Here is a 54,354-nt window from a genome sequence, read left to right as displayed (position 1 = left end):
ACTTCTCCTCGGCCTACACCCTGGCCATTCCGGTCCGCAACACCGGTTCGAACACCTTCCACGACCTGCAGGTGCGTTACAACACTCCCTGGAACGCCACCATCTCGGCAGGTGCCAACAACGTGTTCAACCACGAGGGCCCGGTCATGTACAGCCAGCCGAACTCGAGCTTCTCGTACTACGGTGGCTTCGACATCGGTCGTTTCTACTACATGAAGTACACCCAGCGCTTCTGATCCATCGAAGCGTCACAGCAGAAAGAGGAGGGCGGGCCGCAAGGTCCGCCCTTCTTGTTTGTGCGCTGCACCGACTGAGGAGATCCACGCCATGCGTGGATGGTTCTTCAGGCACAACGGAAAAGGCAGGCCATCCGGCCTGCCTTTCATTCCCTGCGAACTCGCCCTGGGCGGTGCCTCAAGCCTCGCTGGGTACCAGTCCCATCAGGCTGTTGGCATGCTCCCGCCACTGCGGCAGCCTGTTGAGAACACCTGCGCGCTGCAGGTAGTCCTCGTCCACCGGATCACCATTGACCAGTGCCAGTGCCACGTGCACTGCGCCGGTCACCCAGAAGCTGCGTGTATTGGCACGCTGCGGCTGCAGATGGAACGCGACCGCTTCGATGATCGGCATCGGCAGGCCCCACAGGCCGAGCAGATAGGCACCGGCTTCGGCGTGGCCCGGGCGGGTGTCACCGGTCAGCGATGGTTCGCTGCGCTCGTTGCGCACGCCGGGCAGCAGCAGGCCGATGTCGGCCAGCAGCGCGGCGGTCGCGCCCAGTTCGGCGCTGGATTCGGGCAGCAGGCGTGCCGCCAGCCGCGAGGCGAGCAGGGCGCGCTGCTGCAGTGAATTGCGCTCGGCCGTGGACAGTGTCGGTGCCGAGAACACCTCGCTGGCCAGTACCAGATCGCGCAGCGTCGACAGGCCGAGGCGGGTCACGGCGGTGCGCAGGTCGGCGATGGTGCGGCCCTGGCTGAAGAACGCCGAGTTCGACAGCTGCAGCACCTTGGCCGCGATTGCCGGATCAGCGGCCACCAGCTTGGCGACGTCGGCGCTGTCGGCGTCGTCGTCATGTTCCAGTGCCTGGGTCAGGCTCAGGTACAGGTGCGGCGGCGAGGGCAGCTTCTCGATACGGCCGATGGCGTCGCGCAGGCGCGGGCTGTCCAGCACTTCACGCAGCTCTTCCAGGCTGGTCAGCGCTTCCAGCAACACTTCCGGTGCCAGCGGCAACGGCAGGAAGCGGTGGGCCACGCCGATCAGGCGTGCCGGCGGCGGCCGGTTGCCGTGCTGGGCGTCCACCAGCGCAATGCGGATGGTTTCCGGGCGCAAGGTCCGGATCTGGCCCAGCAGCGTGGTGGCATTGAGATCCGGCAGCTGCGGGCAGACGATCACTGCATCCACGCCCTGCGTGGCCACCGCGGTCATTGCGGACTGGCCATCGGTGGCGGTCAGCGGCTGCCAGTCTTCCCCAAGATCGGCAATGAATTCGGTCAGCTCGGCCGGCAGGCTGGCTGCATCCCCAACAAGCAGAATACGCACGACACATTCCCCTGGCTGTCTCGACGATGGATGTCGACGACGTGTGAAGTGACGCAATTTACCTAATACGGCGGCAAGAGTGATGTGCCGTCGTCATGAAACGTGACCCGCATCGCTCCGGCGGGGTGCCGCCGGAGCGATCCGGTTCAGGCTCAGGCCTTGCTGTCCAGATGGCGCTGGTGCGCCTCGATCAGGATCTGCTTGGCCTCAGCGGCGCCGCCCCAACCGTCCAGCTTGACCCACTTGCCCTTCTCCAGGTCCTTGTAGTGCTCGAAGAAGTGGCCGATGCGCTCCAGCCAGTGGCTGGACACCTGGGCGATGTCTTCCACGTGGGCGTAGCCACTGAAGATCTTCGACACCGGCACGGCCAGGATCTTCTCGTCGCTGCCCGCCTCATCGCTCATCTTCAGCACGCCAACCGGACGGCAGCGCACGACCGAACCCGGCACCAGCGGCAGCGGCAGCACCACCAGCACGTCGGCCGGATCGCCGTCGCCGCACAGGGTGCTCGGCACGTAGCCGTAGTTGCAGGGGTAGCGCATCGGGGTGGACAGGATGCGGTCGACGAAGATCGCGCCGGTTTCCTTGTCCACTTCGTACTTCACCGGCTCCGAGTCCTTCGGGATCTCGATGATGACGTTGATTTCTTCCGGCGGGTTCTTGCCGGGCGAGACGAGTTCCAGACCCATGGTCGTGCTCCAGGTGGGGGATATAGACGGATAGCCCCCCATTTTATGCCTTTGCCGGGCGCTGTGCAGGGGGAGGGGGCTGACGGCAGGGCGAGGAAGGCGCCGACCCGGCGGGCCGGGGTTGACCGATGGGTCCGGGTGGCGCGCGCGCGCAGGCTGGATGTACCTACCCGAGGAGTTCCCGCATGAAACCATCCGCCTTGTCACTCGGACTGTTCTGCACGCTGCTGATCGCGCCCGCCGCCCAGGCCTTTCCCTACGTGGACCTGATCGACTACCCGCACCAGGAAGCCAACTGGGACCGCTTCTTTGCCCTGGAAGGGCGTCTGCAGCACGGGTTCGACGCGATCTGCGGCGACACCTTCTGCGAGGGTGAGTACAGCGACATCCGGGCGCTGCGCCTGCGCTGTTCGGTGGACGCGGTGCGCGGCACGGTGCATGAGTGCCTGTGGGCATTTGCCGCCAGTGACCTGGCTGTGTCGCGGAACGACGGTACTATCGTAGCCCGGCAACCGACCTGGTTGTGCCCGCTGCCGCTGGTGCCTGGCACCCCGGTGGAGGCCTTCCATGCAGCGCTGGCGGCCCGTAATCCGCTGCATGATCCGTTGCCCGGCACGTCGGAGAGCACCTATGACGGGCTGACCGGCTGCATCCACTGATGCGAACGTGACTGATTCTCATTAACGGAGTAGCATGCGCGGCGCCTTCCGTCTGTCGTCCCGGTTCCGCGCATGTCCTCCAATGCCGCCTCCCTTACCGAACTGCTGATCCGTGAGCGGCCGGCACTGCTGCGCCGGGTGCAGCGCATCCTCGGCGGCGACAATGGCGCCGAGGATGTGATCCAGGCCGTATGGTTCAAGGCCCGTGGGGTCGACGACAGCCAGGCCATCGACAACCCGCGGGCCTATCTGTACCGGCTGGCCGCCAACCTGGCCACCGACCACGGCCGCGAATCGACCCGGCGCAACCGCCTGCTGGCCGACCACTACCTGTGGGGGCCGGACGAGGTCATCTCGACCGAGGAACAGGCCATGGCACAGGACGAGCTGCAGCGGGTGCTCGATGCGGCGGGGCACCTGCCGGAGCCGACCCGCACCATCTTCCGGCTCAACCGCCTGCAGGGCCTGACCCAGGCCGGGATCGCCCGCCGTCTCGGGGTGTCGGTGACGACCGTCGAGAACCATGTGCGCACCGCCCTGCAGCGGCTGGCGTGGGCACGCAGCGGCCGATGATCGCCCCGGCTTGGGGCTGGCCCTCGCTGGAACGTCTTGATCACTGGACCGTGGATGCGGTCTAGTTCCTCCGCCCGCGCTTGAATGCGCCTGTCCGCCAGCCGATGAGCCCGCCGAACACGCTGCCCGCCGCCAATGACGATGCCCTGGCCGAACAGGCCCGGGGCTGGATCGCGTGGCTGGCCTCGGGTGACATCGGCGAAGGGCGCATGCACGAGTTCGAGCGCTGGCTGGCACAACCGGGGCACCGACGCGCCTTCGAACACGAGCGCGCGCTGTGGCGCAGTGTCGGGCCACGCCCGCAGGTCCGGCCCGCCGAACGCCCGCGGCCGCATCGAATGCGCTGGGCAATGGCCGCTGCAGCCGCGCTGGCGATGCTGGTGGCATGGCCGGAGGCCTGGTTGCGGCTGCAGGCCGACCATCGCAGCACGCACGTCGCGCAGAACGTGCAATTGCCCGATGGCAGCCGCGCAGTGCTGGATGCGGACAGTGCGATTGCCGTGCGCTTCAATGCACATGCACGCGAGATCGAGCTGCTGCGTGGGCGTGCCTGGTTCGAGGTCAGCCCGGATGCGCAGCGACGTTTCAGCGTGCGTGCGGGCAACGGCGTGATCGAGGACATCTCGACCGCGTTCACCGTCGCGCGCGGCGATGACCAGGTTGAAACCCAGGTCGGGCAGGGCAGGGTGCGCGTGGCCAGCCCGGCCGACGGTGGCTGGACTTATCTGCAGATGGGCCAGCGTGCGGTCTATGGCGAGCACAGCGGCGTGACGCGCCTGCGGGATGTGGCTGCCGACAGCGTCGGCGCGTGGCGGCAGGGCGAGCTGCTGCTGGAGCAGGCCAGCGTCGCCGACGCCGTGCAATGGGTGGGGCGTTATCGCGCCGGCCCGACCTTCGTGCGCGGCGATCTATCGCAGCTGCCGGCGGTAAGCGCGGCGTTGCGCATCGACCGCCCGGAACAGGCGCTGGATGCGCTGGCCGCGACGGCTGGATTGCAGGTGACCCGGCTGCCGCTCGGCGTCGCCATCGTCCATCGGTAGATCCACGCCATTGCCCCGGTGCCGACCAACGGTCGGCACCCACCACTACAACCAGCCACGCAACCGTCGGCACCCACCACTACAACCAGCCACGCAACCGTCGGCACCCACCACTGCAACCTGCCGCGCAACCGTCGGCACCTGCTTCGACTGCAAATCCCCTTGGGGTTGCCACGCTTTCATCCGTCTTACTCCGCGAACGTACCCGCCGCCGCCACGTACGTCGCCGTGTCCGCCTGTGTTGCGGATGACGCCGCGCCTGCGGCACCGATTACCTGACAGGTTCCCCCATGTTCGACTCCCACCGCCCGGGCCGCGCGATGCGCCCGTCCCGCCTGTGCATTGCCCTGCTGGCCGCCGGCCTGGCCAGCGCCGCACCGTCCGTGCTGGCACAGGGCGCCACCGGCAACCACGCTGCCGTGCAGCGCTTCGACATTCCAGCGCAGCCGCTGGATGAAGCGCTGCGCAGCTATATGCGCCAGTCCGGCGTGCAGGTCGTGTATCCGGCCACCCTGGCCCAGGGCGTAACCTCGCGTGCGGTCAATGGCAGCCTGCCGGCCAACGAGGCGCTGCAGCAGCTGTTGCAGGGCAGTGGCCTGGCGGTGCGCCGCGTCAGCGCAGATGCAGTCACTCTGGAAGCGGCGACGCCGGTGCAGGCCGACAGCGGTGTGATCGTCACCGACACGCTCAGCGTGGCCGGCGACCGCGTCGACAGTGGCGCGACCAGCGACGAGGCGCGCCTGCTCGACAGCTATCGCAGTGTGGGCTCCACCACCACGCTCAGCCGCACGCAGCTGGAACGTTTCCGCGGCACCTCCAACGGCGACATCGTCAAGGGCGTGGCCGGTGTCACCGCCGGCGATCCGCGCGTTGGCAACGGCTTCGACGTCAACATCCGCGGCATCCAGGGCCAGGGCCGCGTGCCGGTGATCATCGACGGCGGCCAGTCCAGCATGGATACCTACCGTGGCTATGCCGGCCAATCGCAGCGCACCTACCTCGACCCGGACCTGATTTCCAGCCTGACCATCACCAAGGGCCCGAGCCTGCAGGCCAATGCCTCCGGTGGCATCGGCGGCGTGGTCGAGATGGAGACGCTGAAAATCGACGACGTGCTGCGCGAGGGGCGCGACTTCGGCGTACGCGTGCGTGGCGGCCTGGCCAACGCCAGCGCCAACAACCTGCCGTCCTACAGCGCCGCGCCACGTTCCGACCGCAGCGCCACCGGCAGCCAGTTCTTCAACGTCGCTGCAGCCGGTCACTGGGACCGCTTCGATCTGGTGGCCGCCTATGCTTACCGCGACAACGGCAACTATTTCTCCGGCAAGCACGGCTACGATGATTTCCCGCAGACCCGTCGCACGCTGGCGCCGCTGAACCCGCCGCACACCGAGGTCTTCAATACCTCGGCGCGCTCGAAGTCGGCGCTGCTCAAGGGCACCTGGCGCATCGACGATGCGCAGACGCTGGAAGCGGGCTACCGCCGCTACGAAGGCACCGCCGGCGAGATCATGGCGTCGCAGATCATCCGTGTGGATCGTGACCGCATTCCGCAGTGGGATCCGGGCCATGTCGACATGGACAGCTACAGCCTGCGCTACCGCTTCAATCCGGACAGCGAGCTGATCGATCTACGCGTCAATGCCGCATACACCGACACCGACAGCGTGATGTACAACAGCCTGACCGGCATCACCCCCTGGTACTTCGATCGCCGCACCGAGTGGTACGACGCGCCCAGCTTCAGCGGCGACCCCGGCTACAAGGATGCCTACCGCAATCCGCTGCGGCAGAAGCGCTTCGGACTGGATGCCAGCAACACCTCGATGTTCGATACCCGCGCCGGTGCGTTCACCCTCGACTACGGCCTGTCCTACAGTGACGAAGACATCGCACCGGGCAGCTCGGGCCCGGTCATGCACGATGACCTGGTCAACAACCGTTTCCTGCGCAATGCCGAGCGCAAGGAATACAGTGCCGTGGCCTCGCTGAAGTGGCAGCCCGATGAGCACTGGGAACTGCTGGCCGGCGGCCGCTGGAACCGCGTGGACGTGCACGACCGCAACCGCCTGGCCACGCCCGATGCCTATGAGGTGCAGGGCCAGTACCGCTACACCGAACTGCTCAATGGCAACCCGGCGCTGCCGTCGTGGCGGGCCAAGCGCATCGCGCTGCTGAACTGGTATCCGGATGCCAACGGCAACTTCACCCAGGAATCGCTGCTGGCCTCACCGTACAAGAAGGGCACGGTGGCCGACATCGGTGGCTGGAACTTCTACGACGCCGGCAAGGCGCAGGACCTGGAAGTGCCGGTCAGCTGGACGTGGTCGCAGCCGATCCGCCGCCGTGACACCGCGTTCTCGCCGACCGCCAGCGTGGCCTACCGCTTCAGCGAAGACACCATGGTCTACGTGAAGTACGCCGAAGGCACCAAGCTGCCGAGCCTGTTCGAGACCACGCTGGGCCTGTTCACCGCCGCCAAGCCAGTGGGCGAGTTGAAGCCGGAGCGCGCGCGCAGCTGGGAAATCGGCGCCAGCACCATCCGCTACGACCTGTTCGCCGCCGGCGACCGCCTGGCGCTGAAGCTGGCGTACTTCGATACCCGCATCGACGACCTGATCACCCGTGACTACCGCACGCTGTCGGCGGGCCTGATCCGAAACGTCGACCAGTTCAAGGTCTCGGGCATGGAGTTCCAGTCCAGCTATGACAGCGGCAAGGTATTTGCCGATCTGTCCGCGCACTACTACTTCAAGGCCAAGACCTGCGCGCCGGACATCGCCGCCGAGCGCCGTGCCTACGGGGCGCAACGCAGGAACGGCGAGCTGGCCAACACGCCCGACTGCGTGGACGGCGGCTTCGAGGGCTCGTACACCAATACCCAGAACCCGCCGCGCTACATGGTCAACCTGACCCTGGGCTCGCGCCTGTTCGAGGAGCGCCTGACCTTCGGCACCCGCGTGGTCCACAACGCCGGCCCGATCAGCAAGCTGGACAAGGACTGGAACGTAGGCCTGTCGGCGATCCAGCAGCTGTACCGGCCAACCACGCTGGTGGACCTGTTCGCCAGCTGGAGCTTCAACGACCAGCTCTCGGTGGAAGCCGGCGTGGACAACCTGACCGATCGTTACTACCTGGACCCGCTGGCCCTGGGCGTGATGCCGGCGCCGGGCCGCACTGCGCGGCTGGCGCTGACCTGGAAGTACTGATCGGTCGCGTATGAGCGGTGGGGTCGGACCGCCCTCGGTGGGTGCGGACCTTGGTCCGCACCGCTTCCGCCGTGCAATCGCCAGCGCCCCGCCACGCCCGGCGTCTACTTACAGCCCGGTCGCGGCCTTCACCGCATCTTCGTGCAGGGACTCGTTCAGCTCGTCCACCACGGTGGTCCATGCCGCATCGGCCTGCAGCGACTCGGACAGGAACTGGCGCTGCGCATCGTTCCAGTACGGCGCCTCGACCACTTCCACATCGGTGGCCAGCTGGTGCTCGCGGATGAAGCGGGCGATGCCCTCGGCGCTGGCGTCCAGGCCCAGCTGCAGGAACAGGTTGGTCATGCGCGGTTCGGTGGTGATCATCGTCGGTTCCTGCGGTAAGAAGGGATGCGCCATTATCGGCGCACATAGCCTTGGGGAAAGCCCCGTGGCAAACGTCTACAGCAGGACGACCCCCTTGGCATCCCCCATGAACGCACACATCGCCCCTGAAGAAAGCCGCAGCCTGCGGCTCAAGGCCGCCACCCGCGACAGCCACGGTGCCCTGGACAAGCGCATCATGGCCGGCGACATCTTCGCCGACCGCAGCAATTTCGCCCGTTTCCTGCGCGTGCAGTATCGCTTCCACCGCAGCATCGATGCGCTGTATGCCAACCCTGCGCTGGACGCACTGCTGCCGGACCTGGGCGAGCGCCGCCGCCTGACCCAGGTCGCGCGCGACCTGCAGGACCTGGAGCAGACCCTGCCGGGGGCTGACATCGCGGCGTTGCCGTCCGATCTGGAACTGCCCGCCGCGTTGGGGTGGCTGTACGTGGCTGAAGGCTCCAACCTGGGCGGCACCATTCTGTACAAGATGGCCGCCAGGCTCGGCCTGGACCGTGATTTTGGCGCCCGCCACCTGGCCGCGCATCCGGATGGCGCGGCGCGCCACTGGCGTGAGTTCACCGCTGCGCTGGACGCGGTACCGCTGAGTGTCGAGCAGGAGCAGCAGGTGATCGATGCCGCCGACGCCGCGTTCCGCAGCGTGCACGGCCACGTCGAAGTGGAATTCGCCTGATGCGCGGCGCGCGCCCACAGGTGCAGCGCTGATGCGCTGGCTCTGGTTCGCGCTGGGCTGGCTGATGGTCGGGCTCGGGGTGATCGGCGCGTTGCTGCCGGTGATGCCGACCACCATCTTCCTGATCCTGGCCGTGGGCTGCTTCGCGCGCAGCTCGCCGAAGTTCGAGCAGCGCCTGTTGGCGCATCCGCGCTACGGCCCGTCGCTGCGGTTGTGGCGCGAGCAGGGCGCGGTATCGCGCAAGGGCAAGGCGTTTGCCAGTGCCGGCATGGCGCTGGGCTTTGCCCTGTTCTGCTGGGGCGCGCATCCGTCCTGGCGCCTGCTGTTGGGCGTGGGCCTGTTCTTCGCGGTCAGCGCCGGCTACGTGCTGAGCCGACCGGCCCCCCGGCTGGAGCCCCATCCGGTCGTGGAAGTGGACGACGCCAATGATCCGCGCGCGGCCCGTAGTCGCGCAGCGACCCCTGATGCTGATGGAAGCCGAGATGATGCTGCCTGCTGACCTGGCCCCCGTGGCCGCCCCCGCATTGACCCCGTGGGGCATGTACCTGGCCGCCGACGTGGTGGTGAAGGCCGTGATGATCGCGCTGGCACTGGCGTCGCTGTCCACCTGGACCGTGCTGTTGGCCAAGGGCTGGGAGCTGACCCGCCAGGCCCGGCAGCTGCGCGCGGCGCGCGCGCTGTTGCTGCAGTCCGCACAGCTGCCGCCGCAGAGCGGAGAGGCAAGTCTGCAGCAGGGCACCGCACTCGCCATGCTGGACGCCGCCCGCACCGAACTGCGCCTGTCGCAGGATCTGGATAGTCGCGACGGCATCAAGGAACGCATCGCCTCGCGCCTGGACCGCATCGAACTGGAGACCGCGCGCGTGCAGCGGCGCGGCATCGGTGTGCTCGCCAGCATCGGCGCGGTGGCGCCCTTCGTCGGCCTGTTCGGCACGGTGTGGGGCATCATGAACAGTTTCATCGGCATCGCACACAGCAACACCACCCACCTGGCGGTGGTTGCGCCCGGCATCGCCGAGGCCTTGCTGGCGACCGCACTCGGCCTGGTCGCGGCGATTCCCGCGGTACTGGTCTACAACCATTTCAGCCGCGTGTTGGCCGGCCTGCGGGGCCTGCTCGGCGATCTGTCGGCGGCCGTGCAGCAGCTGGTTTCGCGCGATCTTGATCGTGCCGTGCCGCGTGCCGCAGCGGCACCGCTGCGCGCGGTGCACTGAGGCGCGACGATGGCGATCAGGACCGGGTCCGACCGCGACGACGCACCGGAAGAAGCACACGAGATCAACGTCACGCCCTTCATCGACGTAATGCTGGTGCTGCTGATCATCTTCATGGTAGCCGCACCGCTGGCCACCGTATCAGTGCCAGTGCAGCTGCCGGCCAGCAGCGCCAGTGCCACGCCGCCCGAACAGGCGCCGGTGTATGTGACCGTGCAGGCCGATCTGTCGCTGCGCGTGGGCGAGCAGGCGGTGGCGCGTGACGGGCTGGCCGCTGCATTGCAGGCGGCCACCCACGGCGACACCGCGCAGCGCATCTTCCTGCGTGCCGATACCCGCGTGCCCTACGGCGAACTCATGGCCACGCTGGATGCGCTGCGTGCGGCCGGCTACCTGAAGGTGGCGCTGGTCGGTGTTGAGCAGGGTGCGCGATGAGTGGACTGCGGCGCTGGGCGACCAGCCTGGCAATCGTGCTGCTGGTGCACGCGCTGCTGATCGGCGTGGCCTGCTGGCGGGCGATGCGTTCACCGGTGGTGGCTGCGGTAGCGTCGCCCGCGGCGTTGATGCTGGAGTTGGCGCCGATGGCGCGGGCGCCATCCGTGCCCCCGCGTGAAGTGGCGACGGGCCCCCTGCAGCAGCAACAGCAGCGGCAGGCGCCGAAGCCGGTGCTGCGTGAGCAACCGAAGGCGCCGATGCAGCCGCAGGGTGATTTGCCACCGCTGCGTACGCCGGAGCCGACGCCCGCGCCGGAAACCGCCGAGACTAATGTCGCGCAGACCAGCGCACCGCCGCAGGTGGCAGCCGATGTGGCCGCACGCTACACCGCACCGCAGACCACCGCCGGCGAGCGCAGTCGCGCCGAGGCGACCTGGGAAGGACGCCTGCTCGCGCACCTGCAGAAGCACCGGCGCTATCCACGCCAGGCCGAGCGGCTGCGCCAGCAGGGCGTGGTCTACGTGCGCTTTGCCGTGGCCCGCGACGGTGTGGTTTCGGCGGTGGTGCTGGGCCGCAGCAGCGGCTTCGCGTTGCTCGACCAGGAGACGCTGGACACCGTGCAGCGGGCCAGCCCGGTCCCCGCGCCGCCGGCCGAGGTAGCCGGCGACCCGGTGGACGTGATGGTGCCGGTGTCCTTCTTCCTGCGCGGGCGGTGATTGACGATGGGGTCGGATCCCTTTCCGCAGGACAGGGCTCTGACCCGAGCCGGAATTCAAGGCAGCGCGCAGGCGTTATGCTCGCGCACGACCGTCAATGGACGCGCGGAGGTTGGCATGACGACACGGACGTTACGGGTGCTGGCCTGGTGCAGCGTGTTGCTGGCTGCATGCCTGGCCGTGCTTTCGCTGGCACCGTTCACGCCGGCGATCATCTTCGCCTGGCCCTTGCTGGTGTTCGCCGCCTTCTGCATCTGGCGTGGCGCGTGGCTGCCCGGCGCACTGTGTGCGTGGCTGGCTTCGCTCGCTTTCATCGGCAGCCCGCTCAGCCTCTTCGATGGCTGGGACCGGCCGATCTATGCCTGCTGGATGATCGTCGTGGTGCTGCTTGTCATCCGATGGATGAGGCGGTCGCGGCCGTAGCGTCGAGCCTGCTCGACGCTACGGGTTCATGCATGGCGTGGATCTACAACAGAGGCACCAGCAGCAGCGCCACGATGTTGATGATCTTGATCAGCGGATTGATCGCCGGGCCAGCGGTGTCCTTGTACGGGTCACCGACGGTGTCGCCGGTCACGGCCGCCTTGTGTGCCTCGCTGCCCTTGCCGCCGAAGTGGCCGTCCTCGATGTACTTCTTGGCGTTGTCCCAGGCGCCGCCGCCGGTGGTCATCGAGATGGCCACGAACAGGCCGGTTACGATCGTGCCGATGAGTAGACCGCCGAGTGCGCGCGGCCCCAGCAGCAGGCCGACCACCACCGGCACCACCACCGGCAGCAGCGAGGGCACGATCATTTCGCGGATCGCCGAGCGGGTCAGCATGTCCACCGCCTTGTCGTACTGCGGCTTGCCGGTGCCCTGCATGATGCCGGGGATCTCGCGGAACTGGCGCCGCACCTCTTCCACCACTGCCCCCGCCGCACGACCGACCGCTTCCATCGCCATCGCACCGAACAGGTAGGGAATCAGGCCGCCGATCAGCAGGCCGATGATCACCGTGTGGTCGCTGAGGTCGAAGCGGAATTCCTGGCCGGGGTTGGCGGCCTGCAGGTTGTGGGTGTAGTCGGCGAACAGCACCAGTGCGGCCAGTGCAGCCGAGCCGATCGCATAGCCCTTGGTCACTGCCTTGGTGGTATTGCCCACCGCATCCAGCGGATCGGTGATGTCGCGGATCTCCGAGGGCAGCTCGGCCATTTCGGCGATGCCGCCGGCGTTGTCGGTGATCGGTCCGTAGGCATCGAGCGCGACGATCATGCCAGCCATCGACAGCATCGCGGTGGCGGCGATGGCGATGCCATACAGGCCACCCAGCGCGAACGCACCCCAGATCGCAGCACACACCGCCACCACCGGCAGTGCAGTGGACTTCATCGAGATGCCGAGGCCGGCGATGATGTTGGTGCCGTGCCCGGTGGTCGAGGCCTGCGCCACGTGTTGCACCGGCTTGTACTGAGTGCCGGTGTAGTACTCGGTGATCCACACGATCAGCCCGGTCAGGATCAGGCCGATCAACGCGCAGCCGTACAGTGGCATCGGTCCATGTACGTTGTCACTCATCAGCCCGGTGGTGATCGGGTAGAACGCGATCGCGGCCAGCACGCCGGAGACGATCACGCCCTTGTACAGCGCGCCCATGATCGAGCCGCCAGGCTTCACCTTGACGAACAGCGCACCGATGATCGAGGCGATGATCGACACACCGCCCAGCACCAGCGGATACAGCACGGCATTGGCGCCCGCCTCGGCCAGCATCAGGCTGCCCAGCAGCATCGTTGCGATGACGGTGACCGCATAGGTCTCGAACAGGTCGGCGGCCATGCCGGCGCAGTCGCCGACGTTGTCACCGACGTTGTCGGCGATCACCGCCGGGTTGCGCGGGTCATCCTCGGGAATGCCGGCTTCCACCTTGCCGACCAGATCGGCGCCGACGTCGGCGCCCTTGGTGAAGATGCCGCCGCCCAGACGCGCGAAGATCGAGATCAGCGACGAACCGAACGCCAGACCGACCAGCGCGTGCAGCGCCTGTTCCATCGGCAGGCCCATCCGCAGCAGCAGTGCGTAATAGCCGGCCACACCCAGCAGGCCCAGGCCGACCACCAGCATGCCGGTGATCGCACCGCCGCGGAAGGCGACGTCCATCGCCGCACTGATGCCATGGCGCGCCGCCTCCGCGGTGCGCACGTTGGCGCGCACCGACACGTTCATGCCGATGTAGCCGGCGGCGCCGGACAGCACCGCGCCGACCGCGAATCCAATCGCGGTATACCAGCTGAGGAACACCCCGACCAGCACGAACAGCACCACGCCGGCGATGCCGATGGTCAGGTACTGGCGGTTGAGGTAGGCACGCGCACCTTCCTGGATCGCGGTGGCGATCGCGACCATGCGCTCATTGCCGGTGGGTTGGCGCAGGATCCAGCGCGCCGAGACGATTCCGAACAGGATCGCGAGAATGGCGCAGCCCAGCGCCAATGAAAGCCCGTGACGTTCCAGCATTAGACCCCTCCGCAGAATGGATGTAGGCATCCAGTGGCGATGAACGGCACCACGAGGGGGACGACGGGCTGCAGCCTGGAACCAACCCGTACCGACCTTGGCGGTCGTCCGACGTATGGCGGTGTTCAGCATTCCCTGGTGCCCGCAGTATGCGTGCCGCCACTTGTAGAGTCGAGCCATGCTCGACTGGCCTCTACGAGCCGCACCTCGTGATCCTGTGGGCGCCCTCAAGACGGAACGCATCGCCATGCGCGCGGGCCCTGCCGCCGGGCCATGGGCACGATTCGAGAGCCATCAGGCCTTTGCGCCCCGTTAAGCCAGTCTCTGCAAGCCTGCGCACAGTCCCGTAGGAGATCCCACATGCGCCTGTCCCTGTTGATGCTTGCCGCCCTGGTCCCGTCCGTGCCGGCATTCGCCGCGGAAACCCCGGAACTGCAGCGTGCCGTGGGCGTGCCCCAGGCGGTGGGTGCGGTGCATACATTGCGCCAGATCCCCGAGGCCTGCGCGCGGCTGGAAGGTGTGTTCACCGGCGACGCCGCCGCGCCCTACCGCTTCTCCGCCGTGCGTACCAGCGAACAGTGCCAGCCACGCGCGCGCTTCGTCGATTACACCAAGGCGCAGCCAAGTGCGGACAAGGGCTGGAAACTCAACGATGTGATCCGCGTGCCGAGCGCGGCGTGCCCGGCCCAACAGGCAGTGGTGCGGGTGTGGCGCCTGCCGTCGAGCAACAAGGTCGAGCTGGACGGCCAGGGCCAGTCGCGCATCTATCTGGAAGAGGCGAAGAAGCAGGCGGCTGCCGGCCAGATTCCGCAGGTGACGATGTTTGCCGCGCAGCTGCAGATGGAAGGCAAGGCCTGTAACTGATACAGGTGGGTGCCGACCGTTGGTCGGCACCGATGCCGCATCCACGCATGGCGTGGATCCACTGCGGCGCGCCATCATTCTCCGGCCAGCGTCGCCCCGCGCGCCACCAGCAGCTCGCGAAGCGCCTTGCGGTGGCAGTGCGCCTCATCCTCGCAGTAGCACCCCACGCTGAGGTCGCTGTGCTGCGACATCGCAGCCAGCAGGTCCAGCGCGTGGGCCGCATCCGGGGACTTCATCTCAGCCTTGTAGTGGCGGAAGAACGCGTTCCAGTCGGCGGCCGTTTTCGCCTCGTGCGCCTGCTTCACCAGTGCCGCGCTGGGTGACAGGGTCGGGAACCAGACGTCGTACCAGTCCTGCCGGGCGAACTCGCTGCGCGGCACGCCGCGCGGCGGGCGCCGCACGGTACCGATACGCAGCCCCTCGCCGGGTTGGCGTGGCGTTCCCAGTCGAACAACACGCAAGGCCATGATGATCTCCAGGCGGGGCGTCCATCATCCTGCGATGCTCGTGCGCCAGGCGTGAACCGCTGTGGAAAGGAAAATGCCTGCAGCAATCAGTTGCCGCGGCAGTCCTTCAGCCACAACACACGTCCCACCTGGTCATAGCTGTCGACCACGCCGGTCAGCGTCACTTTCTCGCGCGGGCGCAGGGCCAGCGCATACGCGGCCTGGTTGGCTGCGAACGAGCAGGAAATGGCCACGCGCTCAAAGTCGATGCTGCCATCGCTGGGCAGGTCGAAGCTGGTGTTGTAGGTGCCGCCACTGCGCAGCACGGTGGTGATGCGACCGGTGATTGCGTAGGTCTTGCCCTTGTAGCGCGGCTCGATCGCGGCCGGGTTGTCCTTGTTCTGGTTGCGCAGCTGGAAGCCAAAGCGGTCGGCGGCGATCGTTACCACCGACGCCTGCGGAGTGGCCTTGGCCGCCTGTTCGCCAGCCTTGCCCGGCTTGACCTGATTGAGCAGCTTGCACATTTCTTCGCGCACGCCGTCGGCCGAGGCAATGGCGCCCTTGTTGACCTTCACCACCATGCCGACGGTACCCTGGCCGCCTTCGGAAGTGGCGCTGATGATCATCGGGATCGGCTTGTGGGCCATGGATTCCGGCTCTTCGATCAGCATCGAGCCGCCTTCCACGTCCTCGCTGAGGACATCCATGTTGGCGTTCTTGGCGATCACCCGCATCTGGCCGATGGCACTGGCCACGGTCAGGTCCGGATGGGTGACCGATGAAGTGAAGGTCGTGCCGACGAAGGGGTTGCCCTTCTTCTGGAAGTTGCTTTCGCAGGTCGCAGCGAAGGCGGGTGCGGCGGCACCGCACAGCAGCGCGGCGATCAGGATCGGGTGCTTCATGGTTACAGTCCTTGTGAAATGGCAGCACAGGCCCGGGCCACGTGGCCGGGCAGCGTCGAATCTGGCTTGCGGCGGCCCCTTTGCCCCGGGCCGGAGCCCGATTGTGGGGCGCTTCGGTGGTCTCCGCAATGCGCCCTGTGCTCCGCACAGGGCGCAGGTGCACCTCAGCCTTCGAAGGCCGGCAGCTTCTGCTTCACCGCCACGTTCTTCAGGGTGACGTACTTCGGCAGGCCATCGGTGCCATACGGAAGCGGCGCTTCGCCCTTGATCAGCGGCGACAGGTAGGCGCGCGCCTTGGCGGTGATGCCGAAGCCGTCGCGGCGGATGAAGCCGGCGGGCATCTTCTTTTCATGGTTGGCAATCTTCGACAGCGGCGCCGCTTCGATCTTCCAGCGGTAGGGCGCGTCGCCGCTGCGCACGATCACCGGCATCACGCCGTTCTGGCCCTTGAGCGCCAGCTGCACCGCAGCCCTGCCGACCGCCTGCGCCTGCTCCCAGTCGGTCCTGCTGGCCAGGTGGCGGGCCGAGCGCTGCAGGTAATCGGGCAGGGCCCAATGCACCTTCATGCCCAGCTGGTCCTTGACCCGGCCGGCCAGGTGCGCGGCCACGCCGCCCAGCTGCGCGTGCCCGAATGAATCCTTGCCGCCGCCGGCGTCGGCAACGAAGCGGCCATCGGCGGTGGCGATGCCTTCCGACGCCACCACCACGCAGTAGCCGACGCGCTCGACCACGGCCTTGACCTTGGCCAGGAACGCCGCCTCGTCATAGGCGCGTTCGGGCAGCAGGATGATGTGCGGCGCCTCGTCATCGCCGTTGCCGGCCAAGCCGGCGGCCGCGGCCAGCCAGCCGGCGTGGCGGCCCATGGCCTCGTAGATGAAAACGCGGGTGGAGGTCTCGGCCATCGCCGCCACGTCCAGCGCCGCTTCGCGCACCGAGACGGCGGTGTACTTGGCCGCCGAGCCGAAACCGGGGCAGGTGTCGGTCACTGCCAGGTCGTTGTCGATGGTCTTGGGCACGCCGATGCAGGTCAGGTCGTAGCCGGAGGCCTTGGCCAGCTGCGAAACCTTCAGCGCGGTGTCGGCCGAGTCGTTGCCACCGTTGTAGAGGAACCAGCGCACGTCATGCGCGCGCAGCACCTCCAGCAGCCGGTCGTAGCGGGCGCGGTCGGCGTCCAGCGATTTCAGCTTCACCCGGCACGAGCCGAAGGCGCCACCCGGGGTATGGGCCAGGGCGCGGATCGCGGCGGCGCTCTCCTTGCTGGTGTCGATCAGCTCCTCGCGCAGCGCGCCGAGGATGCCGTTGCGGGCGGCCAGGACCTTGATGCCCTTGGCCCGCGCCTGCTCGATCACCGCCGCCGCCGTGGCGTTGATGACCGCGGTGACACCGCCGGACTGGGCGTAGAGGAGAGTATCGTTGCGCATGCGTCTACCTGCTCGGGGGAAAGGACATTGCAGGGACATTACCCGGATGCGGTAAAGTGGCGCTATTGCGGTGCAGCGATACCGGCCCGTCCGGGACGCGAACCTTCTTTGTTTTCAACACGTTGGAGTCAGGTCAATGCGATTGGTTCTGTTGGGACCGCCCGGTTCGGGCAAGGGGACACAGGCGACGCGCCTGAAGGAAAAGCTGGGGATCGCCCACATTTCGACCGGTGACATGCTGCGCGCGGAAATCGCCGCCGGCACGGAGCTGGGCAAGCAGGCCAAGACGGTGATGGATGCCGGCAACCTTGTGTCGGACGACATCCTGCTGGGCATGCTGGAGTCGCGCCTGACCCAGGCCGATGTCGCCAAGGGCTTCATCCTCGATGGCTACCCGCGCAATGTGGCCCAGGCCAATGCGATGGACGGCCTGCTGGCCAAGATCGGCCAGCCGCTGGACGCGGTGGTGCAGCTGGACGTGCCCACCGAACTGCTGGTGGACCGCATCGCCGGCCGCGCCAAGGAGCAGGGCCGCGCCGATGACAACCCGGAAGCGGTGCGCCAGCGCCTGCAGGTCTACAACGAGCAGACCGCCCCGGTGGTGGACTTCTACGCTGGCCGTGGCACCCTGGCCCGGGTTGACGGCGTCGGTGAGCTGGACGAGATCGAAGCCCGCATCCTGGCGGCGATCAACGCCTGACCCGGCGGGGCCGGCGTGCTGCCGGCCGCACGGGCGCAGAAAAAACACAGGCCTGGTCCGTGAGGATCAGGCCTGTGTCGTTTGATAGGCGCCAGCAGAGGGCTTGCTCAGGGCCCCGCAGCATGAGCTCCCTTGGGGATGGCCTCTTGGGGAGTAGGACCGGTTCGGGTACTGCGGCTGGCAGTTCGAATTGTGTCCGGGTTCACAGAACATCGCTATCGGGATTTCCCTGACAGATGATTGGAGTTTCCTCACATCCTGTGTAGGACTTGTCTTACCCCGGATCGGACATTGGCCCTATACAGCCGTCATCGGTCACAATCCTCGGTCATGAGCAGCGTACATATCCTTGCAATCGCCGGCACCTTCATGGGCGGCGTGGCCGCCCTGGCGCGGGAACTGGGCCATACGGTCGGTGGCAGCGACCAGGCCATCTATCCGCCGATGTCGACCCAGCTCGAGCAGCTGGGTATCACCCTGGACCAGGGCTACCGCGCCGACAGCGTGCCACCGGGCACCGACGAGGTGGTGATCGGCAACGCACTCTCGCGCGGCAATGCCGCCGTTGAGGCCGTGCTCGACGCCGGCCAGCGCTACATTTCCGGTGCGCAGTGGCTGTCCGAGCAGGTGCTGCCGGGCCGCGACACGCTGGCCGTGGCCGGCACCCACGGCAAGACCACCACTACCACCATCCTCACCTGGCTGCTGGAAAGTGCCGGTCGTTCTCCCGGTTTCCTGATCGGCGGCGTGGCCGAGGATTTCGGGGTCTCCGCCCGCCTGGGCCAGGGCCGTGAGTTCGTGGTCGAGGCCGACGAGTACGACACCGCCTTCTTCGACAAGCGCAGCAAGTTCGTGCACTACCGGCCGCTGGTGGCCATCCTCAACAACCTTGAATACGACCACGCCGACATCTTCCCGGACGTGGCCGCGATCCAGCGCCAGTTCCATCACCTGGTGCGCACGGTGCCGGCGCGTGGCCGACTGATCGTCAATGGCGAGGATCAGCATCTGGCCGAAGTGCTGGCGATGGGCTGCTGGACCCCGGTTGAGCGTTTCGGATTCGATCCGTCGCTGGAATGGCATGCCGAGCTGCTGGCTGCCGATGGCAGCGCGTTCCGCGTGCATCACCGCGGGCAGGCACTGGGCGATGTGCAGTGGTCGTTGCTGGGCCGCCACAACGTGCTCAACGGCCTGGCGGCGCTGGCAGCCGCACATGCGGTGGGTGTTGCGCCGGCCGAGGTGATCCCGGCGCTGGCGCGCTTCCGCAGCGTCAAGCGCCGCATGGAAGTGATCGGCAGCCATGAGGGCATCACCGTCTACGACGATTTCGCCCACCACCCGACTGCAATCGCCACCACGCTGGAAGGGCTGCGCGCCAAGGTGGGCGATGCGCGCATCGTGGTCGCGATGGAGCCGCGCAGCAATTCGATGCGGCTGGGCGCACACGCGCAGGCGCTGGCACCCTCGCTGGCGCTGGCCGATGAAGTGGTGTTCCTGCATCGCCCGGAACTGGCCTGGGATGCCGCTGCGGTGATCGCCGCAGTGCGCGGCCAAGCGCACGCGGTGCCCGATACCGACGCGCTGCTGGCGCAATTGCAGGCCAGCGCGCGCAGGGGTGACCACGTGGTGTTCATGTCCAACGGTGGCTTCGACGGCGCACCGCGCCGCTTCCTTGCCGCGCTGCAGGCCCGATGAGCGTCGACGGTTCACTGCCGCTGTTTCCGCTGCACACCACGCTGGTACCAGGTGCAGCGGTGGGCCTGCGCGTGTTCGAACGGCGCTACCTGGATCTGGTGCGCGACAGCGGCCGTGGTGAGGGCTTTGGTGTCTGCCTGATCCTGGACGGCCAGGAAGTGGGAGCCCCGGCAACGCCGGCCGCGTATGGCGTGCAGGTACGCATCGAAGACTTCGATGTCGGCGCCGACGGCGTGCTGCAGTTGCGTCTGCGCGGCACTCGCCGCTTCCATGTCGAGCGCACCCGTGTGCGCGACAACGGGCTGGTGGTGGCCGACGTGCGCTGGTGCGATGAAGACCCAGACGACGAACTGCGGCCGCAGCATGCGCTGCTGGCCACGGTGCTGGGGCACATCATCGAACAGGCCGGCGAGGCCTATGCACCGGCCAACCCGGCGCTGCTGGACCAGGCCAGCTGGGTCGGCTGGCGGCTGGCCGAGCTGCTGCCGCTGAGCGAGCAGCAGCGGTTGCAGCTGCTGCAGTTGGACGACCCGCACCAGCGTTTGCAGCAGTTGCTGGGCTGGATGCCGTAACAGCCTGCCCCGGGTGGTGTGCGCCCTGGTGCACACGCTGGGGTATGCGGGGAATGCCATCCACGCATGGCGTGGATCTACTGTAGAGCCGAGCCTATGCTCGGCTTGATGGATCCCGCGAAGGCAGCCGAGCATGGGCTCGGCTCTACAGTGGGTGGCTGCGTGCCGGTGCCGGTCAGGGCGTGGTGGTCTTCAACCGCAGCACCGGCAACCCGGTTTCGCTGTGCACATCCTCGCGCTGCGGCAGGTCCTGCACGGCGTCCTTCACCGCGTTCAATGCCGGGTCGACGCCGCGCAGTGGATGCCACATGCCGATCCATTCGAAATGGCGCTGGTAGCGCAGGGTCTGCGCACTGCCCAGCCACAGTGGCGTATTGCCCGGCTGCAACTGTGCAGGGGCTGGCCACAGGCGCAGTACGTAGCGCTCATCGCGATGTGCACCCTGGCGCACCATCAACAGCGCTTCCACGCGGGTGTCCAGCGTCGCCGGCAGCACCGGCAGGTCATCGGCGCCGGTGTTCTTGTCCAGCATCAGCAGCGCCTGCTGCCAGCCGGCCTGCTCCTGTCGCTTCCAGCCGCGCGCTTCCAGTTGCGCCTGCAGCGGTGCCAACGGACCGGCCACCTGCACGTCCAGCGGCCAGCGCTGGTCGTCGTCGAACTCGTTGCGGCGCGCCGGCAGCGTGGCCCAGTCGTGCTGCCACCAGGCCTGCGTGTCCATTGCCTGCGGGGCCGGCAGGGTCGGCTCGAAGCGTTCCAGCTTCACCGGGATGTTGCGCGGTGCGTACCACATCGCGGCGACGGCGAAGACGCCATAGAACAGCCAGGCCACCGGTTTCACCCAGAACGAGCGGTTGAAGCGGCGGCGGTAGGCGATGCCCAGCACCAGCAGCCAGAACGTGCCGAACAGCATGCCGCCGATCACGTCGCTCAGCCAATGCGCACCCAGGTACAGGCGCGAGAAGCCGATCAGGCTGACCACGATGCCCGACACCAGGTACGGCCAGACGCGGGTACGGCCGGGCATCTCGCGGGCGATCAGCACCGCGAAGAAGCCGAAGGTGATGGTGGCCATCGTCACCGACACCGACGGGAAGCCGAAGCCGCTGCTGGCGTCGACCGGGCGCACCACATCGACGGTAGCGCCGAGCAGCATGGTCAGCGCCAGGCCGAACGCCAGCGCGGCCAGCCAGTGGGCGGCCGCCATCCAGCGCCGGCGCCAGATCAGGTAGCCCATCGCTGCAGCGGTGGCCGGCAGTAGTACCTGCCAGGCGCCCAGCGACGCCAGCGCGGCCATCGGGTAATCGGCCAGCGGGTTGCGCAGCGCCAGCATGGCCTGGTGCACCAGCAGGTCGATCGCCAGCGGCTCGCCGTGCGCGACCACCACGGTCAACAATGCGAACCAGCCCCAGCCCAGTACCAGCAGCATCAACGCCAGCATCGCCAGCGGCACCGATTCACGGCGCTTGGGATCAAGCACGCCGACGGTATAGCGGCCCAGCGTGGGGTGGCGGTTGGACCAGTCCAACAGGCGTGCCAACCAGTTGTCCATGCGCGCGGCCGACCAGCGGTAGCCGTACAGCACGATGGCCCAGACCAGGCCGAGGATCACCGCCAGCAGGCCGACCACCACCACCAGCCGACCGGCCACCGCTGCCACCGCGTCATAGGCCTCGCCAAGAATCCAGCCGGGGGCCAGGAACAGCACCGCCCATGAAATGCTGGCGATACCACTGGCCTGTACATAGCGGCTGGCTGGCATCTTCATCATGCCCGCGATGGCGGGCACGAATGGCCGGATCGCGCCGACGTAGCGTGCCACCAGGATGCTCTTGAAGGCATTGCGGCGGAACAGGTTTTCGCCGCGGTCGAGCAGCTGCGGGTAACGGCTGAACGGCCACACGCCGCGCAGGCGGTCGCCCCAGCGGCGGCCGATCCAGTAACTGATGCCATCGCCGGCAAACGCACCCAATGCCGCAGCCGCCACCGCGTACGGCCCGGAGATCTGGCCCAGGCCGATGAACACGCCCACCGCGAACAGCAGTGGCAGCGCCGGCACGATGGCGCCAAGAATGATGACCGCATCGCAGAAGGCGATGAGGAAGATAACGGCGCCCGCCAGCACGGGGTGAGCGGCAATCCACGCGAGCGTGGCGTCGATCCATGAAGAGTCCATTGCCCGATTATAGGGGCGTGAAGGTGACTGGTTCCCAGCCGCTTGGTGACCGTTTGCAACCAGTGCCATCGCCTAGAATGGGCCCATGCCGCATACGCCCGACGCTCAACCGCATGCTTTGAAGGCCGACAGCTTCGGCCGGATCCTCCTTGTGAAAGGGCCCGATGGTCCCTTTGTGCGCCGTGATCTTGGCGCCACGCCGCTGTGGTTGCGGCTGCCTGCATGGTGGCTGGCCGGCCGCGAGGCCCGCGCGCTGCAGCACATTCACGGCATGGCCGATGTGCCGCAGCTGCTGGCCTGGAATGGCCATCACCTGGATCGCAGCTTCATGGCCGGCGACGCCATGTACCAGCGCCCACCGCGCGGCGACCTGGCCTGGTTCCGCGCCGCGCGCCGGCTGCTGCAGCAGCTGCATCGCAACGGCGTGGCCCACAACGATCTGGCCAAGGAGGCCAACTGGCTGGTCACTGAAGATGGACGGCCGGCGCTGATCGACTTCCAGCTGGCGGTGATCGGCAACCCGCGCTCGCGCTGGATGCGGCTGCTGGCGCGCGAGGACCTGCGCCACCTGCTCAAGCACAAGCGCATGTACTGCCGTGAATCGCTTACGCCGGTGGAGAAGCGGTTGCTCAAGCGCACCTCGTGGGTGCGCGAACTGTGGTTTGCTACCGGCAAGCCGGTCTACCGCTTCGTCACCCGCCGCATCCTGCATTGGGAAGACAACGAAGGGCAGGGGCCAAAGCCGTGAAGGCTTCGCGGATAGTGACCGGCCCGCCGAGCGCGGGCAATGTGTTGCGTGCGCAGTTGCCTGGTGCCGACTTCGTGCACGCCTGTCAGGCCACCACCCGTCGCGATGGGCGCTCGGCCCTGCAGGCCTACCGCGACATGGCCGCGACCATTCCCGGCTGGTTCGATGGGCTGATGGCGCTGCGCAACCACGGCATGCGCCTGCTGGGCATGAAGCATCTGGGTTCGTTGCGTGCGGTGCAGGTTGTCGAAGATCCTCAACCGGGCCAGCGGCTGGGCATCTTCACCCTGCAGTCGATGGATGACGATGCCATCGTGCTGGAAGACAACGACCGCCATCTTCGCGTACAGCTGGCGCTGCAGTGGCAGGGCGACGTGCTGGAAGTGGCGACCGTGGTGCATACGCATAACGCCTTCGGGCGCACGTACATGCTGCCGGTTGCGCCGGTGCACCGGTTGATCGTGCCGCATCTGTTGAAAAAGCAGGTGCAGTTGTACCGGTAGATCCGCGCCTTGCGTGGATGCGCCGGGCAGAACCGTATTGTAGAGCCGAGCCATGCTCGGCTGCATTCAATGAGCCGAGCAGGGCTCGGCTCTACAGAGGCCGGTGGCCTTACGGCGTCGCCGGCACGACCTGCTGGCCGATGAAGTTGCGCTTGGCGTCGAAGTCGTAGGCGATCTGCAACTGCCCGACATCCGGGCAGGCGTGGCAGTCGCGCAGCGGTGTGCGGTACAGCAGGCGGATGCCACCATTCTCCAACGGCGAGGCGCCGGCCGACTGCGCCGGTGCGAACGGCGTGGCTTGCGGGTTGGCCTTCAGCAGTTCCTGCACAGTGGGGTCGGCACGCAAGGTGTTGTCCAACTGCACGGCATCCACATCGATGCGCTTGCCGCTGGCATCGACCAGGCGGGTACCTTCATTGGTGTTGGCGCGGAACGGATACTCGACCGTGGCAATGCCCAGTCCTTCGTTCTCGTGCCACGCGGTCACATAGGCCAACTCACCGCCGGTGGACAACTGCTCGGCGGCGGTGATGGCCTCGGCACTGGCGCCACCGGCGCGCATCGCGTCGCGAAGGCAATCCCGGGTGGCCGCGTTCTCGCCTTGGCGGCAGGCGTTCAGATCGCCATCCCAGACCACGGCCTCGCTCCAGCGCATCTTGCCGTCGGCGGCGGCCTTCTCCGCGCTGGGCGCGTCGCCGGCGGGTGGCTCCTTGCCGGGTTCCGGCGAACGGCCCTGGCAGGCAGTCAGCAGGGCAAGCCCCAAGGCAGGCAGCAACAGGCGGGAACGGCGCATGGCGTGTACCTCGTGCGTTGTCTGGAGGCCCGAGTATCGTCAAGGGCGGGTGAACTCCGCGTCGGCGCGGCATACTAGCGGCTCATTGCATACGCTGGAGTGCGGAACGTGGGCAGTCTGCAGGGCAAAACGCTTTTCATCACCGGTGCCTCGCGTGGCATCGGCCTGGCCATCGCACTGCGCGCCGCGCGCGACGGGGCCAACGTGGCGATCGCGGCCAAGTCGTCGGTGCCGAATCCGAAGCTGCCGGGCACCATCCACACCGCCGCCGAAGCGGTGACGGCTGCAGGCGGGCAGGGCCTGGCGCTGAAGTGCGACATCCGGGAGGAAGAGCAGGTGCAGGCGGCGGTGGCGGCCACGGTCGACACCTTCGGTGGCATCGACATCCTGATCAACAACGCCAGCGCGATCTGGTTGCGCGGCACGCTGGATACGCCGATGAAGCGTTTCGACCTGATGCAGCAGGTCAATTCGCGCGGCAGCTTCCTGTGCGCGCAGGCCTGCCTGCCGTACCTGCTGCAGGCGCCGAACCCGCACATCCTGACCCTGGCGCCGCCGCCGAGCCTGGAGCCGAAGTGGTGGGGCGCACATACCGGCTACACGCTGGCGAAGATGGGCATGAGCTTCGTCACCCTGGGCCTGGCTGCGGAATTCGGCCCGCAGGGCGTGGCGGTGAATGCGCTGTGGCCGCGCACCGTCATCGCCACCGATGCGATCAACATGATTCCGGGCGTGGATGCGGCTGGCTGCCGCACGCCGCAGATCATGGCCGATGCTGCGCACGCGGTGCTGGTGCGCGAGGCGGCGGGTTTCCACGGCCAGTTCCTGATCGACGATGACGTGCTGGCGCAGGCGGGTATCACCGATCTGTCCAGCTATGCGGTGGATCCATCGCGTCCGTTGTTGCCGGATCTGTTCCTGGACTGATCGCGCGTCGCCGGCAGAGGCCGAGGGCTGCGACCTTCGGCCCGCTGCGCTAGAATGCGCGGCTGTAATCGTTTTCAACAAGGACGTGAACCCATGTCACGCACTCTTTCCGTCGCGGCGCTGGCCGCTTCGCTGTCGATTGTCCTGGCTGCCTGCGGCAGCAAGGCGCCTGCAACCGCTGGCGACGCCGGCCCTTCCAGCACGCCCGACGCCAGCGCGGCGCCGTCGGACACACAGCAGCAGTTGACCGCCAAGCTCAACGCCTACATCGGCTGCTTCAACACGCTTGATTCGAAGACCCACGGCAGCATCGAGTCCTATACGCGCTGGATCAAGGACGTCGAGGCCGGCCCGACCGGGCGCGAGACCCAGGTGTACGGTCCGTTCGAGATCAGCGACTACGACATGAAGCAGTGCGATGGCCCCGTGACCGAGGCGATGGCTGCCAAGCCGGCGCTGGCCGAGCTCGATGCCGCTGCTGGCCATTACCAGCAGGCGCTGAAGGCACTGGTGCCGATCAGCAAGGAGGCGCACGACTACTACGATCGCCAGGACTACGAAGATGACCGGTTCGCCAAGGGCAAGCAGCTGCATGCGCCCTTGATGGCCGCCTTCAAGGAGTTCGTGGCTGCCAGCGCAACGTTCAACGCCGAGCTGGAGCGCCAGAACGACGCCGCCCAGCGCGAGCAGCTCAAGGCGCTGGAACAGGCCGAGGGGCGCACGCGCGAGTACTACCGTCTGGCGATGATGCTGGAAGCCAAGGCCATCATGGATCTGATGAGCGAGGACGATTTCGACCAGGCCAAGGCGCGCGAGCGTCTGGATGCGTTCAACCGCATTTCCGACGAAGCGCATGCGAAGGTGGCTGATCAGGAGCCGGGCAAGCTGGACTGGAACAGCTTCGAGCGTGAGGCCGAGAACTTCCGGCGCGAAGGCAAGGAGCGGCTGAAGCGCGTCAGCGAGAACACGCCCTATACCGATTTCGAACGGCGCATGCTGGATTCGCCCTCAATGGCGCCGAGCGGCTCTGCCAGCAAGCTGATGCAGGAATACAACTCGCTGGTTTTCCAGAGCAACCGCCAGTAGGCGGGAAGCTCAACGCGCTATTTTTGTCGCGATCGAGCAGGTTGATCGCGACATGACACGCCCCGCAGCCCCGAATGCCAGCACCTTCCCGAGGTGCTGGAGCGCGCGCTCGCGCCATGCAGGACGATGGCTGCAGTTTTCACTGGTGCAAGGAACTGATTTGAACGCATCCACACGCCTGATTCCCGTTCTCCTGCTCGGCGCGCTGGCCGGCTGCAACAGCCCGGCGGGGCTGGCGGTCGCCGACCCCGGGCTGGAGAAGGTGAACGCCTACATCGAGTGCTACAACGGCGTCGAACAGCCCATCCACGAAGGCTTCCAGACTTACACGGGCTGGATGAAGGACCCCAAGGCGGGGCCGACCGGCAAGGAAGCGCAGCCGCGCTCACCGGGCAAGCTGTTGTCGCACCGCGTCGAGTACTGCGGCCAGCCGCTGACCGATGCGCTGGCAAAGACCCCTGCCACGCCGCTGGATGCACCCGCGCGACAGTACCAGCAGGCATTCCAGGCACTGAACACCCTGATCGAGCGTGCCGATGGGTACTTCACCCGCGAGGACTATCGTCGCGATGGTGGCGAAAGGGATGCGCAGCCAGCATGCCCCGCTGATGCAGGCCTATGCTGATTTCTTCAAGGCCAGCGAAGCAATGGATGCGGCGCTGGAAAAGAACGAGAACGATCGCCGCGCCGCCCAGCTGAAGCAGATCGAGGAAAGCGAAGGCCGCTCGCTGGCCTATTACCACCTGCGCCTTGTCGGCGATGGCAAGCAGCTGGCGATGGCGTTCCAGAGCGACGCGCCGGATGTTGCGGCGTTGCGCGGCCAGCTGGCCGACTATCAGGCGCTGGTGACGGAAATCCAGAACAGTGGTGTCGGCAAGGACGACCCGATGTGGGGCCATGTGCAGCGTTCGGCCGACAAGCTGGTGCGTACCGCTGGTCGCGGTGTCGAGCGTCTGGAGCAGGGCAAGCCGATCACCGCCGATGCGTTGGCCGCCGAGCGCAAGGCGTCGGGCAGCTGGCTCACCACCGATCCTGAAGGGGCACAGTCGACGATCCTGGACGCCTACAACGACCTAGTGACCACCAGCAACCGCATGCGCTGAGGGCGATCCACACAGGGCGTGGACCCGTCCACGGCGGCACCGGGCCATGCCCGGCGCGCACCCTGCGGGGTTGGCAGTGCCGGCCGCTGGCCGGCATGTGCCTCAATGGCTGAATGCGTCCGGCAGTTCACCGCCGCACTTGCGGCAGTGCCGCGCATCCGGTTCATGCCCCTCCAGCCCGCAATGCGGGCAGCCGCGGGCATCACGGCGCGCGGCCAGTTCGGCCTCGCGCATGGTGCTGGCCAGTTCGGCGGTGTAGATGCCGGTGGGCACGGCGATGATGCTGTAGCCGATCAGGATCAGCACCGAGGTGACGAAGCGGCCGAGCACGGTCTGCGGCACGATATCGCCGAAGCCGACCGTGGCCATGGTCACCACCGCCCAGTACATGCTGGCCGGGATGTTGGTGAAGCCGTGTTCGGGGCCCTCGATCACGTACATCAGCGCACCGGCGATGATGGTGATGGTGATCACCGTGAACAGGAACACCAGCACCTTGCGCCGGCTGCGCCACAGTGACGTCATCAGGACGCCGCTTTCCTCGATGTAGCGGGTCAGCTTGAGGATGCGGAACACCCGCAGGATGCGCAGCGCGCGCACCACCAGCAGGCTCTGCGCACCCGGGATGAACATCGACAGGTAGGCGGGCAGGATCGACAGCAGGTCGATGATGCCCCAGATGCTCACCGCGTAACGCAGCGGGCGCCTGACAACCGCCAGGCGCAGCAGGTACTCGGCGGTGAAGATGATCGTGAAGCCCCATTCCAGGATGTACAGGCCGGTGGACCATTCGGCATGCAGGTGCTGCACGCTGTCGATCATCACCACCAGGATGCTGGCGACGATCGCCACCACCAGGATCAGGTCGAAATTGCGCGAAGGGCGGGTGTCATGGCGGTAGATGATGTCGAACCACCGACGGCGCCAGCCGGTCTCGGTGGCGGGGTTGAGCTGGGGGGCGGAAAACGGTCGCATGGGCGCATTGTGCCGCAGGGGTTCCGGCGCGAGAATGGGCATTCCTGAACCCTGCCGACTGCCATGACCGCCGCGACCGATCCGCTGATTTCCCTTTCACACTACTACCTGCCGGTCTACAAGCCCCGCCAGGTGGTACTGGAGCGCGGCCAGGGCGCCCGTGTGTGGGACAGCCAGGGCCGTGAGTTCATCGATCTGGCCGCCGGCATCGCCGTGTGTGGCCTCGGCCACAACGATCCGGACCTGGTGGCCGCGCTGGTCGAGCAGGCCGGCAAGCTCTGGCACACCAGCAACGTGTTCTACAGCGCGCCGCCGTTGCACCTGGCCGAGGAGCTGGTCAAGGCCAGCCGCTTCGCCGAGCGCGTGTTCCTGTGCAATTCCGGCGCCGAAGCCAACGAAGTGGCGATCAAGATGGTCCGCAAGTGGGCCTCCAGCCAGGGGCGCCCGGCCGACAAGCGGGTGATCATCACCTTCCGCGGCAGCTTCCACGGTCGCACCCTTGGCGCGGTGACCGCTACTGCCCAGCCGAAGTACCAGGAAGGCTACGAGCCGCTGCCCGGTGGCTTCCGCTACATCGATTTCAACGATGAGGTGCAGCTGGAAACCGCGATGGCCGCCGGTGACGTGGCGGCGGTGATGCTGGAGCCGATCCAGGGCGAGGGCGGTGTGATGCCGGCCAAGTCCGGCTTCCTCAAGCGCGTGCGCGAACTGTGCGACCAGCACAACGCACTGCTGGTGCTGGACGAGATCCAGGCCGGCATGGGCCGCACCGGCACGCTGTTCGCGCACTGGCAGGACGAGGTGGTGCCGGACATGGTCACCCTGGCCAAGGCACTCGGTGGCGGCTTCCCGATCGGTGCGATGCTGGCCGGCCCGAAGGTGGCCGAAACCATGCAGTTCGGTGCGCACGGCACCACCTTCGGTGGCAACCCTCTGGCCGCTGCGGTCGCACGCGTTGCGCTGCGCAAGCTGGCCTCGGCGGAGATCGCCGCCAATGTCAGCCGCCAGTCGAAGGCGCTGCGCGATGGTTTTGCGCGCATCAACGAAGAATTCGGCGTGTTCAGCGACGTGCGTGGCCGCGGCCTGATGCTGGGCGCGGTGCTGGGCGAGGACTTCGCCGGCCAGGCCGGGGCGATCCTCGACCATGCCGCCGAGCAGGGCCTGCTGACCCTGCAGGCCGGCCCGGACGTGCTGCGCTTCGTGCCGTCGTTGAACATCACCGACGAAGAAGTGGCCGAAGGCCTGAAGCGCCTGCGCGCAGCGATTGCTGCGTTCATCGCCGCGCGCTGAAGCCTGCAGAGGCATCTGTAGAGCCGAGCCTACGCTCGGCTCATCGCGATGTCAGGCAACAGGAGCCGAGCATGGGCTCGGCTCTACAGCGCGTCATGCGATCCGATAGCGCTTCAACACCTTGCCCAATCCCCGGCCATCGCGCACGGTTTCCGCGTGCAGGCCGGCAGCGCGTGCGCCGCGCACATTGGCGAACAGGTCATCAATGAACAGCGTGTGCGAAGGCGCCACGCCGAGTACCTCAAGCGTGCGCAGGAAGACTTCCGGTGCGGGTTTGCGCAGGCCGAAACCGGCGCTGCAGAACACGCGCTCCCGCAGGGCCGGGTAAAGTTCCGGCAGCAGGGCGGGCAAGGCCTGCTGCATCAGCGCGCCGTTGTTGGTCAGCACCGCCATCGGCAGCTGCAGGGCCTGCAGCCGCTGCAGCACGGCAGCCTGCGGATGGCTGGCGGCCCGCCGCGCCGCGGTCCATGCAGCCACTTCGACAGTCGTGCCCAGAAGCTCTCCCAGCTGCGCCAGATAGGCCGGGCCATCCAGCGTGCCATTGTCATGTGCCGCTTCCAGGCCGCTGTCATACAACGCGGCCTGCACGGCCTGCGTCGGAACCTGCAGTGCTTGGGCCAGGTGCAGCACGCGCTGCGCGCGCTGGTACTGCACCAGCACGCCATCCACATCCAGCAGCAACAGATCGATCCGCATCGGCCGAGCATGCCATTGCGATGAGTGCGCGGGAAACCCTGGAGCTGCCATGCGACAGACGGTCGCAGCCGGGCGGGCATAGGCCTGCCTAGAATGGCGCTCGAATCCGCAGGAGATGCAACGATGAAGGCTTGGGTGGTGGCAGTGGGACTGGGCGCGCTGATGCTGGCGCCGTCGGCGATGGCGCGGGTGTGTGCGGTGAGCATCGACAGCACCGACCAGATGAGCTTCAGCAGCCGCGAGATCAAGGTCGCCGCCGACTGCACCGCCGTGGACCTGACCCTGCGCCACACCGGCAAGCTGGCCGCTACCGCGATGGGCCACAACTGGGTGCTGACCCGCACTGCCGATTACCAGCCGGTGGCGATGGCGGGCATGCGCATGACGCTGGCTGACAGCTACCTGCCGAAGGCCGACAAGCGCGTGCTGGCGCACACCAAGGTGATCGGCGGTGGCGAAACCACACGCGTGCGTTTCTCTACCCAGGGCCTGCAGAAGGGCGGTGACTACACCTTCTTCTGCTCGTTCCCCGGCCACTTCGCGATGATGAGGGGCAAATTCGTCTTCGGTTGAAAAAAGGGGACGGAGGGGATTAAGTCGTTTGTGCACAAACGACTTAATCCCCTCCGTCCCCTTTTTTGCGATCAGCCCTTGGCGGCCTTGAACGCCACGCGTGCTGCGGCCAGCGTCGCCTCGATCACGGCATCGTCGTGGGCGCTGGACAGGAAGCCGGCCTCGTACGCCGACGGGGCCAGGAACACGCCCTGCTCCAGCATCGCGTGGAAGAAGCGGTTGAACGCCGGGATGTCACAGGCGGTGGCCTGCGCATAGGTCTCCACCTTCTCGCTGGTGAAGAACAGCCCGAACATCGCACCCACGCAGGTGGTGGTCACGGCCACACCTGCGTCGGCGGCGGCCGCTTCCAGACCCGCACACAGGCGTGCGGTGCGCTCGGCCAGGTCGGCGTGGAAACCCGGCTGCTGGATCAGCTCCAGCATCGCCAGGCCAGCGGCCATTGCCACCGGATTGCCGCTCAGCGTACCGGCCTGGTAGATCGGGCCGGCCGGGGCGATCTGCTGCATCAGCTCGCGACGACCGCCGTAGGCGCCCACCGGCATGCCGCCGCCGATGATCTTGCCGAAGGTGGTCAGGTCCGGGGTGATGCCGTAGTGCGCCTGCGCACCGCCGAGGGCGACGCGGAAGCCGGTCATCACTTCATCGAAGATCAGCAGCGCGCCATGCTTCGTGCACAGTTCGCGCAGGTGCTGCAGGTACCCCTCGCGCGGCGGGATGCAGTTGGCGTTGCCGACCACCGGTTCGATGATCAGGCCGGCGATGTCGTCACCCTGCTGTTCGAACAGCGCGGTGGCGGCTTCGAAATCGTTGTAGGGCAGGGTCAGGGTCAGCTCGCTCAGGCCGGCCGGGACGCCCGGCGAGGTCGGCACGCCCAAGGTCAGCATGCCGCTGCCGGCCTTGACCAGGAACGAGTCGCCGTGGCCGTGGTAGCAGCCTTCGAACTTGACGATGCGGTTGCGGCCGGTGGCGCCACGCGCCAGGCGGATCGCCGACAGCGTGGCCTCGGTGCCGGAGTTGACCATGCGCACCATCTCGCACGATGGCACCAAGCGGGTGATGGTTTCGGCCATGGTCACTTCGGCCGCGCACGGCGCACCGAAGGACAGGCCGTTGTCGATCGCCTTCTTCACCGCCTGGCGCACGGCCGGGTGGTTGTGGCCGACGATCATCGGGCCCCAGGAACCGACGTAGTCGATGTAGCGGTTGCCGTCGACGTCGTACAGGTAGGCGCCGTCGGCGCGTTCGACGAAGAACGGCTCGCCGCCGACCGACTTGAACGCGCGCACCGGCGAATTGACGCCGCCCGGCAGCAACTGCTGGGCGCGGGAGAACAGGGCGTGGGACTGGTCGTGGTTCATGGGGCTTTCCTGGGCGTTACGCGAACTGGGCGAGGTAGGCGCGCTGGGTCGCGACCGGGTCCTGCGCGGCGTAAATGCCGCTGACCACGGCCACCAGGTCGGCGCCGGCGTCGATGATGGGACCGACATTGTCCGGCGTCAGCCCGCCGATCGCCACCCGCGGCACGCCCAGTGCGGCGCTTTGCCGCAGCAGGTCGGTATGGGCGCGGCTGGTGGTGATCTTGGTGGTGGTCGGGAAGAACGCGCCGAAGGCCACGTAGCTGGCGCCGGCAGCCACGGCCTTCTCGGCATTGGCCAACTGGTCGTAGCAGGAGGCGCCGATGATGGCGTCGGGGCCGAGCAGGGCGCGCGCGCTGGGGATGTCACCGTCGGTGCCGCCCAGGTGCACGCCGGCCGCGCCCACGGCCTTGGCCAGCGCCGGGTCGTCGTTGATGATCAGCGGCACGCCGCGCTCCGCGCACAGCGCCTGCAGCGCGATTGCCTGCTCCTGCCGGAGTGCGTCGCTGGCGGTCTTGTTGCGGTACTGCAGCCAGGTGGCGCCAGCGGCCAGCAGCGGCGCGGTACGGGCCAGCAGGCGCGCGGTATCGGGCTCGTCCGGGGTGATCAGGTAGACGCCGCGGGGCGCCGGGGAAGCAGAAGTCATCGATGGCTACCGGTGCGTGGGCCGCGATGGGACAATGGCGGCCCGTGAATCCAGCCGTGATTATCCGATGAGCGATGCCACCCCCACCACCTTGCGCACCTGGATGTGCGTGGTTTGCGGCTTCCTGTACAGCGAAGCGGAGGGTCTGCCGGAAGAGGGCATCGCGCCGGGCACGCGCTGGGAGGACATTCCCGAGACCTGGACCTGCCCCGATTGCGGGGTGACCAAGGCCGATTTCGAGATGGTCGAAGTCGATTGACTGGAGGGCCACCCGGCCCATCCGGTGGGTGTGGACCGTTGGTCCACACACCGACGCCCTCAATGCAGCCGCGGCATCGGCCCGCCGAGGTCGATCAGCTTCTCGCGCAGCCACTGCGCATCGCTGGCCTCGGGATTGCGCTTCAGGTACTGCCCCAGGTCATGGCGGGCACCGGCCAGATATTCCAGCTGCAGATAGGCCAGGCCGCGGTCACGCAGCGCATCGTCCTGCTCCGGGGCGAGCTTCAGCAGGCGGTCGGCACTGCGCGCGGCGCGATCCCATTCGCCGGCCTCGGCATACACGCCGTGCAGGTTGCGCAGCATGCGCATCAGGATCGCGCGCGCCGGCGCCGGGTCGAGAATCTGCGCCAGCACCTGGTCGTCGGGCATCTGCCCGCCCAGGTGTGACTTGGCGCGTTCGCGCAGTTCGTCCACGTCCAGCGGGCGACCACCATTGAACGGGTCCATCACCAGCACGCCGTCGTCCACCGGCAGGCGCACCAGGAAGTGGCCGGGGAAGGACACGCCGTCGAGCGGGATCCCCAGCCGTCGCGACACTTCCATCTGCACCAGCGCCAGCGAGATCGGGTTGCCCAGGCGCCGCTCGAACACCTGGTTGAGATAGCTGTTGCGCGGATCGTAGTACTTGTCGTGGTCGCCGCTGTAGCCCAGCTCGTCGAACAGGTGGCGGTTGATCGCCGCCATCTTCAATGGACTGTTGTCGATGCTCTCCACTTCCGAGCGGAGGTGGTCGACGTGGCTCTGGATCAACGCGTCGTAGGTCGACGGCTGCAGATCGGGGTATTCATCGCGCGCGATCAGCAGCGCGGTCGGCAACAGTGGCAGCGCCTCGTCTTCGAGGTCGGCCAGTGCATCCCAGTCGGGGAGTGTGATCCGGTCCTGCATGGCCACAGACTGGCGTCATTCGCAGGCGGTTTCAAGCGGTGTCGCGTGAAAAATCCGGGGTCAGATCCCTTTCGCGAGCGAATGGGATCTGGCCCCCTGCAGGGTTGCCGGCCAGCGGCCGGCACTACTGCGCGTGCCGGGCGCAGCCCGGCCGCACCTTACTTTTCGATGCCCGGGCCGAATTTCAGCTCCGTACCGTCCTTCAACTGCAGCTTCTCGGCCTGGCCGGCGTTGAGCTCCAGCACGTAACGTGCCGGGCCACCGCTGGGGTAGGGCGGGCACATGTCGCCGGCCGAGCACGGCGGCACATCACGCTGCTGGCTGACCAGCCTGCGCTGGCTGTCGAAGTACAGGATGTCCAGCGCGATCCTGGTGTTCTTCATCCAGTACGCCTGCATTTCCTCGCGGTCGTGGATGAACAGCATGCCGTGGTCGGCTGCCATCTGGTCGCGGAACATCAACCCGCGCGCGCGGGTTTCATCGTTGGTGGCCAGCTCGACCTGGTAGCGGGCGCCATCCAGTTCGACCCAGTGGCGGGCCGCGTCGGTGGCGCAGCCAGCCAGGGCCAGCAGCGGGAGCATCAGCAGCGAACGCAACAGCGACATCGTCAGGATCCTTCGAAAGGGTCAGAGCACGACCGGCGGCTCGCCGCCGACGATCACCACATCGGCGCGGCGGCGCGCGAACAGGCCCACGCAGACCACGCCCGGCAGTTGGTTGAGCTCGCGCTCCAGCTTTTCCGGATCGGTGATCTGCAGGTTGTGGATGTCCAGGATCTGGTTGCCATTGTCGGTCACCACGCCTTCGCGCCAGGTCGGCTGGCCGCCGGTCATGTCGCGGATCTGGCGGGCGACCAGGCTGCGCGCCATCGGGATCACTTCCACCGGCAGCGGGAATTTGCCGAGCACCGGCACCTGCTTGCTCGGGTCGACGATGCAGATGAAGCGCTCGCTGGCCTCGGCGATGATCTTCTCGCGGGTCAGTGCGGCGCCGCCGCCCTTGATCAGGCACTTGTTCGGATCGCACTCATCGGCGCCGTCCACGTACAGCGACAGGTTGCCGCTGTGGTTCAGCTCGATCACTTCGATGCCGTGCTGCTTCAGGCGCGCGGTGCTCTGCTCGGAGCTGGACACGGCGCCCTTGATGCGGTGCTGGATGCGGGCCAGGGCATCGATGAAATAGGCCACGGTGGAACCGGTGCCGACACCGACGATCATGCCGTCTTCAACGTACTCGATGGCTTTCTCGGCGGCCAGGCGCTTGGCTTCGGACATGGGAGAACTCTCAGGCAGGGAATCAGGATTTCTTTTCCAGCGACAGCAGCAGCTTCCACTGCGCAGCAGTCACCGGGAACACCGACAGGCGGTTGCCCTTGGCAACCAGCGGGAAGCCTTCACCGAGCTCTTCGGCGTGCAGCTTGATCTCGTCCAGCGCGATCACCTGCTTGAGCTTGCGGTCGAAGGCCACGTCCACCAGCATCCAGCGCGGGTTCTCGCGCGTGCTCTTGGGGTCGTGGTAGTCGGATTTTGGATCGAACTGGGTGTCGTCCGGATAGGCCGTGCTGGCCACCGTGGCCAGGCCGACGATGCCCGGCACCTTGGTATTGGAGTGGTAGAACAGGATGCCGTCGCCCACCTGCATGCCATCGCGCATGAAGTTGCGCGCCTGGTAATTGCGCACCCCGTTCCAAGGTTCGACCTTGACCTTGGCCAGGTCATCGATGGAGAAGGCGTCCGGTTCGGACTTCATCAGCCAGTAGCGCTTGCGGGCGGTCATGCGTTCACGGGGGCAGCGGAGGGGAACAGGGTGCCGTCTTCGGTGCAGATCGCATCCACGGGCACGTCCCACGACGCCACCGGCAAGGACTCGACCTGCTGCACCGCGAACGCAGCACCGACCAGCCAGGGCGGCGCCGGCCGGTCGTGGCGGAAGGCGAAGCTGCGATCATACCAGCCGCCCCCCATGCCCAGCCGCCGGCACTGCGTGTCGAAACCCACCAGCGGGGCCACCACCAGCGCCATCTGTGCTGGTTCCAGGGTGTCTTCCAGCGCCACGTCCGGCTCGGGAATGCCGTAACGGTTGCTGGTCAGCGGCTGCCCCGGCCGCCACGGCGCGAAGCGCAGCACGTCACCGGCCAGCACCGGCAGGCAATAGGTCAGTCCTTCGGGCAACTGCAACTGCCAGCGGTGCAGGGCGATTTCGCCATCCAGCGCCCAGTAGCCGGCCACGGCGCCTTCGCGCGGGGCAAACGGCAGGGCGAGCAGGGCATCGGCCAGCGATTCGGCGGCGGCGATGCGCGCAGCTGCGGAGAGTTCACGGCGGCGTTGCCGCAGGTCGTGGCGCAGGGCCTGGCGCGGGTCGGTCATGGCAGCGTGCGGCGGGGGAACAGCCGTCATTGTGCCGGAAAGAACAAGGGCGACGCCCGAAGACGCCGCCCTTGCTGGAATATTGCATTCTCCGCAATGTCGATGCATGCGAAACGACCTTGAACCCGGGGGCTCAAGTGGGAACGCTGGAGAACCATCGGGCTTCCCGCTACAAGGCGGACCTGCACTCCCGGCGCTGTCGCGCTCCCGGTGTCGTTCTTAAGGGACAAGGCGAATGTTTGCACATGCCGTCGAGTACCGCAGAGAACGCGTGGCCATTATAGCCAGCGCGCCGGATCTGGATAGGCCGTTCGTCGGCAACAGTACGTGCCAATTCAGATATGAGAAGACGCGTTGTGCACGGTCTTCAGGTGCCGCCGTCGATGGCGCGGTCCAGCCGCCGGTTCAGGTCCGCCAGCGTCTGCTGCAGGGCCACGGCCTGGCGGGCGTTCTCGTCGCGCAGCAGCTGCAGTTCGTGGGCCAGGTTCAGCGCGGCCAGCACGGCGACACGGTCCACGGCGGCCATGCGGTTGCTGCCGCGGATCTCGCGCATGCGCGCATCGAGCAGGCGCGCAGCCGCCATCAGGCTGTCGCGTTCGTCGGCGCCGACGCCCACGGTGTATTCACGATCGAGGATGCGGACGCTGACCGGTTCGGCGCTCATGTGTGCTGCTCCAGGGATTTGAGCCGGCTGATCATCGCTTCCACCCGCGAGCGCGCCTGCTCGTTCTTGGCCAGCAGCGTCGAGCGCTCGGCCACCAGCTGTTCCTGCTGGTGGCGCAGGCTGCGGTTCTCCTCGGCCAGGCGCTGGTTGCGTTCAAGCAACGCTTCCACGCGGGCGGCGAAGTCCTGCAGCTGGGCAAGGGGGTCGGCGGGTTCCATGCAGGCACGATAGGCAAGCCGGGCAAGGGCGGTCAAGCGCTGTCGCAGCAAGGCCGGAGGGCTACCGGGAGGATGCCGCCGGGTTGCTACACTACGGGGTCTCACGGGCGCGCGCGTGCGCGCTCCGGGTTTCCTTTCCGAACGAGCCGCACGATGACCGAACTTCCCTCCGTCGACGACGTTACCCGCGCCAGCCAGGAGCTGGGCCTGGGCGCCACCGCTGCCGAGCTGCATGGTGCGCTGTGTGGCTGGCTGGCCGCCGGCGGTGCCCCCGGCAACGACTGGCCGGCGCGCGTGCTGGCCGACGACAACCTGCCGCCGGTGGCCGCCGACAGCGTGCTGGGGCAGCTGCTGCAGGCCACCATCAAGCAGCTGGAAGACCGTGACTTCGCCTTCGAGCTGTTGCTGGCTGACACCGACGAGGTGTCAGCACAGGCCGATGCCATGTTCAGCTGGACCCGTTCCTTCCTGGGTGGTTTCGGCCTGGGCAGCGGCGGCCGTCGCCCGGCCCTGTCCGAAGAGGGTGAAGAAGCGCTGACCGACATGGCCAGCCTGGCACGCGCCTCCAGCGAGGATTTCGAGGCCGGCGGCGATGATGACGACGAAGCGCTGTCGGAGATCGAGGAATTCATCCGCGTGGCGGTGCTGCTGCTGCACGGCGACGTGGTGCTGGCCTCGCGCCACCGCCAGCGCCTGAACTGATGGACATCAAGCAGCGCACCGGCATTGCGGCCGGCGAATACAAGCGTCGTCGCCGCCAGCTGATGGACATGGCCGGCGAGGACGCGATCCTGGTGCTGCCAGCCGCAGCCGAAAAGGTGCGCAGCCTCGATACCCATTACCCGTTCCGGCAGGACTCGGATTTCCAGTACCTGAGCGGCTTCCCGGAGCCGGAAGCGGTGCTGGTGCTGATTCCGGGCCGACGCCACGGCGAGGCCATCCTGTTCTGCCGCGAGCGCGATGCCGAGCGCGAAGCCTGGGATGGCAGCCGCGCCGGCCAGGAAGGCGCGGTGGCCCAGTACGGCATGGACGATGCCTACCCGATCGACGATCTGGACGACATCCTGCCGGGCCTGCTGGAAGGGCGCTCGCGCGTGTATTACCACTTCGGCCGCGACGCCGACTTCGACCTGAAGCTGATCGGCTGGGTCAACCGCGTGCGTTCGCAGGTACGCCACGGTGCGCAGCCGCCACATGAGTTCCTGGAGCTGGGCCACCTGCTGCACGAGCAGCGTCTGTTCAAGTCCGGCGCCGAAGTGGCACTGATGCACCACGCCGCGCAGATCAGCGTGCGTGCGCATCTGGCGGCGATGAAGGCCGCCAGGGCCGGCATCCACGAGTACGAACTGCAGGCCGAGCTGGAACGCGTGTTCCGCGCCAACGATGCGGTGCCCGCGTACTGCAGCATCGTCGGCGCCGGCCGCAATGCTTGCATCCTGCATTACCGCGACAACAACGCGCGGTCGCGCGATGGCGAGTTGGTGCTGATCGATGCCGGTGCCGAGTACCGCGGCTACGCCAGCGACATCACCCGCACCTTCCCGGTGAACGGCCGCTTCAGTGCCGAGCAGCGCGCGCTGCACGACCTGGTCGGCGAGGCGCAGGCGGCGGCGCTGGCCCAGGCCAGGCCGGGCGTGCCCTACGAGGCCGGCCATCTGGCCGCAGTGCAGACCTTGACCGAGGGCCTGCTGCGGCTGGGCCTGCTGAAGGGCACGCTGGAAAAGAACCTGTCCGAGGGCCTGTACCAGCGCTTCTACCGGCACAAGACCGGGCACTGGATCGGCATGGACGTGCACGACGTGGGCGACTACCGCTTGGCCGGTGACTCGCGTCTGCTGGAGCCGGGCATGGCGTTCACCATCGAGCCTGGGTTGTACATCGGCGTGGATGACACGACGGTGGAGCCGCGCTGGCGCGGTATCGGTATCCGCACCGAGGATGACGTGCTGATCACCGACGATGGCCATCGCGTGCTGACCGAAGGCCTGGCGCGCAGCGCCGACGAGATCGAAGCGGTGATGGCGGGGTAGGGGTGTCCTGCAGGGCTTGCCGCCCTGCACCCGCGGTAGTGCCGGCCGCTGGCCGGCAACCTCAACAGCAACAGCAGGCATTCCGTGGGATGGCGGGGTACTGTGGGTTTGCGGGGCCGCCGCAAGTACGTCCTTGTAGGCTTGGTCGCCGCATCCATGCGGCTCACACCCCGCAAACCCACAGCACCCCGCCTTCGACAGGTTCACGGGGCTGTTGGTGGGTGCCGACCGTTGGTCGGCACATCTGTCAGATATCGAATGAATCATCCACGCATGGCGTGGATCTACTGGCAATTGCGGCTGTTGGTAGGTGTCGACCTTGGTCGACACAGAGCGAGCGCAGCGAGTGACCCGCTTCTGCTTTTCCTTTTCTTTTCCGTGGTTGGACGCGCGCAGGAAACTGTCAAAGGCCGGGCGGCGTGGGTTTGCAGGACCGTTGGCGCCATGGATGGCGCCATCGAGCCCCCATGGATGGGTTTACGGCGTGTCCTGCAAACCCACCCCGCCCGGCAAAGCGCGGCTTTTGCTCCAAGCGACCAACCACGAGGGGCTCAGCCGTTGGCCGCCGCAAACGCCGGCCGCGTCAGGTTGTCCGCCTCGCCCTCAGTGCACAGCACTTCGTCTTCGATGCGGATGCCGCCATACGGACGGAAGAAGTCCACACGGTCCCAGTTGATCGCATCACCATGGCCGGCGTCCTTCACTTCGTTCAACAGCATGTCGATGAAGTACAGGCCCGGTTCGATGGTCACCACCATGCCCGGTTCCAGCACGCGGGTCAGGCGCAGGTACGGGTGGCCGGCCGGGCGTTCGATGCGGCCGCCTTCGTCGCTGGCCGCGAAGCCGGCCACGTCGTGCACCTGCAGGCCGATCAGGTGGCCGATGCCGTGCGGGAAGAACGCGGCGCTGACGCCGGTCTCCAGCGCGGTCTGCGGCGAGACCTTGATCACGCCGAAGTCCTTCAGCACGCCCATCAGCGAAAGATGCGCGTCCACGTGCAGCTGCTTGTAGTCGAAGCCCGGGCGCACCGCCGCGCACATCTGCTGCTGGGCGGCGTCGACGGCGGCGATCATCGCGGCGAATTCGTCGTGGCCCTGGGCGGCGTAGGTGCGGGTGATGTCACTGGCGTAGCCGTCCGCGCTGGCACCGGCATCGATCAGGAAGCTGCGCAGCGGTTGCGGTGCCTTGCGACCCAGCTCGGTGTAGTGCAGCACGGCGGCGTGTTCGTTCAACGCCACGATGTTGCCGTACGGCAGCTCGTTGGCATCCTGGCCCACGGCCTGGCAGTACGCCATGTGGATGCTGAATTCGTCGGCGCCATTGCGGAACGCGGCCTCGGCGGCGCGGTGGCCGCGCACGCCCAGCACCTGCGCCTGGCGCATCAGCGCGATCTCATACGGCGTCTTGCTGCCGCGGTGCCATTCCAGATAGTTCACCACCGGCGCCGGGTTGTTCGGCACGTAGTTGCCCAGCGCGCTCTGCGGCTCGCCGAGGATCGCGCAGCGCGACGGGTCGGCCGGCAGCAGGGCCAGCGCCTCTTCGGGCTTGCGGATGATGTGGATGTCGAAGTGCTCCACCCACCAGCCGCTGGGGGCATCCGGCACCACGTGCCAGTAGTCGAAGGGCTGGTGGAAGATCACCGCCGGGCGCTTGCCGGGGGTGAACACGATCCAGCTGTTGGGCACCCGGGTCAGCGGCAGCCAGGCCTTGAACTGCGGATTGACCGCGTAGGGGTAGTCGCGATCGTCGAACACCTGGTAGTGCAGGGTGCCGCTGGGCACCACCAGGTGATCGAAGCCGCCGCGGGCCAGCGCCTGTTCGGCACGTCGGCACAGCACGGCCAGGTGGTCGGAATACAGGGCGCCGGGGTCTTGCTGGATCATTGCGGTGGCTCGACACGGAAAACGGTCCTAGATTCTGCCGCATACCGCGAAAAACCGCTGTGCCGGAACCGGCACTCAGGCCGTCGAAACCGGTCCCTCGTCGCCGTCCTCGCCCACCCACTGCCGCAGCAGCTGCCGATGCTCGCGTGACAGGGTGAGGAAGCGGAAGCCGGTCCAGCTCTGCCCGGGTACGTGCGCGGGCTCGCTCCATAGCAGATGCACGCCCACGTCGATGGCCTGCTGGCGGCCATCACCCAGTGGCAACGGGAAGCGCAGCTGGTACAGCGCATCCTCGCGCAGCGGCACGCTGGCCAGCATCAGCATGCCGGTTTCGGAGACATTGCCGAGGCGCCCGACCACGCACTCGCGCATCTGGTCGGTGACCGGCACCAGGTCCGAGACCTGGCGGCGCGGCGCGCGGCGGGTGTCCTGCGGCGGTACGGCCTTCATGCGGGGGTCTCCTGTGCGCGGCCCGTGGCCAGTGCGCGCAGCGTGCCGAGGCTGGCTTCCCAGGCACGGTCGACCAGCCGGCCCTTGTCTTCGGTGACCAGCTGCGCGCGGCCGGCACTGATCTGCCGGGCCAGCGTATCAAGGTCGGTATCGGCGATCTTCTGCCCGCGCGGATTGACGAACAGGGCGTGGCCGGTCAGCAGGCTGTACCAGGACAGGCGCTGGCGTCGCAGCGTGCCATCACCGGTATCGATGTCGAACCAGCTGCCGAACGGGAGCGTGGACAGTTGCTGGTAGGCGGCTTCTTCGGCACTGCTGCGGGGCGTTGCAGGCGAGGTGCCGGTGGGTGTACCAGCGTGCTCGCCCAGGCGCGCACGTGCCTTCAGGCGTGCGCTGAGCTCGGTACGCGAGGTGCTTTCATCCTCGCCACCGGGCGTGGCCAGCCTGCGCGCGACGGCGGCGGCCTCCTCGGCGTGGTAGCCGACCTGCAGCAGGGCCGCCTCCACGTCCGCTGCCAGCGCGGTATCGGTGCCGCCGGGGGCATTGATGGCCTGGGCGGTAATGGCAGCGATGCGCTCGGTCTGTTGCAGCCGTTCCTGCCACTGCGGTGAATCGTCGCCATGGCGCAGGCGGGTGAGGGTCAGTGCATCGGCCCAGGCCTGGCGCAGCAGGGTCTGCACGAAGCGCGGCGGCGACTGCGCGTCGCAGCACTGGTCGATCTGCGCGGTGGCCTGGCGGCGGGCAAGTTCCAGCCGCTCCTTGCCGCGGGCGGCTTCCACATGGCGGCGCTCGGCCAGTTCGGCACGATGGGCCGCCGCACGCTGGTGCTGCTGCACGTCTTCACTGGCGGCGGCAAAGGCCTGCGGCGCCCGCGCATCCTGGCCCAGCAGGCCCTGCACGCTCTGCGCCATGCGCTGCAGCAACTGCGGGTCGACATCATCGTCGACCAGCCAGTGGGCGCCGACTTCGGCAATCTGGTTGAGCAGTTCACGCGCGGGGTGCTCGTCGCGCACGAAGAAGCCGGGGTCGGCCATTGCCGCACGTGCCAGCGGTACCTGCAGGCGCGCCAGCAGGGCGGCCGGCACCGGGTCCGGACGCTGCTGCTGCTGCACCTGCTGCATTAGCATGTGCAGCAGATCGAGGCTGTCGCGGTCGTGGCTGCCCAGCTGGGCCTGCGTGCCATGCTCGCTGCGCAGTTGCGCCACCACGGCCGCCTGCAGGTCGGCTACGCCGGTGGCGGCGCTGGACTGCGCCTGCAGGCGTGCGAGAACCGCATCCACGGCCGCGCTCGGCACTGCATCGCGATCCGCAGGTGCTGCGCTGGCATGGCGTGCCTGCTGCAGCAGCGCATGCAGCGCGCTGCCCGTGGAGGTGGTCAGGCCCGGCGAGGCCGCGCCGGCTGTGCTGTCATCCTGGAAAGCGTCCTGCACCAGGCTCGACCAGGAGCCGGCCGGTGCCGATCCGTTCCAGCCGGTCAGTGGCGCGGCGGCACGCTTTGCCGGCTGCGTGGCGCGACCACCGCCCACCGACTGGGTGATGATCCGCCGGGTGCTCGATGAACGCGCCAGATAGGGGGTGTAGACCAGGCCGGGCAGCACGCCGTGCTGGGCCAACAGGGCATTGGCACGGTCGAGGATGTCGCCCAGGCGTTCCAGCACCTGGCGTTCGAAGCTGCGGTACAGCGCCAGCTGAACGTCGACAGTGAGCGAATCCTGTTCGGCAATCCGGCGCAGCATGGCGCACAGTGCCTGCGGTGCCAGCGGCAGGGTGTCGGCCTCGAAGGCCGGTGCTGCCGCCAGTACGCCCAGGCGTTGGCCCAGCAAGTTGAGCGTGTTGGTCGAACGCAGCGTCTCCCGCCGCACCATCTCGGTCAGCAGCAGGTCGCGGTCCACTTCATGTTCATCGACCAGCGACAGCCCGAGCATGCCGGGCAGCGGCGGTGGCGTGGAACCGGGGCTGAAGTGGGCCGTGGGTTCGCGCAGCCGTATCAGCGCATCGGCCACGGCATCAAGCATGCGGTCAGCGAAATGACCGGAAAAGGCGCGCAACTGGCCACGCTGGGCCATCAGCTCGGCCTGCTGCTGCGGATTGCGTGCGCGATCGGCATCGTGCAGCAGGGTCTGCTCCAACGCTTCGACGGTCAGGATCAGCGGCGCGGCCAGCGTCTGTCGGCAGAGGCCGATCAACGCACCCAACAACTCGCGCACCCGCGGTGGCAGGTTGCTGGCGGCGAGCCGGGCTTTGTCGGCGGAGGTGAGGGAAAAGACAGCTGACATCGGCAGGCGGTATCCGGATTCCCGCGGATCGATCTTGTGAATCTACCGTGTCGGCCGCAGTCGGCGCTACTTTAGGCTGAACGGGAATCGCATCCGCCCGGTATGGCCCTGATGTGCGGTACTGCCGGCCGCTGGCCGGCAGCTCTGTCTTTACCGGAGTGCCAGTGGCCGGCACTACCCTCTGCCAAGCGAAGATCACTCCTCCAGGAACAGGCTCACCACATCGTTGGTGAATCGGCGGCCCAGCTCGGTCGGCTGCACATGGCCATCGGTCATGTCCAGCCAGCCGCGCTGCACGGCCTCGGCCAGGGGAGCGTCCAGCACGCTGCGCGGCAGCCCCGTGCGCGACTCGAAATCGCGCAGGCCAAAACCTTCGTGCAGGCGCAGCAGGTTGAGCATGTATTCGAACGGCAGGCGCTCCGGCGCGATCACGTCGTCGCCGCCGAACGAGGCGGGCGTGCCGGCGCTGTCCAGGTAGGCCTGCGGGTGCTTCAGCTTCCAACGCCGCAGCACATGCTGCTCGGCGCCGGAACTGATCTTGCCGTGCGCGCCGGCACCGATGCCCAGGTAGTCGCCGAAGCGCCAGTAGTTCAGGTTGTGCGCGCTCTGCCGGCCGGGGCGCGCATAGGCGCTGACCTCGTACTGGCCGAAACCGGCCTGTGCCAGCAATGCCTGGCAGTGTTCCTGCATGTCCCAGGCGTTGTCTTCGTCGGGAATGCCCTGCGGCGGCCGCGCGAAGAACACCGTGTTCGGTTCCAGGGTCAGCTGGTAGTGGGAGATGTGTGCCGGCTGCAGCGCGAACGCGCGTTCCAGGTCGGCCTCGGCACCGGCCAGGGTCTGTTCCGGCAGCGCATACATCAGGTCGATGTTGAAGTTGCCGTAGCCCGCGTCCTGCGCCATCTTTACGGCGCGCTCGGCTTCGCCACTGTCGTGGATGCGGCCCAGGCGCTTGAGCATCGCATCGTCGAAACTCTGGATGCCGAAGCTGAGGCGGTTGACGCCGGCCGCGCGGTAGCGGTCGAAGCGGCCATGCTCGGCGGTGCCCGGGTTGGTTTCCAGGGTGATTTCGGCGTTGGGGGCAAAACGCAGGCGCGCGCTGGCCTGCTGCAGGAAGCGGTCGATCGCCTCCGGCGGGAACAGGCTGGGCGTGCCGCCACCGAAGAACACGCTGTGCACCACCCGGCCCCAGACCAGCGGCAGGTCCTGGTCGAGGTCGCGCAGCAGCGCATCGATATAAGCGTCGAACGGCAGCTCGCCCTTGGCCTGGTGCGAATTGAAATCGCAGTACGGGCATTTGCGCACGCACCACGGCAGGTGCACGTACAACGACAGCGGGGGCGGCACCAGCTGCGGCGGGTTGTCGTGGTCGGCGGAGCAGGCTTCGCCGGGCAGGTGGTTGCAGTGGTCGTGGGCGTGCGGCATGGGCTTCTTCGGTAGTGCCGGCCGCTGGCCGGCTTCCCAGGGTCGATCGGGTGGCGTCAGTACAGCGTCGCCAGTTGCTGCTTGAGCTGCTGCAGGGCAATGGCGCGGTGGCTGATGGCGTTCTTCAGTGCCGGCTCCATTTCCGCGGCGGTCAGGCCGTGGGTTGTGTCCAGGAATACCGGGTTGTAGCCGAAACCATTGGTGCCGCGCAGTTCGCGGATGATCTGGCCTTCCCAGCGGCCTTCGCAGATCAGCGGCTGCGGGTCGGTGGCGTGGCGCAGCAGCACGATCACCGCATAGAAGCGGGCGCTGCGCTGACCATCGGGAATGTCGGCCATCGCGTCCAGCAGCTTGGCATTGTTGGCCGCAGCATTGGTCGGGTGGCCGGCATAGCGTGCGCTGTACAGGCCCGGCGCACCGCCGAGGGCATCGACGATCAGGCCCGAATCATCGGCCAGCGCCGGCAGGCCGGTCGCTTCGCAGGCCGCGCGTGCCTTCAGCAGCGCGTTCTCGACGAAGGTCAGGCCGGTCTCTTCCACATCGCCCAGGCCCAGTTCGGCGGCCGAGGTGATCTGCAGCGGCAGATCGGCAAGGATCTCCTGCATCTCCACCAGCTTGCCGGCGTTGTGGCTGGCCAGTACCAGTTTCTTCATTGACGGGGCTCCAGCAGGTCCCAGGTGTTGCCATACAGATCGCGGAATACCGCAACCGTTGCATAGGGTTCTTCGCGCGGCGCTTCCAGGAACTCGACGCCGGCGGCGACCATCGCCGCGTGGTCGCGGCGGAAGTCGTCGGTGTTGAGGAAGAAGCCGACGCGGCCGCCGGTCTGGTTGCCGATGCGGCTGCGCTGTTCCTCGTCGCTGGCGCGGGCCAGCAGCAGGGCGGCGGCGCTGCCGTCTGTCGGGCCGACCACCACCCAGCGCTTGTGGCCCTGGTCGATGTCCTCCAACAGTGCGAAGCCGAGCTTGCCGGTGTACCAGGCAATGGCTTCGTCATAGTCGGCCACCACCAGGGTGGTCAGGGCGATGCGGCGGTTCATGCCGACAGCGCCGCCTGCTGCGCGGCCAGCAGCTCGGCCACGCCCTTCTCGGCCAGGCCCAGCAGCGCGTCCAGTTCATCGCGACGGAAGGCGTGGCCTTCGGCGGTGCCCTGCAGCTCGATGAAGCCGCCACCGTCGTTCATCACCACGTTCATGTCGGTGTCGCAGTCGCTGTCTTCGGCGTAGTCCAGGTCCAGCACCGGGGTGCCGCGGTACACGCCCACCGACACGGCAGCCACTGCGCCCAAGACCGGGTTGCGCTTGATGTCGCCACGCTTCATCAGCACGTTCACCGCATCGACCAGGGCCACGTAGGCGCCGGTGATGGCGGCGGTGCGGGTGCCACCGTCGGCCTGCAGCACGTCGCAGTCGAGGGTGATGGTGCGTTCGCCCAGCGCATTGCGGTCCACGCAGGCACGCAGGCTGCGGCCGATCAGGCGCTGGATCTCCAGGGTGCGGCCGCCCTGCTTGCCACGGGCCGCTTCGCGGTCGCTGCGGGTATGGGTGGCGCGCGGCAGCATGCCGTACTCGGCGGTGACCCAGCCTTCGCCCTTGCCGCGCAGGAAGCCCGGCACGCGGTTCTCGACGCTGGCGGTGCACAGCACGCGGGTTTCGCCGAAGCACACCAGCACCGAACCTTCGGCGTGGCGGGTGAAGCCGCGTTGGATGACGACCGGGCGGAGCTGGTCGGGCTGGCGGCCGCTGGGGCGGGAATCGGACATGGTGCGGGTTCCGTAATGGCGAGGGAGTACGCCGCCACGCCCGCAGCCTTCATGGGGCGGGCAAGGGGGCTCTGGTGAGGGCGCTAGGGTACCATTCCCCCTTTGCACGCACCGGACACAATCCATGATTCGAAGCATGACCGCCTATGCCGGCGGCGAGCGGGTCACCCCGTGGGGCACGCTGGGCTGCGAGCTGCGCTCGGTCAACCACCGCTTCCTGGAGGTCGGCACCCGCCTGCCCGAGGAGCTGCGGGCGCTGGAACCGCAGCTGCGCGAGCGCATCGCCGCGCGCCTGAGCCGTGGCAAGCTGGATCTGGTGATGCGCCTGCGCGCGCCGGAAGCGGCGGCCAACCTGCAGGTGGACGAGGCGCTGCTGGGCCAGCTGGGTCGCCTTGCGCACCGGCTGACCTCCGATTTCCCCAACCTGCAGGTCAGCTTCACCGACCTGCTGCAGCTGCCGGGCGTGACCCGTGGCGAGGCCACCGACGCCGCCGCTCTCCAGGTCGAGGCGCTGGCGCTGCTGGACCAGGTGCTGGATGGCTTCGTCGAGGCCCGTGAGCGCGAAGGCGGCAAGTTGGCTGCGGCCATCAGCGAGCGTGTGGACGGCATCGAACGCATCGCCACCGAAGTGCGCACGCTGATTCCGGCCATTCGCGACGGCCAGCGCGCCAAGCTGGCCGCACGCCTGGCCGACCTGCCGCACCCGGTCGACCCTGGTCGTGCCGAACAGGAGCTGGTGCTGTGGCTGCAGAAGCTGGACGTGGATGAAGAGCTGGACCGGCTCGGCAGCCACATCGTCGAGATCCGCCGCGTGCTCAAGCAGCGCGAGCCGGTCGGCCGCCGCCTGGACTTCCTGCTGCAGGAGTTCAACCGCGAAGCCAATACGCTGGGCTCGAAGTCGGTGGACAGCCGCACGTCCAATGCCGCGGTGGAGCTGAAGGTGCTGATCGACCAGATCCGCGAGCAGGTGCAGAACATCGAATGATGTTGCATCCAGCGAAACGACAAGGGCGCCTTCGGGCGCCCTTGTCGTTCCAGCGCATCAGCGCACGCTGACGCCCGGTGTTGCAGCGCTCAAGCGGCCGATCACGGCCGCCTGGACGAACCCGGCGTCGTGGAAACAGGCCAGCACCGCGTCCACCGCTTCCGGGGCACAGGACACCAGCAGGCCGCCGCTGGTCTGCGGGTCGGTCAGCAGCGGCTGCCAGTGTGCCGGCAACCCATCGGCGAAGCGCACCTCGGTGCCATAGGAAGCCCAGTTGCGGTGGGAGGCGCCGGTCACGCAGCCACGCTGCAGCAGCTCCAGCGCCTGCGGCAGCAGCGGCACCTGTGTACTGTCCACCTCGGCGGCAACGCCACTGGCGCGGCACACTTCCAGCAGGTGGCCGAGCAGGCCGAAGCCGGTGACGTCCGTCATCGCATGCACGCCGTCCAGCGCAGCCAGCGGCACGCCCACGGTGTTCAGGCGGGTGGTCGACGCGATCATCTGCTGGTAGCCGTCGGCGTCCAGCACTTCCTTCTTCAGTGCTGACGAGTACACGCCTACGCCCAACGGCTTGCCCAGCACCAGCACATCGCCGGCACGGGCATCGGCATTGCGCTTGAGTCGCTGCGGGTCGAGCACGCCGATCGCGGCAAGGCCATAGATCGGTTCCACCGAATCGATGCTGTGACCACCGGCCACCACGATGCCGGCGTCGGCGCAGGCGCGTTCTCCGCCCTGCAGGATGCTGCGGATGGTGTCCTGCGGCAGCGTGTTGATCGGCATGCCGACGATGGCCAGTGCGAACAATGGCCGGGCGCCCATCGCGTACAGGTCCGACAACGCGTTGGTGGCGGCGATGCGGCCGAAATCGAACGGATCGTCGACGATCGGCATGAAGAAATCGGTGGTGGCGACAATCGCCTGGCGATCATCGAGGCGGTACACCGCGGCGTCGTCGCTGGTCTCGCGGCCAACCAGCAGTTCGGCCGGTGCCGGAAGTGCTGGAACGCCGCGCAGCAGTTCGCTCAGCACGCCCGGCGCGATCTTGCAGCCGCAGCCACCGCCATGCGCGAGAGACGTCAGTCGTTGCGGGGCATCGGCCGTTGACGGGGCGGGGGACTGCACGTGCGTGGCCATGCCGACATCTCCAGCGGAAACACGAATGGCGGAAGACAGCAGGAGTCGAACCTACCAGGGAACGATCGACGCCCCCTACTGGGTTTGAAGCCCAGCCGCATGCCCGGATGCGCATGCCTTCCGAAAGTACGGCGGTAGCGGTGGGCTCAGTCGCGGGCTGCGTTCCACTGCAGGTCGCCACGCGGCCGATGCTGGTCACCGACGCGTCGAGTGTAGCCAACGCGATTGAAGAACTCCAAGATCTGGATGCTGCGCTTGCGGCCCAGGCCGATGGCATCGCGGAAGGTGGCCGCATCCACCGTGCCGCTGGCCCGTGACAGCTGCGCGACGATCGCGGCGAGTTCGGCAATGCGTGCGGGTGCATAGAACAGGTCCGGTACCACCTGGAACAGTTCGCCACGTGTGGCGGCGCGGCGCAGGACGGCGCGGACCTCGTCTTCGGCCATTCCGATCTCCGCGGACAGGGTGCGCACCCACGGTGGATCGAAGCCCCCGGCGTGCAGTTGCGGCAGCACGCGTTCCAGCAGCAGACGCTCGCGTTCCGGTGGCGCATGGTCATGGCCGGGCAGGCGCCACCAGGCACCCACGCGTTGCACACTGCCGTCGTCCAGTAGCTCCTGCAGCAGGGCATTCCAGAGGCTCGCTGCAAGCGAGGGCAGGGTGCTGCGCTGCAGGCGGCCGCTGTCGACACCGGGTTCGTCCGGGCGTCGCTCATGCCATCCACGCAGTGAGGCGACTACCTGCTCGCGCAATGCCTGCCAGTGCGAGGCGAGGATGACCACCGTGTCTTCGCGGGTGATGACGCGCTGTGCGCCTGCGGGAAGAACGATCCGGTCGGCGGCGCGCCGGCAGTAGCGCTGCAGCGCGGCCATGGCAACACCGAAGGGCGCCTGCTGCAACAGTGGGCCGATTCCCGCACCCGCGGCCAGTTGCTCCAGTGCTCCCAGCCATGCGAGCCGTGCAGGACTGCGTCGGCGCCGCTGTGGCGGGTCCGGATCGAGCACGAGGCCGCCGCCCAGCGTGTGGGTGGCCGCTGAATCGCGGGCAATGAAGCGGTCGCCACACATCGCACAGACCGGAGCATCGAACACCAGCTGCACCAACTGCCCATCACCGTGGTCATGGTCCTCCAGCAGCACCACATGGGCCTGCCGGTGCATCGTGCCCCAGTGGATATGCAGCGGTGCCCAGTCGCGCAACGGTGCGGCCAACGCGGACAGCCGCAACCGCACATCAACGCGGGTGGTGGCCAGCAGTGCGCGTGCGTCGGCGATCCAGTCACCGCGACGGATGTCATCACGGGCGATGGCCGCCAGGTTCAGCGCGCAGCGCTGCCCGGCCATCGCGTGGTCACTGGCCTGGTTCTGCGCGTGGATGCTGCGTATGCGCGCTTCAGTGGCGGCCGGCATCAGCTGCAGATGCTCACCCACCGCGGCGATGCCGCCGTGCACTGCGCCGGTCACCAGCGTGCCGTGGCCGGCCAGCGAGAACACGCGGTCCACCGGCATGCGGAACAGCTCGCTGCGCAGTTCGGCCTGGCGCGTGCTGGCGTCGTCCGCCGCCCACGCGTGCAGCTGGGTACGCAGCGCGTTGATGCCAGCATCGTCGGGTGCGGTGCTGTTGCAGGTGAACACAGGGGAATCCTGCAGCGGCGTGCCGGCCAGCAGGGCAGCGACCTCGATCTCGACCCGGGCCAGGCGCGCCGCATCCACACGGTCGATCTTGGTGAGCGCCACCGCACCGCGGTTCACGCCCAGCAGTTGCAGGATGGCCAGATGCTCGCGGGTCTGTGGCATCACGCCGTCGTCGGCAGCGATGACCAGCAGGGCGACGTCGATACCCGTGGCGCCGGCCACCATCGTATGCACGAAGCGTTCATGGCCCGGCACATCGACGAAGCCCAGCGTCGCGGCCGGACCTTCGACGTCCCCGCTTTCCACCGGGACATAGGCGTAGCCCAGTTCGATCGAAATGCCGCGCGTACGCTCTTCCCGCAGGCGATCGGTTTCGATGCCGGTCAGTGCGCGTACCAGGCTTGTTTTGCCATGGTCGATATGCCCGGCGGTGCCGACGATCATGCCTGCAGCATGCTCCATTGGGCCAGGAAGGCCGCTTCGTCGGCGGGTTCCAGGCAGCGCAGGTCCAGCCACAACGCGTCATCGGCAATGCGGCACAGCACCGGGCGCGGCAGCTGACGCAGATGCCTGGCCAAGCGATCCAGTCCGCCACGGCGCGCGCTGGTAATGCGCAGTCCGGCGCTGGCCAGCTGCGCCTGTGGCTGGGCGCCGCTGCCGATCTGGCTGTGCATCGAAGCAGGCTCGAGGGTGTAGTCCGCCGCCAGCGAGGCACGCATCGGCTGCAGCAGGCGCTGGGCCTGCGCATCGATATGCTCCTGCGTGCGCGAGAGCGTGCGTAGTGTCGGCAGCCGCTGTGCCAGCAGCTCGGGTTCGCGGTACAGGGCCAGCACCGCTTCCAGTGCGGCCAGGCCCATCTTGTCCATGCGCAGTGCCCGCTTCAGCGGGTTCCGGTTGATCCGTGCAATCAGGTCCGCGCGACCGGCGATGATGCCGGCCTGCGGGCCACCCAATAGCTTGTCGCCGCTGAAAGAAACCAGATCGGCGCCGGCCGCCAGTGCTTCCTGCACGGTGGGCTCGTGCGGCAGGCCGAAGGCCGCCAGCTCGCACAGGCTGCCACTGCCCAGGTCCACCACCAGCGGCAGGCCATGTTCGTGCGCGATCGCAGCCATCGCCGCAGTGTCGACCTTGGCAGTGAAGCCGGTGATCGCGTAGTTGCTGGCATGCACCTCCATCAGCAGCGCTGTGCGCGCGCCGATGGCGTTGGTGAAGTCGGCCGGATGGGTACGGTTGGTGGTACCCACTTCCAGCAGCCGCGCGCCCGCGCTGCGCATCACATCGGGGATGCGGAAGGCACCGCCGATCTCCACCAGTTCGCCGCGCGACACCGCCACCTCGCGGCGGTTGGCCAGGCTGTTGAGCAGCAGCAGGACCGCCGCCGCATTGTTGTTGACCACGGTGGCGGCTTCGGCGCCGGTCAGTTCGCAGATCAATGCCTGCACCCGCGCATCGCGGTCGCCGCGACGGCCACGGATGACGTCGAACTCCAGATCCACCGGCGCGGTCATCGCGCGGGTGACGGCCTGCACCGCAGCCTCGGGCAGCAATGCGCGACCCAGGTTGGTATGCAGTACGGTGCCGGTCAGGTTGAACATCGGTTGCAGGTCCAGCCGTGCATCGGCTGCCAGTGCGGCCTCGACTGCCGTCGCCAGCGCCGGGCCGTCGACCGCTTCCTGCAGCTGCGCGGTCGACAACTGACCGGCGCTGATACGGTCGCGCAGCACCTGCAGGTGCGAACGCAGCAGCTGGGTGATGCGGCTTCGACCGTGGCCTTCGATCAGTGGCGCCAGTGCAGGCAGGCGCAGCACCCGGTCCAGCGAGGGCAGGGCGGCGGCCGATGCCGGGGCGGGGGGCATGGCTGTCATCGCCTCAATCGCCGTCGGATTGCCACAGCAGCGGATTCTGGCTGGCACGCGCATAGCCTTCCTCGGCCAGCAGCAGATCCAGCGCCAGCGTGCCGAGGTCATCGGCCACCGGCTCCAGTGACGGGTCTTTCTCCAGATACAGGATCTTGCGATAGCTGTGGCAGTGGTCGCAGGTCTCAGCGCGTACCGCGCTCTCGCGCACCGCCTCGCCGCTGTCGCCGTCCACATCGGCCAGGGCGCGATAGGCGATGTCCTTGCCGGCGGCACCACACTGGCTGCACTGCACGCGCACGTAGTGCCACTGGCAGGCGCACAGCGAGCACGACAGGTAACGGTACGATGCATAGGGTGGGCGTGCCTGCACCACGCTGGTCACCGGCAACGTGCCGCACAGCGGGCACAGCCCTGGCGCATCAGCCAGCGGCTTCAGGTCGATAGGGCGGAAGCTGGCTGCGAGCACCGCCCAGTAAACCTGCAGTGCGTTCATCACCAGCAGTGCAGCGACCGCATCCACCGATGGCGCGTCATCACGCTCCAGCACGGCATGGGCCTGCGCATCCAGCCAGGCATCGTCGGCCGCGGCGACGCGATGCAGCTCCTGGCGGGTTTCCACCGGCAGCCCGGCCTCGTTGGCACAGTGCTGGCACAGCGTGCGCAGCCAGTCGCGCCAGCGTCCATCCAGGTGAAGCGTGTTGGCCGGCCGCAACGGCATGCCGGCACCGGCCGCCGCACTCGACTGCTGCGCACGTGCCTGCGATTGCAGCGCTTCGCGTTGCTGTGGTGTCAGTTCGTCCAGCAGTGCCTGCTGTTCATCTGCCAACGCCGCCAGCAGCTGCAGGTAACCGCCGATGGCACTGTGCGCGGCCAGGCTGCGCAGGCGCGTCGCGCGCTCGGCGAACAGGGAAGCGACATCGGGCAGGATGATGCGCGGAACATCGCGCGAGGCCAGTGTCTCGATCTCACCGGGTTCAAGGATGCGGTGCGCCATGCAGGGCCAGCCAGAAGAACCAGGCTCCATCCTCGCCGTTGTCAGCGCTGGCGTCCAGCGTGTTGCCGGCCATTTGAAAGGTTGGGGTCAGATCCGTTTTCCACAGGAAAACGGATCTGACCCCATCGGTTGGTTGAAAGTGGATCCCGACCGTTGGCCGGGATTCGATCAGTGCCGACCAACGGTCGGCACCCACCATCAGATCGCAGGAAACTGTCGAAGGCAGGGTGGGTCCGGTTGCGGGGGCGTGAGCCGCATGGGCCCGAGGCATGCTTCGGGCGGGTTGGGCAGGACGCCCAACCCCGGTCTTGCCGTGTGCGCAGGACAGCGCACACGAGCAAGCGGCGACCGAGCTTACATGGGTGAGGGCGCTTTGCTTGCGAAGCACTGCTTCGCAAGCGCCCGAACGCACAGC

Annotated in this window: 57 protein-coding genes, 1 tRNA gene, 1 other RNA gene and 1 pseudogene (1 of these 60 only partly in view); 26 read left to right on the top strand and 34 right to left on the bottom strand. The window is 67.6% G+C overall.

Annotated features, from left to right (window positions below; all coding sequences use genetic code 11):
• Window positions 1-236, top strand: the final stretch of a protein-coding gene (locus tag AC5P65_RS18265; RefSeq protein WP_180832762.1) for a TonB-dependent receptor domain-containing protein. 2,629 nt of this gene lie to the left of the window's left edge; 236 of the gene's 2,865 nt are visible here — the last part of the coding sequence; the start codon falls outside the window, past its left edge; it ends in the stop codon at window positions 234-236.
• Window positions 237-414: 178 nt separating this feature from the next.
• Here the strand turns inward: AC5P65_RS18265 and AC5P65_RS18260 are convergent, their stop codons facing one another.
• Window positions 415-1,536: an HDOD domain-containing protein gene (locus AC5P65_RS18260; RefSeq protein ID WP_111098777.1), complete on the bottom strand. Its 1,122-nt coding sequence runs from the start codon at window positions 1,534-1,536 to the stop codon at window positions 415-417.
• A gap of 152 nt (window positions 1,537-1,688) precedes the next feature.
• A complete protein-coding gene (gene ppa, locus AC5P65_RS18255; RefSeq protein WP_005410935.1) occupies window positions 1,689-2,225 on the bottom strand; it encodes an inorganic diphosphatase in 537 nt (178 codons plus the stop codon).
• Window positions 2,226-2,410: 185 nt separating this feature from the next.
• Here ppa and AC5P65_RS18250 point away from each other — a divergent pair, with 185 nt between their 5' ends.
• The 4 genes from AC5P65_RS18250 to AC5P65_RS18235 all read left to right on the top strand — a co-directional run bounded on the left by AC5P65_RS18250 (window position 2,411) and on the right by AC5P65_RS18235 (window position 7,706).
• Window positions 2,411-2,884, top strand: coding sequence for a hypothetical protein (locus AC5P65_RS18250; protein ID WP_111098776.1), 474 nt, complete (start codon window positions 2,411-2,413; stop codon window positions 2,882-2,884).
• A 72-nt stretch (window positions 2,885-2,956) separates the two neighbouring features.
• A complete protein-coding gene (locus tag AC5P65_RS18245; RefSeq protein ID WP_019662030.1) occupies window positions 2,957-3,457 on the top strand; it encodes an RNA polymerase sigma factor in 501 nt (166 codons plus the stop codon).
• A gap of 104 nt (window positions 3,458-3,561) precedes the next feature.
• Window positions 3,562-4,497: a FecR family protein gene (locus tag AC5P65_RS18240; protein WP_111098775.1), complete on the top strand. Its 936-nt coding sequence runs from the start codon at window positions 3,562-3,564 to the stop codon at window positions 4,495-4,497.
• A 290-nt stretch (window positions 4,498-4,787) separates the two neighbouring features.
• Complete coding sequence (locus tag AC5P65_RS18235; RefSeq protein ID WP_111098774.1) at window positions 4,788-7,706, top strand: TonB-dependent receptor; 2,919 nt, start codon at window positions 4,788-4,790, stop codon at window positions 7,704-7,706.
• Window positions 7,707-7,814: 108 nt separating this feature from the next.
• Here AC5P65_RS18235 and AC5P65_RS18230 read toward each other — a convergent pair whose 3' ends face one another.
• The gene (locus AC5P65_RS18230; protein WP_006390068.1) at window positions 7,815-8,072 is read right to left on the bottom strand and encodes a DUF2789 domain-containing protein; all 258 of its coding nucleotides are present in this window, start codon (window positions 8,070-8,072) and stop codon (window positions 7,815-7,817) included.
• A 106-nt stretch (window positions 8,073-8,178) separates the two neighbouring features.
• Here AC5P65_RS18230 and AC5P65_RS18225 point away from each other — a divergent pair, with 106 nt between their 5' ends.
• Genes AC5P65_RS18225 through AC5P65_RS18200 form a run of 6 tightly spaced genes read left to right on the top strand, consistent with a single transcriptional unit; the run spans window position 8,179 to window position 11,554 of the window.
• A complete protein-coding gene (locus AC5P65_RS18225; RefSeq protein ID WP_019662027.1) occupies window positions 8,179-8,766 on the top strand; it encodes a biliverdin-producing heme oxygenase in 588 nt (195 codons plus the stop codon).
• 31 nt (window positions 8,767-8,797) lie between these two features.
• Window positions 8,798-9,265, top strand: coding sequence for a YbaN family protein (locus tag AC5P65_RS18220; protein WP_021203620.1), 468 nt, complete (start codon window positions 8,798-8,800; stop codon window positions 9,263-9,265).
• Entirely contained in the window at window positions 9,252-9,980 is a 729-nt protein-coding gene (gene exbB, locus AC5P65_RS18215) for a tonB-system energizer ExbB (RefSeq protein ID WP_111098782.1), read from the top strand. Before AC5P65_RS18220 ends, exbB begins: the two co-directional genes overlap by 14 nt.
• Before the next feature lie 9 nt (window positions 9,981-9,989).
• Window positions 9,990-10,415, top strand: coding sequence for a TonB system transport protein ExbD (exbD, locus tag AC5P65_RS18210; protein ID WP_021203622.1), 426 nt, complete (start codon window positions 9,990-9,992; stop codon window positions 10,413-10,415).
• The gene (locus AC5P65_RS18205; RefSeq protein ID WP_111098773.1) at window positions 10,412-11,131 is read left to right on the top strand and encodes an energy transducer TonB; all 720 of its coding nucleotides are present in this window, start codon (window positions 10,412-10,414) and stop codon (window positions 11,129-11,131) included. The genes exbD and AC5P65_RS18205 overlap by 4 nt, the downstream gene beginning before the upstream one ends.
• A 6-nt stretch (window positions 11,132-11,137) precedes the next feature.
• On the top strand, window positions 11,138-11,554 hold the full coding sequence (locus AC5P65_RS18200) for a hypothetical protein (RefSeq protein WP_241744895.1): 417 nt from the start codon (window positions 11,138-11,140) through the stop codon (window positions 11,552-11,554).
• Between the two features lie 43 nt (window positions 11,555-11,597).
• Here AC5P65_RS18200 and AC5P65_RS18195 read toward each other — a convergent pair whose 3' ends face one another.
• On the bottom strand, window positions 11,598-13,625 hold the full coding sequence (locus AC5P65_RS18195) for a sodium-translocating pyrophosphatase (RefSeq protein WP_111098771.1): 2,028 nt from the start codon (window positions 13,623-13,625) through the stop codon (window positions 11,598-11,600).
• Window positions 13,626-13,985: 360 nt separating this feature from the next.
• Between AC5P65_RS18195 and AC5P65_RS18190 the strand changes: the two genes are divergently transcribed.
• Window positions 13,986-14,489 (top strand): hypothetical protein, encoded by a 504-nt coding sequence (locus AC5P65_RS18190; RefSeq protein ID WP_111098770.1) that lies wholly within the window; start codon window positions 13,986-13,988, stop codon window positions 14,487-14,489.
• Between the two features lie 74 nt (window positions 14,490-14,563).
• Here AC5P65_RS18190 and AC5P65_RS18185 read toward each other — a convergent pair whose 3' ends face one another.
• The 3 genes from AC5P65_RS18185 to AC5P65_RS18175 form a co-directional block, all read right to left on the bottom strand.
• On the bottom strand, window positions 14,564-14,956 hold the full coding sequence (locus AC5P65_RS18185; RefSeq protein ID WP_111098769.1) for a DUF488 domain-containing protein: 393 nt from the start codon (window positions 14,954-14,956) through the stop codon (window positions 14,564-14,566).
• Between the two features lie 86 nt (window positions 14,957-15,042).
• Complete coding sequence (locus AC5P65_RS18180) at window positions 15,043-15,837, bottom strand: hypothetical protein (RefSeq protein WP_021203626.1); 795 nt, start codon at window positions 15,835-15,837, stop codon at window positions 15,043-15,045.
• Window positions 15,838-16,001: 164 nt separating this feature from the next.
• Window positions 16,002-17,258 carry a 6-phosphofructokinase gene (locus AC5P65_RS18175; protein ID WP_111098768.1) on the bottom strand — a complete coding sequence of 419 codons (1,257 nt, stop codon included), beginning with the start codon at window positions 17,256-17,258 and terminating at the stop codon, window positions 16,002-16,004.
• A gap of 136 nt (window positions 17,259-17,394) precedes the next feature.
• Between AC5P65_RS18175 and AC5P65_RS18170 the strand changes: the two genes are divergently transcribed.
• The 3 genes from AC5P65_RS18170 (at window position 17,395) to AC5P65_RS18160 (ending at window position 20,225) form a co-directional block, all read left to right on the top strand.
• Complete coding sequence (locus tag AC5P65_RS18170; RefSeq protein ID WP_019662016.1) at window positions 17,395-17,958, top strand: adenylate kinase; 564 nt, start codon at window positions 17,395-17,397, stop codon at window positions 17,956-17,958.
• 330 nt (window positions 17,959-18,288) lie between these two features.
• Window positions 18,289-19,653 carry a UDP-N-acetylmuramate:L-alanyl-gamma-D-glutamyl-meso-diaminopimelate ligase gene (mpl, locus tag AC5P65_RS18165; protein ID WP_111098767.1) on the top strand — a complete coding sequence of 455 codons (1,365 nt, stop codon included), beginning with the start codon at window positions 18,289-18,291 and terminating at the stop codon, window positions 19,651-19,653.
• Entirely contained in the window at window positions 19,650-20,225 is a 576-nt protein-coding gene (locus tag AC5P65_RS18160) for an LON peptidase substrate-binding domain-containing protein (protein WP_111098766.1), read from the top strand. Before mpl ends, AC5P65_RS18160 begins: the two co-directional genes overlap by 4 nt.
• Window positions 20,226-20,400: 175 nt before the next feature.
• Here the strand turns inward: AC5P65_RS18160 and AC5P65_RS18155 are convergent, their stop codons facing one another.
• Window positions 20,401-22,398: a bifunctional DedA family/phosphatase PAP2 family protein gene (locus tag AC5P65_RS18155; RefSeq protein WP_111098765.1), complete on the bottom strand. Its 1,998-nt coding sequence runs from the start codon at window positions 22,396-22,398 to the stop codon at window positions 20,401-20,403.
• An 85-nt stretch (window positions 22,399-22,483) separates the two neighbouring features.
• Here AC5P65_RS18155 and AC5P65_RS18150 point away from each other — a divergent pair, with 85 nt between their 5' ends.
• A complete protein-coding gene (locus tag AC5P65_RS18150; protein ID WP_111098764.1) occupies window positions 22,484-23,146 on the top strand; it encodes a serine/threonine-protein kinase in 663 nt (220 codons plus the stop codon).
• Window positions 23,147-23,160: 14 nt separating this feature from the next.
• Window positions 23,161-23,649, top strand: coding sequence for a DUF2867 domain-containing protein (locus AC5P65_RS18145; protein ID WP_425605078.1), 489 nt, complete (start codon window positions 23,161-23,163; stop codon window positions 23,647-23,649).
• 109 nt (window positions 23,650-23,758) lie between these two features.
• Here AC5P65_RS18145 and AC5P65_RS18140 read toward each other — a convergent pair whose 3' ends face one another.
• On the bottom strand, window positions 23,759-24,442 hold the full coding sequence (locus AC5P65_RS18140) for a hypothetical protein (protein ID WP_111098762.1): 684 nt from the start codon (window positions 24,440-24,442) through the stop codon (window positions 23,759-23,761).
• 108 nt (window positions 24,443-24,550) lie between these two features.
• Between AC5P65_RS18140 and AC5P65_RS18135 the strand changes: the two genes are divergently transcribed.
• From AC5P65_RS18135 to AC5P65_RS18125, 3 genes and pseudogenes are all read left to right on the top strand, one after another.
• Window positions 24,551-25,369: an SDR family oxidoreductase gene (locus AC5P65_RS18135; RefSeq protein ID WP_021203634.1), complete on the top strand. Its 819-nt coding sequence runs from the start codon at window positions 24,551-24,553 to the stop codon at window positions 25,367-25,369.
• 93 nt (window positions 25,370-25,462) lie between these two features.
• Entirely contained in the window at window positions 25,463-26,455 is a 993-nt protein-coding gene (locus AC5P65_RS18130; RefSeq protein WP_021203635.1) for a YiiG family protein, read from the top strand.
• A gap of 160 nt (window positions 26,456-26,615) precedes the next feature.
• Window positions 26,616-27,558 (top strand): annotated as a pseudogene (locus AC5P65_RS18125) (YiiG family protein).
• A 102-nt stretch (window positions 27,559-27,660) separates the two neighbouring features.
• Here the strand turns inward: AC5P65_RS18125 and AC5P65_RS18120 are convergent.
• Window positions 27,661-28,533 carry an ion transporter gene (locus AC5P65_RS18120; protein WP_021203637.1) on the bottom strand — a complete coding sequence of 291 codons (873 nt, stop codon included), beginning with the start codon at window positions 28,531-28,533 and terminating at the stop codon, window positions 27,661-27,663.
• 63 nt (window positions 28,534-28,596) lie between these two features.
• Here AC5P65_RS18120 and AC5P65_RS18115 point away from each other — a divergent pair, with 63 nt between their 5' ends.
• Window positions 28,597-29,823, top strand: coding sequence for an acetylornithine transaminase (locus AC5P65_RS18115; protein ID WP_019662006.1), 1,227 nt, complete (start codon window positions 28,597-28,599; stop codon window positions 29,821-29,823).
• A 93-nt stretch (window positions 29,824-29,916) separates the two neighbouring features.
• Here AC5P65_RS18115 and AC5P65_RS18110 read toward each other — a convergent pair whose 3' ends face one another.
• A complete protein-coding gene (locus AC5P65_RS18110; protein WP_111098761.1) occupies window positions 29,917-30,519 on the bottom strand; it encodes an HAD-IA family hydrolase in 603 nt (200 codons plus the stop codon).
• A gap of 123 nt (window positions 30,520-30,642) precedes the next feature.
• Between AC5P65_RS18110 and azu the strand changes: the two genes are divergently transcribed.
• A complete protein-coding gene (gene azu / locus AC5P65_RS18105; RefSeq protein WP_111098760.1) occupies window positions 30,643-31,092 on the top strand; it encodes an azurin in 450 nt (149 codons plus the stop codon).
• Between the two features lie 71 nt (window positions 31,093-31,163).
• On the opposite strand, the gene hemL is transcribed toward azu, so the two are convergent.
• Window positions 31,164-32,453 (bottom strand): glutamate-1-semialdehyde 2,1-aminomutase, encoded by a 1,290-nt coding sequence (gene hemL / locus AC5P65_RS18100; RefSeq protein WP_021204575.1) that lies wholly within the window; start codon window positions 32,451-32,453, stop codon window positions 31,164-31,166.
• Window positions 32,454-32,469: 16 nt separating this feature from the next.
• Window positions 32,470-33,096 (bottom strand): thiamine phosphate synthase, encoded by a 627-nt coding sequence (thiE, locus tag AC5P65_RS18095; protein WP_021204574.1) that lies wholly within the window; start codon window positions 33,094-33,096, stop codon window positions 32,470-32,472.
• Between the two features lie 67 nt (window positions 33,097-33,163).
• Here thiE and AC5P65_RS18090 point away from each other — a divergent pair, with 67 nt between their 5' ends.
• Window positions 33,164-33,355, top strand: a complete 192-nt coding sequence (locus AC5P65_RS18090) for a rubredoxin (RefSeq protein WP_012512010.1) — start codon at window positions 33,164-33,166, stop codon at window positions 33,353-33,355.
• 59 nt (window positions 33,356-33,414) lie between these two features.
• On the opposite strand, the gene AC5P65_RS18085 is transcribed toward AC5P65_RS18090, so the two are convergent.
• The 8 genes from AC5P65_RS18085 to AC5P65_RS18050 all read right to left on the bottom strand — a co-directional run bounded on the left by AC5P65_RS18085 (window position 33,415) and on the right by AC5P65_RS18050 (window position 37,508).
• On the bottom strand, window positions 33,415-34,260 hold the full coding sequence (locus AC5P65_RS18085) for a SirB1 family protein (RefSeq protein ID WP_019662001.1): 846 nt from the start codon (window positions 34,258-34,260) through the stop codon (window positions 33,415-33,417).
• 158 nt (window positions 34,261-34,418) lie between these two features.
• Complete coding sequence (locus tag AC5P65_RS18080) at window positions 34,419-34,865, bottom strand: DUF192 domain-containing protein (RefSeq protein WP_014648292.1); 447 nt, start codon at window positions 34,863-34,865, stop codon at window positions 34,419-34,421.
• Between the two features lie 21 nt (window positions 34,866-34,886).
• Window positions 34,887-35,534 (bottom strand): ribose-5-phosphate isomerase RpiA, encoded by a 648-nt coding sequence (gene rpiA / locus AC5P65_RS18075; protein ID WP_005419003.1) that lies wholly within the window; start codon window positions 35,532-35,534, stop codon window positions 34,887-34,889.
• 22 nt (window positions 35,535-35,556) lie between these two features.
• On the bottom strand, window positions 35,557-36,036 hold the full coding sequence (locus tag AC5P65_RS18070) for an EVE domain-containing protein (protein ID WP_005410901.1): 480 nt from the start codon (window positions 36,034-36,036) through the stop codon (window positions 35,557-35,559).
• A complete protein-coding gene (locus AC5P65_RS18065) occupies window positions 36,033-36,626 on the bottom strand; it encodes a 5-formyltetrahydrofolate cyclo-ligase (RefSeq protein WP_021204571.1) in 594 nt (197 codons plus the stop codon). Before AC5P65_RS18065 ends, AC5P65_RS18070 begins: the two co-directional genes overlap by 4 nt.
• An 84-nt stretch (window positions 36,627-36,710) precedes the next feature.
• Window positions 36,711-36,896: non-coding RNA, 6S RNA (gene ssrS, locus AC5P65_RS18060), on the bottom strand.
• 97 nt (window positions 36,897-36,993) lie between these two features.
• The gene (locus AC5P65_RS18055; RefSeq protein ID WP_019661999.1) at window positions 36,994-37,290 is read right to left on the bottom strand and encodes a cell division protein ZapA; all 297 of its coding nucleotides are present in this window, start codon (window positions 37,288-37,290) and stop codon (window positions 36,994-36,996) included.
• Entirely contained in the window at window positions 37,287-37,508 is a 222-nt protein-coding gene (locus tag AC5P65_RS18050) for a TIGR02449 family protein (protein WP_005410898.1), read from the bottom strand. The genes AC5P65_RS18055 and AC5P65_RS18050 overlap by 4 nt, the downstream gene beginning before the upstream one ends.
• A 153-nt stretch (window positions 37,509-37,661) precedes the next feature.
• On the opposite strand from AC5P65_RS18050, the gene AC5P65_RS18045 reads away from it, so the two are divergent.
• Together AC5P65_RS18045 and AC5P65_RS18040 are read left to right on the top strand one after the other, a co-directional pair.
• Window positions 37,662-38,210: a UPF0149 family protein gene (locus tag AC5P65_RS18045; protein WP_019661998.1), complete on the top strand. Its 549-nt coding sequence runs from the start codon at window positions 37,662-37,664 to the stop codon at window positions 38,208-38,210.
• Window positions 38,211-38,215: 5 nt separating this feature from the next.
• The gene (locus AC5P65_RS18040; protein ID WP_111098876.1) at window positions 38,216-39,538 is read left to right on the top strand and encodes an aminopeptidase P N-terminal domain-containing protein; all 1,323 of its coding nucleotides are present in this window, start codon (window positions 38,216-38,218) and stop codon (window positions 39,536-39,538) included.
• Window positions 39,539-40,089: 551 nt separating this feature from the next.
• Here AC5P65_RS18040 and pepQ read toward each other — a convergent pair.
• From pepQ to rph, 7 genes are all read right to left on the bottom strand, one after another.
• The gene (gene pepQ / locus AC5P65_RS18035) at window positions 40,090-41,421 is read right to left on the bottom strand and encodes a Xaa-Pro dipeptidase (RefSeq protein ID WP_111098856.1); all 1,332 of its coding nucleotides are present in this window, start codon (window positions 41,419-41,421) and stop codon (window positions 40,090-40,092) included.
• Window positions 41,422-41,496: 75 nt separating this feature from the next.
• Window positions 41,497-41,871 carry a PilZ domain-containing protein gene (locus AC5P65_RS18030; RefSeq protein WP_021203954.1) on the bottom strand — a complete coding sequence of 125 codons (375 nt, stop codon included), beginning with the start codon at window positions 41,869-41,871 and terminating at the stop codon, window positions 41,497-41,499.
• Window positions 41,868-44,147 carry a DUF1631 family protein gene (locus AC5P65_RS18025; RefSeq protein ID WP_111098857.1) on the bottom strand — a complete coding sequence of 760 codons (2,280 nt, stop codon included), beginning with the start codon at window positions 44,145-44,147 and terminating at the stop codon, window positions 41,868-41,870. The genes AC5P65_RS18030 and AC5P65_RS18025 overlap by 4 nt, the downstream gene beginning before the upstream one ends.
• Window positions 44,148-44,342: 195 nt before the next feature.
• Window positions 44,343-45,569, bottom strand: a complete 1,227-nt coding sequence (gene hemW, locus AC5P65_RS18020; RefSeq protein ID WP_111098858.1) for a radical SAM family heme chaperone HemW — start codon at window positions 45,567-45,569, stop codon at window positions 44,343-44,345.
• A gap of 56 nt (window positions 45,570-45,625) precedes the next feature.
• Window positions 45,626-46,222, bottom strand: a complete 597-nt coding sequence (gene rdgB / locus AC5P65_RS18015) for an RdgB/HAM1 family non-canonical purine NTP pyrophosphatase (protein WP_005410891.1) — start codon at window positions 46,220-46,222, stop codon at window positions 45,626-45,628.
• Window positions 46,219-46,608, bottom strand: coding sequence for a VOC family protein (locus AC5P65_RS18010; protein ID WP_005414366.1), 390 nt, complete (start codon window positions 46,606-46,608; stop codon window positions 46,219-46,221). Before AC5P65_RS18010 ends, rdgB begins: the two co-directional genes overlap by 4 nt.
• A complete protein-coding gene (gene rph, locus AC5P65_RS18005; RefSeq protein ID WP_014648280.1) occupies window positions 46,605-47,330 on the bottom strand; it encodes a ribonuclease PH in 726 nt (241 codons plus the stop codon). Before rph ends, AC5P65_RS18010 begins: the two co-directional genes overlap by 4 nt.
• Before the next feature lie 124 nt (window positions 47,331-47,454).
• On the opposite strand from rph, the gene AC5P65_RS18000 reads away from it, so the two are divergent.
• Window positions 47,455-48,315 carry a YicC/YloC family endoribonuclease gene (locus AC5P65_RS18000; RefSeq protein WP_005410888.1) on the top strand — a complete coding sequence of 287 codons (861 nt, stop codon included), beginning with the start codon at window positions 47,455-47,457 and terminating at the stop codon, window positions 48,313-48,315.
• A gap of 57 nt (window positions 48,316-48,372) precedes the next feature.
• On the opposite strand, the gene selD is transcribed toward AC5P65_RS18000, so the two are convergent.
• The 6 genes from selD to AC5P65_RS17970 form a co-directional block, all read right to left on the bottom strand.
• A complete protein-coding gene (gene selD / locus AC5P65_RS17995) occupies window positions 48,373-49,452 on the bottom strand; it encodes a selenide, water dikinase SelD (protein WP_111098859.1) in 1,080 nt (359 codons plus the stop codon).
• A gap of 26 nt (window positions 49,453-49,478) precedes the next feature.
• Window positions 49,479-49,574: transfer RNA gene (locus AC5P65_RS17990), tRNA-Sec, on the bottom strand.
• 24 nt (window positions 49,575-49,598) lie between these two features.
• Window positions 49,599-51,530, bottom strand: coding sequence for a selenocysteine-specific translation elongation factor (gene selB, locus AC5P65_RS17985; RefSeq protein WP_111098877.1), 1,932 nt, complete (start codon window positions 51,528-51,530; stop codon window positions 49,599-49,601).
• Window positions 51,527-52,951: an L-seryl-tRNA(Sec) selenium transferase gene (gene selA / locus AC5P65_RS17980; protein ID WP_021203948.1), complete on the bottom strand. Its 1,425-nt coding sequence runs from the start codon at window positions 52,949-52,951 to the stop codon at window positions 51,527-51,529. Before selA ends, selB begins: the two co-directional genes overlap by 4 nt.
• A 4-nt stretch (window positions 52,952-52,955) precedes the next feature.
• Window positions 52,956-53,939 (bottom strand): formate dehydrogenase accessory protein FdhE, encoded by a 984-nt coding sequence (fdhE, locus tag AC5P65_RS17975; RefSeq protein ID WP_021203947.1) that lies wholly within the window; start codon window positions 53,937-53,939, stop codon window positions 52,956-52,958.
• On the bottom strand, window positions 53,920-54,354 hold a 435-nt coding region (locus AC5P65_RS17970; RefSeq protein ID WP_495215788.1), incomplete at its 5' end, for a hypothetical protein. The genes AC5P65_RS17970 and fdhE, both read right to left, overlap by 20 nt.

The sequence above is a fragment of the Stenotrophomonas sp. YJH_SMC_48-3 genome, assembly GCF_059369375.1.
The sequence above is the reverse complement of the archived record's forward strand: the minus strand, read 5'-3'. Positions and strand labels throughout refer to the sequence as shown.

Coding starts and splice junctions, on each gene's coding strand:
- ppa (WP_005410935.1), bottom strand. CDS start 2,225: ATGGGTCTGGAACTCGTCTCGCCCGGCAAGAACCCGCCGGAAGAAATC.
- AC5P65_RS18250 (WP_111098776.1), top strand. CDS start 2,411: ATGAAACCATCCGCCTTGTCACTCGGACTGTTCTGCACGCTGCTGATC.
- AC5P65_RS18245 (WP_019662030.1), top strand. CDS start 2,957: ATGTCCTCCAATGCCGCCTCCCTTACCGAACTGCTGATCCGTGAGCGG.
- AC5P65_RS18240 (WP_111098775.1), top strand. CDS start 3,562: ATGAGCCCGCCGAACACGCTGCCCGCCGCCAATGACGATGCCCTGGCC.
- AC5P65_RS18235 (WP_111098774.1), top strand. CDS start 4,788: ATGTTCGACTCCCACCGCCCGGGCCGCGCGATGCGCCCGTCCCGCCTG.
- AC5P65_RS18230 (WP_006390068.1), bottom strand. CDS start 8,072: ATGATCACCACCGAACCGCGCATGACCAACCTGTTCCTGCAGCTGGGC.
- AC5P65_RS18225 (WP_019662027.1), top strand. CDS start 8,179: ATGAACGCACACATCGCCCCTGAAGAAAGCCGCAGCCTGCGGCTCAAG.
- AC5P65_RS18220 (WP_021203620.1), top strand. CDS start 8,798: ATGCGCTGGCTCTGGTTCGCGCTGGGCTGGCTGATGGTCGGGCTCGGG.
- exbB (WP_111098782.1), top strand. CDS start 9,252: ATGCTGCCTGCTGACCTGGCCCCCGTGGCCGCCCCCGCATTGACCCCG.
- exbD (WP_021203622.1), top strand. CDS start 9,990: ATGGCGATCAGGACCGGGTCCGACCGCGACGACGCACCGGAAGAAGCA.
- AC5P65_RS18205 (WP_111098773.1), top strand. CDS start 10,412: ATGAGTGGACTGCGGCGCTGGGCGACCAGCCTGGCAATCGTGCTGCTG.
- AC5P65_RS18200 (WP_241744895.1), top strand. CDS start 11,138: ATGGGGTCGGATCCCTTTCCGCAGGACAGGGCTCTGACCCGAGCCGGA.
- AC5P65_RS18195 (WP_111098771.1), bottom strand. CDS start 13,625: ATGCTGGAACGTCACGGGCTTTCATTGGCGCTGGGCTGCGCCATTCTC.
- AC5P65_RS18190 (WP_111098770.1), top strand. CDS start 13,986: ATGCGCCTGTCCCTGTTGATGCTTGCCGCCCTGGTCCCGTCCGTGCCG.
- AC5P65_RS18185 (WP_111098769.1), bottom strand. CDS start 14,956: ATGGCCTTGCGTGTTGTTCGACTGGGAACGCCACGCCAACCCGGCGAG.
- AC5P65_RS18180 (WP_021203626.1), bottom strand. CDS start 15,837: ATGAAGCACCCGATCCTGATCGCCGCGCTGCTGTGCGGTGCCGCCGCA.
- AC5P65_RS18175 (WP_111098768.1), bottom strand. CDS start 17,258: ATGCGCAACGATACTCTCCTCTACGCCCAGTCCGGCGGTGTCACCGCG.
- AC5P65_RS18170 (WP_019662016.1), top strand. CDS start 17,395: ATGCGATTGGTTCTGTTGGGACCGCCCGGTTCGGGCAAGGGGACACAG.
- mpl (WP_111098767.1), top strand. CDS start 18,289: ATGAGCAGCGTACATATCCTTGCAATCGCCGGCACCTTCATGGGCGGC.
- AC5P65_RS18160 (WP_111098766.1), top strand. CDS start 19,650: ATGAGCGTCGACGGTTCACTGCCGCTGTTTCCGCTGCACACCACGCTG.
- AC5P65_RS18155 (WP_111098765.1), bottom strand. CDS start 22,398: ATGGACTCTTCATGGATCGACGCCACGCTCGCGTGGATTGCCGCTCAC.
- AC5P65_RS18150 (WP_111098764.1), top strand. CDS start 22,484: ATGCCGCATACGCCCGACGCTCAACCGCATGCTTTGAAGGCCGACAGC.
- AC5P65_RS18140 (WP_111098762.1), bottom strand. CDS start 24,442: ATGCGCCGTTCCCGCCTGTTGCTGCCTGCCTTGGGGCTTGCCCTGCTG.
- AC5P65_RS18130 (WP_021203635.1), top strand. CDS start 25,463: ATGTCACGCACTCTTTCCGTCGCGGCGCTGGCCGCTTCGCTGTCGATT.
- AC5P65_RS18120 (WP_021203637.1), bottom strand. CDS start 28,533: ATGCGACCGTTTTCCGCCCCCCAGCTCAACCCCGCCACCGAGACCGGC.
- AC5P65_RS18115 (WP_019662006.1), top strand. CDS start 28,597: ATGACCGCCGCGACCGATCCGCTGATTTCCCTTTCACACTACTACCTG.
- AC5P65_RS18110 (WP_111098761.1), bottom strand. CDS start 30,519: ATGCGGATCGATCTGTTGCTGCTGGATGTGGATGGCGTGCTGGTGCAG.
- azu (WP_111098760.1), top strand. CDS start 30,643: ATGAAGGCTTGGGTGGTGGCAGTGGGACTGGGCGCGCTGATGCTGGCG.
- hemL (WP_021204575.1), bottom strand. CDS start 32,453: ATGAACCACGACCAGTCCCACGCCCTGTTCTCCCGCGCCCAGCAGTTG.
- thiE (WP_021204574.1), bottom strand. CDS start 33,096: ATGACTTCTGCTTCCCCGGCGCCCCGCGGCGTCTACCTGATCACCCCG.
- AC5P65_RS18090 (WP_012512010.1), top strand. CDS start 33,164: ATGAGCGATGCCACCCCCACCACCTTGCGCACCTGGATGTGCGTGGTT.
- AC5P65_RS18085 (WP_019662001.1), bottom strand. CDS start 34,260: ATGCAGGACCGGATCACACTCCCCGACTGGGATGCACTGGCCGACCTC.
- AC5P65_RS18080 (WP_014648292.1), bottom strand. CDS start 34,865: ATGTCGCTGTTGCGTTCGCTGCTGATGCTCCCGCTGCTGGCCCTGGCT.
- rpiA (WP_005419003.1), bottom strand. CDS start 35,534: ATGTCCGAAGCCAAGCGCCTGGCCGCCGAGAAAGCCATCGAGTACGTT.
- AC5P65_RS18070 (WP_005410901.1), bottom strand. CDS start 36,036: ATGACCGCCCGCAAGCGCTACTGGCTGATGAAGTCCGAACCGGACGCC.
- AC5P65_RS18065 (WP_021204571.1), bottom strand. CDS start 36,626: ATGACCGACCCGCGCCAGGCCCTGCGCCACGACCTGCGGCAACGCCGC.
- AC5P65_RS18055 (WP_019661999.1), bottom strand. CDS start 37,290: ATGAGCGCCGAACCGGTCAGCGTCCGCATCCTCGATCGTGAATACACC.
- AC5P65_RS18050 (WP_005410898.1), bottom strand. CDS start 37,508: ATGGAACCCGCCGACCCCCTTGCCCAGCTGCAGGACTTCGCCGCCCGC.
- AC5P65_RS18045 (WP_019661998.1), top strand. CDS start 37,662: ATGACCGAACTTCCCTCCGTCGACGACGTTACCCGCGCCAGCCAGGAG.
- pepQ (WP_111098856.1), bottom strand. CDS start 41,421: ATGATCCAGCAAGACCCCGGCGCCCTGTATTCCGACCACCTGGCCGTG.
- AC5P65_RS18030 (WP_021203954.1), bottom strand. CDS start 41,871: ATGAAGGCCGTACCGCCGCAGGACACCCGCCGCGCGCCGCGCCGCCAG.
- AC5P65_RS18025 (WP_111098857.1), bottom strand. CDS start 44,147: ATGTCAGCTGTCTTTTCCCTCACCTCCGCCGACAAAGCCCGGCTCGCC.
- hemW (WP_111098858.1), bottom strand. CDS start 45,569: ATGCCGCACGCCCACGACCACTGCAACCACCTGCCCGGCGAAGCCTGC.
- rdgB (WP_005410891.1), bottom strand. CDS start 46,222: ATGAAGAAACTGGTACTGGCCAGCCACAACGCCGGCAAGCTGGTGGAG.
- AC5P65_RS18010 (WP_005414366.1), bottom strand. CDS start 46,608: ATGAACCGCCGCATCGCCCTGACCACCCTGGTGGTGGCCGACTATGAC.
- rph (WP_014648280.1), bottom strand. CDS start 47,330: ATGTCCGATTCCCGCCCCAGCGGCCGCCAGCCCGACCAGCTCCGCCCG.
- AC5P65_RS18000 (WP_005410888.1), top strand. CDS start 47,455: ATGATTCGAAGCATGACCGCCTATGCCGGCGGCGAGCGGGTCACCCCG.
- selD (WP_111098859.1), bottom strand. CDS start 49,452: ATGGCCACGCACGTGCAGTCCCCCGCCCCGTCAACGGCCGATGCCCCG.
- selB (WP_111098877.1), bottom strand. CDS start 51,530: ATGATCGTCGGCACCGCCGGGCATATCGACCATGGCAAAACAAGCCTG.
- selA (WP_021203948.1), bottom strand. CDS start 52,951: ATGACAGCCATGCCCCCCGCCCCGGCATCGGCCGCCGCCCTGCCCTCG.
- fdhE (WP_021203947.1), bottom strand. CDS start 53,939: ATGGCGCACCGCATCCTTGAACCCGGTGAGATCGAGACACTGGCCTCG.